62 protein-coding genes (1 of these 62 running past the window's edge) are annotated in these 57671 nt (G+C 29.4%); 7 read left to right on the top strand and 55 right to left on the bottom strand.

Annotation, left to right across the window (positions count from 1 at the left end):
- Positions 1-304, bottom strand: partial view of a manganese catalase family protein gene (locus HBE96_RS07120; RefSeq protein WP_169297067.1) — the 5' end (the start) only. Its footprint begins 392 nt before the window's first position; only the first 304 of its 696 coding nucleotides appear in the window; the start codon lies at positions 302-304; its stop codon lies off the left edge, out of view.
- Positions 305-484: 180 nt separating this feature from the next.
- Here HBE96_RS07120 and HBE96_RS07115 point away from each other — a divergent pair, with 180 nt between their 5' ends.
- Positions 485-1519, top strand: a complete 1035-nt coding sequence (locus HBE96_RS07115; RefSeq protein ID WP_169297066.1) for an alpha/beta hydrolase — start codon at positions 485-487, stop codon at positions 1517-1519.
- Positions 1520-1675: 156 nt separating this feature from the next.
- Here the strand turns inward: HBE96_RS07115 and HBE96_RS07110 are convergent, their stop codons facing one another.
- A complete protein-coding gene (locus HBE96_RS07110) occupies positions 1676-2179 on the bottom strand; it encodes a hypothetical protein (protein ID WP_169297065.1) in 504 nt (167 codons plus the stop codon).
- 435 nt (positions 2180-2614) lie between these two features.
- Between HBE96_RS07110 and HBE96_RS07105 the strand changes: the two genes are divergently transcribed.
- Together HBE96_RS07105 and HBE96_RS07100 are read left to right on the top strand one after the other, a co-directional pair.
- On the top strand, positions 2615-3055 hold the full coding sequence (locus HBE96_RS07105; RefSeq protein WP_169297064.1) for a MarR family winged helix-turn-helix transcriptional regulator: 441 nt from the start codon (positions 2615-2617) through the stop codon (positions 3053-3055).
- A 122-nt stretch (positions 3056-3177) separates the two neighbouring features.
- Positions 3178-4335, top strand: coding sequence for an MFS transporter (locus HBE96_RS07100; RefSeq protein WP_169297135.1), 1158 nt, complete (start codon positions 3178-3180; stop codon positions 4333-4335).
- A 276-nt stretch (positions 4336-4611) separates the two neighbouring features.
- Here the strand turns inward: HBE96_RS07100 and HBE96_RS07095 are convergent, their stop codons facing one another.
- From HBE96_RS07095 to HBE96_RS06880, 45 genes are all read right to left on the bottom strand, one after another.
- Entirely contained in the window at positions 4612-5160 is a 549-nt protein-coding gene (locus HBE96_RS07095) for a DUF6144 family protein (RefSeq protein ID WP_169297063.1), read from the bottom strand.
- 131 nt (positions 5161-5291) lie between these two features.
- Positions 5292-6140, bottom strand: a complete 849-nt coding sequence (locus HBE96_RS07090; protein ID WP_169297062.1) for an AraC family transcriptional regulator — start codon at positions 6138-6140, stop codon at positions 5292-5294.
- 68 nt (positions 6141-6208) lie between these two features.
- Positions 6209-6790 carry a hypothetical protein gene (locus HBE96_RS07085; RefSeq protein ID WP_169297061.1) on the bottom strand — a complete coding sequence of 194 codons (582 nt, stop codon included), beginning with the start codon at positions 6788-6790 and terminating at the stop codon, positions 6209-6211.
- A 15-nt stretch (positions 6791-6805) separates the two neighbouring features.
- Complete coding sequence (locus HBE96_RS07080) at positions 6806-7312, bottom strand: endonuclease V (RefSeq protein WP_169297060.1); 507 nt, start codon at positions 7310-7312, stop codon at positions 6806-6808.
- Between the two features lie 13 nt (positions 7313-7325).
- Entirely contained in the window at positions 7326-8051 is a 726-nt protein-coding gene (locus tag HBE96_RS07075; RefSeq protein WP_169297059.1) for a hypothetical protein, read from the bottom strand.
- A 26-nt stretch (positions 8052-8077) separates the two neighbouring features.
- Positions 8078-8881: a DUF2262 domain-containing protein gene (locus HBE96_RS07070; protein ID WP_169297058.1), complete on the bottom strand. Its 804-nt coding sequence runs from the start codon at positions 8879-8881 to the stop codon at positions 8078-8080.
- A 36-nt stretch (positions 8882-8917) separates the two neighbouring features.
- On the bottom strand, positions 8918-9361 hold the full coding sequence (locus tag HBE96_RS07065) for a hypothetical protein (RefSeq protein ID WP_169297057.1): 444 nt from the start codon (positions 9359-9361) through the stop codon (positions 8918-8920).
- A 9-nt stretch (positions 9362-9370) separates the two neighbouring features.
- Positions 9371-9994, bottom strand: coding sequence for a hypothetical protein (locus HBE96_RS07060; RefSeq protein ID WP_169297056.1), 624 nt, complete (start codon positions 9992-9994; stop codon positions 9371-9373).
- A 132-nt stretch (positions 9995-10126) separates the two neighbouring features.
- Positions 10127-11299, bottom strand: a complete 1173-nt coding sequence (locus tag HBE96_RS07055; RefSeq protein ID WP_169297055.1) for a hypothetical protein — start codon at positions 11297-11299, stop codon at positions 10127-10129.
- Positions 11300-11420: 121 nt separating this feature from the next.
- The gene (locus tag HBE96_RS07050) at positions 11421-11849 is read right to left on the bottom strand and encodes a hypothetical protein (RefSeq protein WP_169297054.1); all 429 of its coding nucleotides are present in this window, start codon (positions 11847-11849) and stop codon (positions 11421-11423) included.
- A 47-nt stretch (positions 11850-11896) separates the two neighbouring features.
- The gene (locus tag HBE96_RS07045) at positions 11897-12751 is read right to left on the bottom strand and encodes a WD40 repeat domain-containing protein (RefSeq protein WP_169297053.1); all 855 of its coding nucleotides are present in this window, start codon (positions 12749-12751) and stop codon (positions 11897-11899) included.
- 150 nt (positions 12752-12901) lie between these two features.
- Positions 12902-13672: an alpha/beta fold hydrolase gene (locus HBE96_RS07040; protein WP_169297052.1), complete on the bottom strand. Its 771-nt coding sequence runs from the start codon at positions 13670-13672 to the stop codon at positions 12902-12904.
- Positions 13673-13730: 58 nt separating this feature from the next.
- Complete coding sequence (locus HBE96_RS07035; protein ID WP_169297051.1) at positions 13731-14513, bottom strand: ankyrin repeat domain-containing protein; 783 nt, start codon at positions 14511-14513, stop codon at positions 13731-13733.
- A gap of 14 nt (positions 14514-14527) precedes the next feature.
- Positions 14528-14656, bottom strand: coding sequence for a hypothetical protein (locus HBE96_RS26625; protein ID WP_281064332.1), 129 nt, complete (start codon positions 14654-14656; stop codon positions 14528-14530).
- A gap of 134 nt (positions 14657-14790) precedes the next feature.
- Positions 14791-15213 (bottom strand): hypothetical protein, encoded by a 423-nt coding sequence (locus tag HBE96_RS07030; RefSeq protein ID WP_169297050.1) that lies wholly within the window; start codon positions 15211-15213, stop codon positions 14791-14793.
- Between the two features lie 94 nt (positions 15214-15307).
- A complete protein-coding gene (locus tag HBE96_RS07025) occupies positions 15308-15793 on the bottom strand; it encodes a hypothetical protein (RefSeq protein WP_169297049.1) in 486 nt (161 codons plus the stop codon).
- Between the two features lie 118 nt (positions 15794-15911).
- Positions 15912-16481 (bottom strand): hypothetical protein, encoded by a 570-nt coding sequence (locus HBE96_RS07020; RefSeq protein ID WP_169297048.1) that lies wholly within the window; start codon positions 16479-16481, stop codon positions 15912-15914.
- A 129-nt stretch (positions 16482-16610) separates the two neighbouring features.
- On the bottom strand, positions 16611-17057 hold the full coding sequence (locus HBE96_RS07015) for a hypothetical protein (protein ID WP_169297047.1): 447 nt from the start codon (positions 17055-17057) through the stop codon (positions 16611-16613).
- A gap of 32 nt (positions 17058-17089) precedes the next feature.
- Positions 17090-17872, bottom strand: a complete 783-nt coding sequence (locus HBE96_RS07010) for a YwqG family protein (protein ID WP_169297046.1) — start codon at positions 17870-17872, stop codon at positions 17090-17092.
- A 31-nt stretch (positions 17873-17903) separates the two neighbouring features.
- The gene (locus HBE96_RS07005; protein WP_169297045.1) at positions 17904-18557 is read right to left on the bottom strand and encodes a hypothetical protein; all 654 of its coding nucleotides are present in this window, start codon (positions 18555-18557) and stop codon (positions 17904-17906) included.
- 44 nt (positions 18558-18601) lie between these two features.
- A complete protein-coding gene (locus HBE96_RS07000) occupies positions 18602-19354 on the bottom strand; it encodes an AAA family ATPase (RefSeq protein WP_169297044.1) in 753 nt (250 codons plus the stop codon).
- A gap of 61 nt (positions 19355-19415) precedes the next feature.
- A complete protein-coding gene (locus HBE96_RS06995) occupies positions 19416-20063 on the bottom strand; it encodes a hypothetical protein (RefSeq protein ID WP_169297043.1) in 648 nt (215 codons plus the stop codon).
- A gap of 53 nt (positions 20064-20116) precedes the next feature.
- Entirely contained in the window at positions 20117-20686 is a 570-nt protein-coding gene (locus tag HBE96_RS06990) for a DUF4303 domain-containing protein (protein WP_169297042.1), read from the bottom strand.
- A 123-nt stretch (positions 20687-20809) separates the two neighbouring features.
- Positions 20810-21220 (bottom strand): hypothetical protein, encoded by a 411-nt coding sequence (locus HBE96_RS06985; RefSeq protein ID WP_169297041.1) that lies wholly within the window; start codon positions 21218-21220, stop codon positions 20810-20812.
- Positions 21221-21276: 56 nt separating this feature from the next.
- A complete protein-coding gene (locus HBE96_RS06980) occupies positions 21277-21768 on the bottom strand; it encodes an SMI1/KNR4 family protein (RefSeq protein ID WP_169297040.1) in 492 nt (163 codons plus the stop codon).
- 3 nt (positions 21769-21771) lie between these two features.
- Positions 21772-23202, bottom strand: a complete 1431-nt coding sequence (locus HBE96_RS06975; RefSeq protein ID WP_169297039.1) for an SMI1/KNR4 family protein — start codon at positions 23200-23202, stop codon at positions 21772-21774.
- Between the two features lie 76 nt (positions 23203-23278).
- Entirely contained in the window at positions 23279-23794 is a 516-nt protein-coding gene (locus tag HBE96_RS06970) for a hypothetical protein (RefSeq protein WP_169297038.1), read from the bottom strand.
- A gap of 192 nt (positions 23795-23986) precedes the next feature.
- Positions 23987-24610 (bottom strand): SMI1/KNR4 family protein, encoded by a 624-nt coding sequence (locus HBE96_RS06965; protein WP_169297037.1) that lies wholly within the window; start codon positions 24608-24610, stop codon positions 23987-23989.
- Between the two features lie 33 nt (positions 24611-24643).
- A complete protein-coding gene (locus tag HBE96_RS06960; RefSeq protein ID WP_169297036.1) occupies positions 24644-25483 on the bottom strand; it encodes a tetratricopeptide repeat protein in 840 nt (279 codons plus the stop codon).
- A gap of 18 nt (positions 25484-25501) precedes the next feature.
- Positions 25502-26080 carry an SUKH-4 family immunity protein gene (locus HBE96_RS06955; protein WP_243186853.1) on the bottom strand — a complete coding sequence of 193 codons (579 nt, stop codon included), beginning with the start codon at positions 26078-26080 and terminating at the stop codon, positions 25502-25504.
- A gap of 86 nt (positions 26081-26166) precedes the next feature.
- Complete coding sequence (locus HBE96_RS06950) at positions 26167-26829, bottom strand: DUF1963 domain-containing protein (RefSeq protein WP_169297034.1); 663 nt, start codon at positions 26827-26829, stop codon at positions 26167-26169.
- Positions 26830-26840: 11 nt separating this feature from the next.
- A complete protein-coding gene (locus tag HBE96_RS06945; RefSeq protein WP_169297033.1) occupies positions 26841-27365 on the bottom strand; it encodes a hypothetical protein in 525 nt (174 codons plus the stop codon).
- Positions 27366-27395: 30 nt separating this feature from the next.
- Complete coding sequence (locus tag HBE96_RS06940; RefSeq protein WP_169297032.1) at positions 27396-27854, bottom strand: hypothetical protein; 459 nt, start codon at positions 27852-27854, stop codon at positions 27396-27398.
- 295 nt (positions 27855-28149) lie between these two features.
- Positions 28150-28824 carry an HD domain-containing protein gene (locus HBE96_RS06935; RefSeq protein ID WP_169297031.1) on the bottom strand — a complete coding sequence of 225 codons (675 nt, stop codon included), beginning with the start codon at positions 28822-28824 and terminating at the stop codon, positions 28150-28152.
- An 81-nt stretch (positions 28825-28905) separates the two neighbouring features.
- Positions 28906-29025: a DUF2262 domain-containing protein gene (locus tag HBE96_RS06930; protein ID WP_169297030.1), complete on the bottom strand. Its 120-nt coding sequence runs from the start codon at positions 29023-29025 to the stop codon at positions 28906-28908.
- Between the two features lie 8 nt (positions 29026-29033).
- The gene (locus HBE96_RS06925; RefSeq protein ID WP_169297029.1) at positions 29034-29522 is read right to left on the bottom strand and encodes a GNAT family N-acetyltransferase; all 489 of its coding nucleotides are present in this window, start codon (positions 29520-29522) and stop codon (positions 29034-29036) included.
- 147 nt (positions 29523-29669) lie between these two features.
- Complete coding sequence (locus HBE96_RS06920; RefSeq protein ID WP_169297028.1) at positions 29670-33053, bottom strand: DUF4132 domain-containing protein; 3384 nt, start codon at positions 33051-33053, stop codon at positions 29670-29672.
- 209 nt (positions 33054-33262) lie between these two features.
- Positions 33263-34780, bottom strand: coding sequence for a GxxExxY protein (locus tag HBE96_RS06915; RefSeq protein ID WP_169297027.1), 1518 nt, complete (start codon positions 34778-34780; stop codon positions 33263-33265).
- Positions 34781-34932: 152 nt separating this feature from the next.
- Positions 34933-35073, bottom strand: coding sequence for a hypothetical protein (locus HBE96_RS26220; protein ID WP_243186852.1), 141 nt, complete (start codon positions 35071-35073; stop codon positions 34933-34935).
- A 124-nt stretch (positions 35074-35197) separates the two neighbouring features.
- The gene (locus HBE96_RS06905) at positions 35198-36064 is read right to left on the bottom strand and encodes a LysR family transcriptional regulator (RefSeq protein WP_169297026.1); all 867 of its coding nucleotides are present in this window, start codon (positions 36062-36064) and stop codon (positions 35198-35200) included.
- Between the two features lie 282 nt (positions 36065-36346).
- Positions 36347-37012, bottom strand: coding sequence for an RraA family protein (locus HBE96_RS06900; protein ID WP_169297025.1), 666 nt, complete (start codon positions 37010-37012; stop codon positions 36347-36349).
- A 46-nt stretch (positions 37013-37058) separates the two neighbouring features.
- Positions 37059-38960: a nitrilase-related carbon-nitrogen hydrolase gene (locus HBE96_RS06895; RefSeq protein ID WP_169297024.1), complete on the bottom strand. Its 1902-nt coding sequence runs from the start codon at positions 38958-38960 to the stop codon at positions 37059-37061.
- Between the two features lie 119 nt (positions 38961-39079).
- Entirely contained in the window at positions 39080-40246 is a 1167-nt protein-coding gene (locus tag HBE96_RS06890) for a pyridoxal phosphate-dependent aminotransferase (RefSeq protein ID WP_169297023.1), read from the bottom strand.
- 122 nt (positions 40247-40368) lie between these two features.
- Entirely contained in the window at positions 40369-40986 is a 618-nt protein-coding gene (locus HBE96_RS06885) for a 4-carboxy-4-hydroxy-2-oxoadipate aldolase/oxaloacetate decarboxylase (RefSeq protein WP_169297022.1), read from the bottom strand.
- A gap of 62 nt (positions 40987-41048) precedes the next feature.
- On the bottom strand, positions 41049-41384 hold the full coding sequence (locus HBE96_RS06880; RefSeq protein ID WP_169297021.1) for an amino acid permease: 336 nt from the start codon (positions 41382-41384) through the stop codon (positions 41049-41051).
- Positions 41385-41518: 134 nt separating this feature from the next.
- On the opposite strand from HBE96_RS06880, the gene HBE96_RS06875 reads away from it, so the two are divergent.
- Positions 41519-42415 carry a LysR family transcriptional regulator gene (locus HBE96_RS06875; protein WP_169297020.1) on the top strand — a complete coding sequence of 299 codons (897 nt, stop codon included), beginning with the start codon at positions 41519-41521 and terminating at the stop codon, positions 42413-42415.
- A gap of 165 nt (positions 42416-42580) precedes the next feature.
- Here the strand turns inward: HBE96_RS06875 and HBE96_RS06870 are convergent, their stop codons facing one another.
- The 5 genes from HBE96_RS06870 to HBE96_RS06850 form a co-directional block, all read right to left on the bottom strand.
- Positions 42581-43939, bottom strand: coding sequence for an APC family permease (locus HBE96_RS06870; RefSeq protein ID WP_169297019.1), 1359 nt, complete (start codon positions 43937-43939; stop codon positions 42581-42583).
- Positions 43940-44300: 361 nt separating this feature from the next.
- On the bottom strand, positions 44301-45461 hold the full coding sequence (locus tag HBE96_RS06865; protein WP_243186851.1) for a 2-methylaconitate cis-trans isomerase PrpF family protein: 1161 nt from the start codon (positions 45459-45461) through the stop codon (positions 44301-44303).
- A 264-nt stretch (positions 45462-45725) separates the two neighbouring features.
- Positions 45726-47039, bottom strand: a complete 1314-nt coding sequence (locus HBE96_RS06860) for a pyridoxal phosphate-dependent aminotransferase (protein ID WP_169297018.1) — start codon at positions 47037-47039, stop codon at positions 45726-45728.
- 83 nt (positions 47040-47122) lie between these two features.
- Positions 47123-47791 (bottom strand): RraA family protein, encoded by a 669-nt coding sequence (locus HBE96_RS06855; RefSeq protein WP_169297017.1) that lies wholly within the window; start codon positions 47789-47791, stop codon positions 47123-47125.
- Positions 47792-47872: 81 nt separating this feature from the next.
- Complete coding sequence (locus HBE96_RS06850) at positions 47873-48490, bottom strand: 4-carboxy-4-hydroxy-2-oxoadipate aldolase/oxaloacetate decarboxylase (RefSeq protein WP_169297016.1); 618 nt, start codon at positions 48488-48490, stop codon at positions 47873-47875.
- A 769-nt stretch (positions 48491-49259) separates the two neighbouring features.
- On the opposite strand from HBE96_RS06850, the gene HBE96_RS06845 reads away from it, so the two are divergent.
- Both HBE96_RS06845 and HBE96_RS06840 read left to right on the top strand, forming a co-directional pair.
- Entirely contained in the window at positions 49260-49682 is a 423-nt protein-coding gene (locus tag HBE96_RS06845; RefSeq protein WP_169297015.1) for a response regulator, read from the top strand.
- Between the two features lie 19 nt (positions 49683-49701).
- Positions 49702-51072, top strand: coding sequence for an MATE family efflux transporter (locus tag HBE96_RS06840; protein ID WP_169297014.1), 1371 nt, complete (start codon positions 49702-49704; stop codon positions 51070-51072).
- Between the two features lie 459 nt (positions 51073-51531).
- Here HBE96_RS06840 and HBE96_RS06835 read toward each other — a convergent pair whose 3' ends face one another.
- A complete protein-coding gene (locus HBE96_RS06835; RefSeq protein WP_206154851.1) occupies positions 51532-52263 on the bottom strand; it encodes a hypothetical protein in 732 nt (243 codons plus the stop codon).
- A 341-nt stretch (positions 52264-52604) separates the two neighbouring features.
- On the opposite strand from HBE96_RS06835, the gene HBE96_RS06830 reads away from it, so the two are divergent.
- Positions 52605-54413 (top strand): stage V sporulation protein D, encoded by a 1809-nt coding sequence (locus tag HBE96_RS06830; protein WP_281064331.1) that lies wholly within the window; start codon positions 52605-52607, stop codon positions 54411-54413.
- A 259-nt stretch (positions 54414-54672) separates the two neighbouring features.
- Here the strand turns inward: HBE96_RS06830 and HBE96_RS06825 are convergent, their stop codons facing one another.
- Both HBE96_RS06825 and HBE96_RS06820 read right to left on the bottom strand, forming a co-directional pair.
- On the bottom strand, positions 54673-55302 hold the full coding sequence (locus tag HBE96_RS06825) for a class I SAM-dependent methyltransferase (RefSeq protein ID WP_169297012.1): 630 nt from the start codon (positions 55300-55302) through the stop codon (positions 54673-54675).
- 157 nt (positions 55303-55459) lie between these two features.
- Positions 55460-57541, bottom strand: a complete 2082-nt coding sequence (locus HBE96_RS06820) for a heavy metal translocating P-type ATPase (RefSeq protein ID WP_169297011.1) — start codon at positions 57539-57541, stop codon at positions 55460-55462.
- Positions 57542-57671: the final 130 nt, after the last annotated feature.

Below are 57671 nucleotides of genomic sequence, written 5' to 3'. Positions count from 1 at the left end.
ATCCACCTAATACATGTGTTTCAATTTCTCCACTACTTACACTGTTAAAATCTAGTGCATGACCATTTAAGAGGTTAATGGTTTGAGCTACCATTTCCATATGGCTCAATTCTTCTGAACCTATATCTAAAAATAAATCCTTAATTGCAGCATCTTTTATTCTAAAACTCTGTGATATATATTGCATCGCAGCTTTAAGCTCTCCATTACCACCACCTAGTTGTTCCTGCATTAATACAGCATATTGTGGGTTTGGTCTTTCTACCTTAACATCTTTCAATAATTGCTTTTCGTGTTTAAACATTTAGATCACATCTCCTTTTTGTTTTTCTAAATATAATGTTTGATAAACCACTATGTTCAATACATTTTATAAGTAAAAATCTTTCGGTAATTTTAGGTATATTAAAATAGAATCAGTAAAAAATACACACATAAGTTAAGTTTTTATTATGTAGCTAACATAATATTCGGAGGTAATAAAATGAAAAAAAGCATTAAGATAATATCAATTATTTTAGTCATAATAGCAATCTTTTTTGGTATTAAAAGTTTAACTAAAACAGCTATTGGCAAACTTGATACATATCTTGCAATAAATTTACGCTTAAATAAAATTTTAAATCCAAAATCAATTGATAGTAAATCTATAAAAGAAATTAGAGAAGGTTTAAATTCTCAATCTACTATATGGTCAAAAAAAGCTATACCATTTTCCAATATTAGAAATATTACTATAACAGAAAATTCTCAAAAAATACCAGTACGTATATATACACCTAATACTAACAATAATCTTCCTATAATTATTTATTCACATGGCGGCTTTTGGATTGCAGGAAACCTTGATACTCATGATAATGTTTGTAGAAAGCTTTCAGAAAAAACTAAAGCAATAGTAATATCTGTTGACTATCGCCTTGCTCCAGAAAATCCTTTTCCTGTTGCTGTAAATGATGTATATAGTATACTTGAATGGACTTATAAAAATGCTGAAAGTATATATGGGGATAAAAAACATGTAGCTCTTGCAGGAGATAGTGCAGGTGGAAATCTTTCTGCTGCAGTTTCTTTAATGTCAAGAGATAAAAATGGTCCTCCTATAAGTTGTCAGGTATTAATATATCCTTCTACAAACATATTTGAATTAAATAGTAAATCTTGGTCTTATTTAGCCAATGATTTAAATGTTTCAATAAAAGATATGGAAAAATACATATCGCTATATGTTCCAAAAAAAGAAGATAGAAAAAGTCCTTATGCATCTCCCCTTTTAGCTAAAGACTTTAAAAAATTACCTGCTGCACTCATAATAACAGCAGAGATTGACCCTCTTCGGGATGAAGGTAAGTCCTACGCCAAAAAATTAAAAGATGCAGGAAATAATGTAGAGATTACTGAATATACAGGTGTTTGTCATGGATTTATTACAATGGATAAGGTTACAAAAAAAGCAGATAAATCTATAAATGAAATTTCTTTATACTTACAAAAACAATTTCAAATACCCAAACCATAGTTATATTAGTATACAAAAATACCGTATATAGATTTAATTTTTTATAAATCAATATACGGTATTACTCTTTACTAACGTTCTTAATCTAAATCATATAATTTAACATATTTAGTTTGTTATTTTCTTAGTAGAGGCCTAAGTTATAATTACAAATTTTTATTTCTTATTTTCTCTTGACTTTTTATTTAATTCTTTTGCTTCTTGTAAATCATCAGCATTAATTCCACCGTTCATCCCTGTATTTACTGAACTACTCATTGATCCACCAGATAAGTTTGCTCTTGATTGTGCATTTAATGCTCTTGTTTCCTGTAAATCATTATCACCCATTCCACTAGTCATTCCCATGTTTACTGAATTGCTCATTGTTCCACTAGTTGAATTTGTTCTTGACTGTTGATTTAATGCTCTTGCTTCCTGTAAATCAGCATCATTCATTCCATTAGTCATTCCGCTATTTACTGAACTGCTCATTGATCCACCAGATAAGTTTGCTCTTGATTGTGCATTTAATGCTCTTGTTTCCTGTAAATCATTATCACCCATTCCACTAGTCATTCCCATGTTTACTGAGTTATTCATTGCTCCACTAGTTGAATTTGCTCTTGATTTTTTATTTAATTCTCTTGCTTCTTGTAAATCACCCTGATCCTTATTCATAACAAATTTACTCCTTTCGTTAAATACCTATATTTTTTAATAATTTTTTCACCAAATTAAGGAAACCAATACCCTAATTCCAATATTATATTACCCATCTATTCTGCATATATTCATAAATTAGAGCAGGCATAAAATCTCAGTTATGAATTTCCCAAAAACTTAAAATTCACTTTTTATAAAGATAATAACACCTCTTCTCTATTTTAAAATAAATTTTCTATACATTTATCCGCAAACATTTACTTATACTTACATTATTTTCATATGAATATATTTACCTACGATTACATTTTTTACATATCAGCCCATTAAATGAATCGATTTCAATAAAAAAATTCAATTACAAGATATATTTTTTTATTAGAATACTTGCAATAAAACAAATTACTTGTTATACTAACATTTGTCTCAGCAAACATTAGGAGGTATATTATGCTTAAATCGTATGATGAAAACTTTGGTAACTTTACAACCTTAGTTAATAGAAAAATTATTCATTACTTAAATTCGCAACTAATAGAATTTGATATAACAGCTGATCAATGGCAAGTATTGCTTAAATTATCAAGACAGGATAAAATAAGCCAAAAAATTCTATCTAAAATGGTAAATAAAGATCAGCCTACTTTAACAAGAATGCTTGACATACTAGAAAGAAAAGCTTTAATTGAAAGACATACCAGCAAAGAAGATAGGCGTTCATTTTCCATTCATATAACTAAGAAAGGCTTAGATTTAACTCAAAAGCTTATACCATATATAGAGAACATATTTAAAAAAATTTTAAATGGTGTTTCTGAAAAAAACCTGAGCATTTATCTAGATGTTCTTGTTCAAATAGATGAAAATATTACTAATTTAAACACCTTATAAAAGCAATAGGCTGATAATACCTATTATTTTTATTTGATCATTTATACTAGGAGGACAAAATTTTGAATTTGCAATTAAAAAACACTAATCACAATAAGTTATGGACTAAGAGTTATATATTCATGTTACTTTCAAATTTATTTATTTACTTAGGCTTTTATATGCTAGTTCCAACATTACCAGCATATGCAAAACAAACTGGCGGAAGCAATTTTGAAGCAAGCCTGGTTGTAAGTTTATTTTCCATCACTTCCCTACTTTTTAGATTATTAATGGGAACACTTCTTGATAATATTGATATTAAGCCTTTACTAATAATTGGCTCCATAATACTAGGTGCTAGTACATTATCTTACATATGGTTACCATTAACTGCAATTATATTAGTTCGTATAGTCCAAGGAATAGGTTGGGGTATTGCGTCCACTGCCACTGCCGCAATTTTTACTAATATTGTACCTGAAAAAAGACGAGGAGAAGGAATGGGTTACTATTCCCTATCAATGATAATATCCATGTCTCTTGCTCCAATTGTTGCTATTACAATTATGAATTTATACAGCTTTAAGTACATTTCAATTATTTCATTAGCTTTAGTTATAATTGATACTTTATTAATTAAAACTGTAAGTATACATAAAAAGAGTTCTAATAACTATAAAATTAAAAAAAGCTTTTCCTTCTTAGATTTATTTGAAAAAAAGGCTTTATTACCTTCATTTCTTTGTTTTTTACTTACAATTACCTTATGTGGTATCATGAGTTATATAATGTTGTATGGTAAAGAAGTAAAAATATCAAATATATGGTTATATTTTATAGGACATGTTACAATGATATTAATAACTAGACCTTTTATTGGAAAAATATTTGATAAAAAAGGACATACTGTAATAGTGTTGCCTGGTGCTGTATCTATGATAGTAGGTTTAATTATATTATCATACACCCATGGCACTACAACTTTAATAATAGCTTCTCTTTTCTATGGTTTAGGATATGGAGCTGTTCAGCCTTCACTACAAGTTTGGGCAGTAAATCGTTCTCCAGAACATCGTAAAGGAGCTGCCAATGGTACTTTTCTATCTTCTATGGATCTAGCTTTTACACTTGGTTCCATACTACTCAGCTTTATAGCTGAAAGTAAAAATTATGCCTTTATGTATAGATTCTCCGCTATATTTGTTGTAATACTTTTGGCAGTATATGGAGTTTCATTATTTATAAATTTAAGACAGAATAAAAAATACGATTTATATGAAGAGGAAATTGCTTCTTAATTTCAAAATAAAATCTGTAATGAACTATTTTATTTATAACTTTTAGCTTTTCATATAATACAATGAAAATGTAATTAGAATTAATAAAAGTACCCTATAGAATATGTAGCTAGAAAAGTCTATTCTATAGAGTACTTTTGCATATAGTGAATAAATTATATTTGGTAATAAAAATACTAATCTCAAAACATTCTAAAATTCATTCTTCGTTCTAGTTAATATTATTTCGCTATATTGTTTCCTGACAGCAAATTTATTTTGCTCATTAAAATTATTTTATTTCCATATAGCTTCTTGTGGAATTATTTTCATAAGACACTTCTCATCACCCATTTTTATACTTTTTAAAAGCTCTACATCTACTTTACACCCAAAGGCCTTTTCAAAAAGTACTTTACTATACCCTGTGGTACATTGACACCAGGTATTTGTTTCTAATCTGTCCACCTCTGCAAGCATTGGGCATGGACAAAAAGAAAATTGAAGATATAATTCGCCATTTTCTGAGTACAGGCCTGCTGCTTTTGCTTTATCTGAATTTCCAAATTCCTCAATATTAGAAGATGATTCTAACAGCTCTTTCAAAAGATTTAATTTCTCATCCATCCCGTATCCACACTGGCAATGCATTCTTATTTGTTTAACAGTTGAGTTATCAAAATTATCTTCTAATCTCTTCATTGTGGACTTAACCCATATAGAATTATCCTCTGTTCTTGCAAGTTCATCCTTTCCATATACTATTTCTTTTGCTGTTTCATCATTACTGACGCTTTTAACAGCTACATAAATTAACTGTTCCTGAATTTTCCTTATATCAAACATTTTTAAACTCCTCCATTTTCTATATTACTTATAAAAACATAAAACAGACTTTCTACTATAATAAGAACTGTATCCCTGCTGCAGTTCTTATTATAGTAGAAAGTCTGTTTTTTAACTTCTGAATTCTTGCTCTATTTTCTTTCATGTGCCTTAATTGGTATACATAAATCCATTACAACTTGCATGCTTTTCCAGTTAATAGTTCTATAAATATCTAATCCATATCTTTTATCCATTTCATAACAACTATTTGCTAGCCAAACATTAAATAAGCCTTGAAAAGCAGGAAAGATATCCTGTACCTGTCCATCAAAGCGATAAACTGCAAATTTACCACCCTGAATAGTTGTAACATTATCAAAAGAACAATTTTTATCAACGGTGATGCATATATCATATAAACATTGATCTATACTTGCAACAGATGGATCAGCATATGATCTTTCAATTAAAAGAGTATCTTCCTTTAAATGTTCTTTATATTTTTCTATGAAGTCACGCCATTTTTTTTTAAGTTCAATATAATTTCCAATATGCCTTTCATAAATAACCACAAAATCATTCATTTGCTGTATGTGAATCTGCTTACCATATTCTTCAAAGGATTGAAATTTAACAAGCTTGTCCTGATAAAAAGGATTAGTTACACATTCTGCATACTTCCCATTTCGAAATTGAACTGGAGAAATATTATTATGCTTTTTAAATACTGAACTGTAATTTGACGGACTATATCCATAATCATAACCAATGCCAGTAATTGATTTGTCTTTTTCAACTTTAAGTCTAAAAGCACTTTGTTCCATTCTTAAGCGTTTAATAAAAGCATACATGCTTTCCCCTGTTTCTGCCTTAAAAACTCTACTAAAATAATATTTTGATAAATGACAGTAATCTGCAACATCCTCAATTGAAATCCCCTCATCTAAATGTTGCACTATATAATCAATACTTTGAGTTACCAATTCGTTTGTAATCATAATGCACACCCCCTTTGCTTTCTTTTAAAGTTCTATAAAATTTTATATACCCCTATAATTAGGAATATCTAAATACTCATAGAATCAATATAAAACATTTCAATACTACCACCACTAAAAATAACAAATCCTCCTAATGGACTAAACCAATCACATTTACATTCAATTTCAATTGAGTCCTTAAACACTCTCAATCTTTTTAACTCTAATGAAGCTAACTTTTCTTCCCTTGTTCTAGCTTGAAAAATCCTTTTTGCTTTTTCCTTTCCTACTATTTCAGAAAAAGTCTTTTCAGTTTCATCTTCCAGCATTTCTTCTCTTTTACGTAATGCTGCTTCTTCTATGTTATAAGAAGTTTTATCAATGTTTTCTATTAGATATTTTTTATACAATAATTTTTGCTCACTTTTTATTTTTTCCGCTTCATCAGCTCTAAGAAGCTCTGGATTTTCTTTATGGAACTTCATTAACCCTTCACTCATTAGTCCCATATTAAAATTTTCATAAATTGAATTATAAACATCTACCTCTGCATTAACAATGGTTTCTTTATTATTTATCTTAAATGTTACTCTATCCTTTAACAACCAATAGTCTTCTTTATATGTAATTTTTCCATATACTTCATCATTAAATGTTTTCTTTGCCATATGTCATTTCCACCTTTACGCTTCCCTAGATAATTGATCAACCCGTTTTAATACTTGCGGCATTCTATATTCACCATTTAGTTCTTTTATAAATTGTGCAGCATAATTTAAATCTAAGTTAGCAGCACTAACATACAAAGGTTTATTACTTTTTCCACGATATACTTCTAAATAATTTGTACTATCCTTAAAAAATGTTTTTGCTACTCCAATAACAGGTGTTTTACAATTTAGAGCTTCATATAGATATCCACCTAATCCTTTTTTACTATCATTAAGCCATACAAAACTATCAACAATAATAAAATCCAAATTTTCTTTTACCTTCTCCAAAAGTTTTAATATACATGGCAGTTCTCTTTTATAGAATTGTCCTGGAATATACTCACTTATCTCGTCAATTAGCACATTATACTCCGCTAGAATACGTTCCTCTTCATCTTTTTGAAAAACAACACAACTAGCTTTTGCATAATTTTCATAATAATAAACATCAAAACATGCTGCAATTACACTTTTCATTACTTTTAACCTCCTAAAATTTATATATTTCATATCTAGGATATCCAACTGCCACTTTCAATTTATCCCTAAATAACTTTTTAATCAATTCCACCACTGAAGATGCATAGATAATTTTATTTTCTGTTCCATCCTCATATCTTTGTACAGTTAAAAAAAATTCATCATTTTTATCCTTTAAATAAGTACTGCAGCTATCACAAGCCTCGTCTATCTTTATCAAAGAATATTCTTTGATAGCTTTCCATTCATTTAAATTACTGTTCTCAAAGCTTGCTCTAATCCACTCTGACTGCTTTTCTAAAAAGTAATTTTTTACTGCATCTTTCTCAATAAATTTTTCAATTGAATCTGCTAGTAAATATGGTTTATTATCATTATACTCTTTACCATAAATCCTTCCCTTTGAATCCATTACCATATATATTGATTCATTATAATGGTATGTTGCACAAACAAAATAATACTCCCCATCTATTTCTTCTGCATCTACATAATAATCATAATCCATTGTACGTGGATTAAACTGAGCACTTATCATTTCTAAAGAAAATCCTTCATTGGATTTTCCTAGCCTATATGATATTCCAGCATATAACTTTTGAAATTTTAAAACACTATCATATGCTGGGTATCCTACATCTTTTAGCACCTTAAATAAAACTTCATCATCTTTAGGTACCTTTTGTTTTTTTGATTTATTAAGCATATCAATTGCTCTAGTACTTAAATTACACATTTTATCCCTCGCTCCAATTTATCCTATTATCCCGCAATTTCTGCTGAATCTAAATTTCCATTTATATTTCCACTGACTATGATGCAGTGTCCTGCAAACAAGTCTCCATCAAAGAAGAAAATCTCAAACTCACCTTTAGGATAAACGCTTATAGTATCTAGCTCTATGGATTCAATAAACATTTCGTCTGTGACCTCATCAATATCATCTTCTTCGTCAATCCAATCGTTAGCAAGTTCTAAAAGCTCACTTGCAGCATATGATCTAATTTTATCACTCCAGTGCTTTTGATTTTTGAAAAGCTCATGTGCAGTTTTGAGAGAAGCTTTCATTGTTTCTTCCTCATCTAGATCAAAATATAATCGTCCCTTTTCTTCTGCCCAGGTGATATCAGTCTTAAAAAGCTTAATGCCCTTATCTAATTTAAATTTTCCAAGGAGCTCATCTTCATAAGATACTGGTTTTAGGTCTTCCAGCAATATGTTTTGAAGCTCTTCATCCTTATAATCTGCATCTATAAGCTCCACCAACATAAAGGATCTTTCTCCTTTTCTAAGTTTAATTTTAATTATGGAACTTTCTTTAATAGTCTTTTGCCATTCCTTTAAACCTTTATCATCAGTAATCCAGTCTAGGCTTACTTCCTCTTTTACTACTGGCTCACTGCTGTTTAAATCTTTCCAAGCAATAAGATCGATAGAAGCTCTCCATAACTCTTCTCCTCCTGCCTTGCCTGCACCAACTCCTAAAGAAGCTGTTACAGCAGCCACTTCAAATATTTCTTCTGAAAATCTATTTTCAAAGCTTTTTACTTCGCTATTTTTACTCATAACTTCCTCCTATTTTAGCTAACGCTACTTTTTCTATCAATCCCACCAAACATTAATAATTCTGTACTTCTCAGGAATATATGGCAAATTAACAAATTCATTTAAGCATGTCTCTTCCTTAACACTAGAAGGTTCTAATCCCTGAAACCAGCTTTTTACTTTCTGAACATCTGCAGAGGTTATAAGAAAAACCGTGTCTGAATTTATCCATGCATCCTCATAATCCATAGCATCTTCGTAATCATAAAAACGTATAAATACATCCATCACATTATCTTTTCTCTTTAAATTTCTTAAAAATTTTTCAAATTCTTTTGATGATAAATTTACAGAAGTATTAGCAAGAATGATACAATGGCTTTCATCATTTCCTTTAAAATAGTCATCTATGGATATTAGAATTTCTTTTTCATGTGTACAACACTGACTTTGAACTTCTTGTATTTTCCTAATTAAATTTAATTTTTCGAATTGATCCATATAAATCACCTAAAATTCATATCTAAGACTAATCTTATAAGTTTTTCCTATTGGAAATCCATTGTCCTCTTCAAAAGGATATATAATACTAAGCTTGTTCATAAAATCCACCACTTGCCATTCGTCTCCAAAAGCAAATTCATCTTCTTCATAAGCCTTCTCTGCTTGAACATTATCTCTTCTCCAAAACTTATAATAGTTTTTAATATCATCAGAAGAGATATCCTTAATAAACTTACATATAACCTCCGGATTCCCTTTCCACTTTTCTATTTCTTTTTCAGACAGCCTTTCCCAATAGTCTGGAATTGGGTTGAACTTATCTTCAACATTACCACAGTTATAAAAACTATACATCCAGAGATCACTATCGTGAATATGAAATGAACATACACTAGTATTCAATACCTTAGATAAATACTCAGATGCTTCTTCCCATCTAAAAAAATCATTTGGATAAACAATCGTAGTATTCTTTTCATTTTCACCAATAACGCACAAATCAAAAGCTTCATTTACTGGCTGAACCTCTTCTATATTACCTTTTTTAAAACTAATATACTCCTCTAGTGCTTTTGTTACTTCTTCTGCCTTCTTACCTATTACACCAGATATCGCCAAAAACAATCCCATTTACAACATTCCCTTCTAAATACATAGCAAAGATAATTATAGATAACCACATTAAGCTTAGGTAAATCCTTATTCATTGCTATTACTCCCTAGCTTTATTGACTATATGTAACTTATGCCTTCAATAACTACTTAATTAAATAATTTTTTTAAGAATCCTTTAAAGCCCCTTTCATTATCTTCAACCTTAGTTTTCATTTCCACTTTTTCATCTTTCTCTACTACTTTAGAACTTTCATTATTTGCACTAGCTTGTTCAATTTTTCTTTTTTCCAAAACTATCTTATCTAAATACTCTTCAACTTCAGCCTCATTTAACCTTGATATAATTGAAACTTGTGGTTTCAGTGCATCATGTAGGGGTGAAAACTGTGCTCTATCCCAAATACGTTCTTTTAATAAATTATCTCCAATTAAAATTACCCGTTCACCAAGAATAGTTGGTGTATGCTTTGGCATCAATTCTCCATACACCCACTGCTCAAACGGTATATTTTTGCTTAGTGTTTTATCTAAACTAAGGGCAGACCATATGTAATAGCCAAATATAGCCTTGTCCTCTGCTTTTTCAGAACTATCAGGAATTACTACAGTTCTTGCCACATCCACTGCAGTTTTATTTAATAAACCTTTATCTAATCCTAGTTCATCACTGACCTTTTCTATAAATTCTCCTTGAAGTAAAGTAAAAAAGTGAAAATAGTTTTGCACTCCGTCTACCTTAATCTTATATCCTTTCTTTTTATCTGGATGTATTACAGTCATTTCTAAGTTATCTGTAAGTTCCATTATTTTTTGAATGTAATATATGTTTTTTACCACATCAGTAGTGACAATACTTAATAAAATCGGCATATCTTTATCATTTTTTAGTTTTTCTCTTTCCAACGAATTTCTTGAAAGCATTGTCATGGCCGCCATTATTAAATAATCTATGATTTGATAGCTTACATAAACCTTAACTCTTTTATGTAAATCTTTCTCTTCTTCTTTTTTTGTTACACTTCCAGCTATCCATATTAAAGCTTCTTTCATTTTTTCAATTACATGAGAAATTATTATATCTTGATTACCTCCAAATTCAACTAATGCACCACACACATGACAAAGAAGGTTCGCCTTAAGTTCATTATAGGTATTAAATTCTTTTGATATTTGTGATAGTACATCATCTATTTCACCTTTATTTGTGTCACAATACTTAACTAATTCTAAAATCTCACTTTTATAAAAAAAGTTATTTTCGTCTTTTATATCTCCAATTTTTTTAAATTCTTCTTCCATAAATCTTGTAAAGTTATCCATTATTGCATTTAATTCACTGTTAATTTATTCTTCTCCATTCTTTAAAGCACTAATACTTCTTATTATCATCTTAAATTTTTCTTTTCAAAATTAATCATTAACTCTTATTTACAATACATTCTTAATAATCTTCAGCATCCCATTGATCTTTATTTTCTTCATATTCTGATCGCACAGCTTCTAAAAATTCTATAATATCCTTATATACTGCTCTGCCTATATCTTCTCCACCCTCATGATCCCAATATGTAAATGATAAACCATCATCCTCAGGTGTAAACAAACATAACCAATAGGAAAAGTATCCATCAAAACCAAAAGAAAAAAAGCCTTCACTTTTAAAAGGTTCAGCTTTTGAATCTTTTAATGAGTTTTCAATAGAATATATATATCCAAATGGTAAATCCACCTTTGAATATTCAGCATAAAACTCTCTTAAAGCTTTAGGTACCAACGATAAGGTCTTTTCATCATAGGTACTTTTAGTAAGTTCTACCTTATCTCCATATATCTCAAGCATTTCCTTCATATATTCACTAATTCTGCTCATTACAAATCTCTCCTTTGCATAATTATCTTTTGAAATCCTATAACAAATTAAAATTTAATTTGTTTGATGACATCAGCTCCAGCTTCATTCAACTGAAACACCCTTCCACTTCCAGAAATAATTTGTTCTGATTCTTTAATAAAAGCATATGAAAATCCCTCATCTAAATCATGTGCATACTTTAAATCCCCTGTTCCAGCATCATAACAATAAACTACATAATATGGTATTGTCCTTGGAGAATCATATTTATATACTATTCCACAAACATATTTATATTTCTTTAAATATGAAATACTGACAAAATGCTCATTCTTATTGTTATCTGCTTTCCACATAAGTAATCCTTCAGTATTATATACATATAATCCTTCACCAACAGTTGAACATGCAAAGCCATTTGGCAAACAGCAGACACCTAAAATTAATTTTTCTTTCTTTGGTTCTATCCTGCAGTTATTATATTTTATATAATAATCATTCATAATTAAATCACTATTGTATTTGTTATATATAATGTCCTTTGCTCCATTTATTTTAGATATTATTTTCCCATCTTTTAAATCTAGTATAAACGTCTGATCTTCATTATTACTTACAGATAAATTTTCATCATTTCTAGTAAACCTTATTCTCTGAATATGTTTAATCTCTTTAATATTCCAGATAACGTCTCCACTTTTTGCATCATATAATGCTACTCCAAACCTATTATAAGCTGCAGCTGCACAAAATTGACCATTATCAGATATAGCCAAACGTTTTCCACCTGATCGATACTTTGTTTTTAAATCTATAATTTTTGTATATGTTCGCATATTCCATACTTGAGTATCCTTCTCAAAGGCTCCTGCAATAACATAATTTCCATATGTTGAGGAATACAATTCATAAACTTTCATATATAATCTCCTCTTAAAAATTGTTTTATTCCTTTTTAAATAATTTACTCTTTATAATACTTAACTTGAAATTTATATTAATTACTCATTGTAACTTTTTTCTATATTATTAGGAATTAAACATGAATCTATTTTTAAAATCTATAATTGTCACGCATAAAGAATTCCCTTCTTAATTGCCTCTGCCAATCCCTTTGGATTTTCCCAAGCCATAGAATGTCCTGCTGATTTTACAATTTCAATATTTATCATCTGTTTCTTAAGTTCAGTTTGGTCATTATCTGGTAAAGATCTTTCACCAAAAATGAATGTCCTTTTACATTTCAATGAATATAGTATTTCACGCCATGATGGTTCTGCTCCCTCAACTGCTGACTTTGAAATTCTACTAGCTGCTGTAGAAGACCAAACTGACAATGTGGCTGCCCACATAGAATTTTCACTTGAATTCTCATTGACAATTTCATCAAATATTCCATTTACAAAATCTTCTTCCTGATAAGTTCCAAATTCATAAGTTGATGAACCTTTATTACTTTTATCTAAGTTAGCTTCACTAAGAATAATTGCCTCAATATTATCTTTACATTTATTAGCAAGTTCAAGTGCAATAGCACCACCTAAACTATGACCGAAAATAATAAACTTAGAAAGCTTTAAATCCTGCACAAAATTATACAAATAATTTGCATGTTCTTTTACAGTGTATAAATAATTGTCTGGTTTATCACTAAATCCACTGCCAATCAAATCTATTAATATTCGTCTGTGATTTATTAAATCAGTTTGTGCTGCTACTTCAGGATAATCAAATGATCCAGCACAGCCCAAGCCATGAATAAATAATATAGGTGTATCTTCACCAGGTAAGTCATGATATCTCATCTTGTTTTTCATATTATCTACTATGTATTCTTTCATAAAACGTTCACTCCTTTCAATGTACTCAAAACACAAAACATATTAAAATGATTACAAACTACTCTTCATCATCCAAGTCAAAAAATTCCCAGGATAAAGATCCATCAATAAACTTAGTAGGATTTTTCATAAATTCACTCCAGGTCATTTCTTTAATAAAACCAAACATTCCATGTTCCATGTCTAAACATGCAAAGCTTTTATGTTCTGGTATCCATGAAAGTACACCAATATTATCATAATCATCTACATCGTATACTAAATCAATAAAAGTCATGTCCTTCCACTTAAATGTTCTTACCTCATCAAGTGCATAAAATTCAACATAGTTTGTCCATTCAGATTCCTGCAAATCTATCTTTCTATTTTCAGAACCTAGAAATTCAATAGCATCATTTGGCAATCCTAATTTTTTTAATCTTTCAATACACCATTCACGCTGATGCCATTCTTTAGGTTCACAGCTTTTAATAAGCTTAAGTATTTCCTTATCATCTTTTCCTGCTGATTCATTATAAAGTCTATGACACCACCTATCATTACTTGCTTCTATCGCTTCATTAAAAGGTCTATATCCCCATTTGTCTGTTATTGATACATCTGCACCATTTTGCAGTAGAAGTTTAACAATATTTAAATTTCCTCCTATTACAGCACATTGAAGCGGAGTAGGTTTACATACAAATACTTTATCAGCACCATTATAATTTATATCTACCATGTCTTTACTTATAATTAACTTAACTAAATCTAGTTCTCCTTTTTCTGCTGACTCTCTAAGCATATCTCCAAGTTCACTAGGGTCATTGCATTTTTCTATTTTTTCCTTATTTAAATTCATTTTTTAACCCCTTCCTATTCAATACTAATTTCTTGTTTTTTCATTGGCTCTAAAACTTCTTCATCAACCATACTAATAAGTTCCGTATTATATATCCATAAGGTATTTCCTATTATATCGCACTTAATAAAATGCTTGTTCATTTCTTAAATTTTGCTTTGATATTTAAGATAAAATTTCTTCTCCAACAATGTGTATATAATACATATTATTTTGAAACACAACATCTTGAATAACGCTGCTTTTAATATGTGTCAACCCTTTCTAAAAGCTGAAATTATACAATAGTAATACAATCCCCAGTTTTTCTACCTCTCTCAACTGCCTCTATATAACCTTTAAAATAAAACATTATATTATCTTCTTCTCCATTTATTAATCTATCTTTTACTTTTTGAAAAGCATATATTGAGACATCAAAATCAGGTTTCCCAGTTACAAGAATTGGCTGTTCATTTTCTTGAATCCAATAATATTCTCCTCCATAGTTTCTCCTTGCTACCTCAAGAATGTAGCTTCCCACCATAGAAGATACAGAATACAAATTATTCTCACCAAGTTCAAATTTGCTCAATTCATCCAGCAAATCTTCTACTTTTATCAGGCTTTCTACACTGTAATCAAAATTTCCCTTATTAGAAAAATTTCTAGTAAAACTTTCTGCAGTATTAATTACATCACTTTTTAAATTCTCTCCCATTATCTCTCCCTTGTAACATTAATACTTTAAATTAATTTAAAATATTTTAAAGATATTTCAGGCATTTTCATCATCTTCTATTCGCAGTTAATCCTTATTTTTGCCTTTTGCCTTCAGCAATAAGATTGCTCTTTCTTTGGGCTTTGTAAAGACAATCTACTATTTCAGAAATATAATCATAAAATGTTTTTCCGGTTCTATATATACTCCCTAAATCATCATCCCAAATTTCTCCTACTTCCCAATTCTCATCAATTAGAAAAACTAAAGCTTTATCAGAAGGATCACACCCAAATTGTAATACCCTCTCTTCAAAATTCAAAAATTCTAAAAGACTCTCATCATAAAAATCCTCAATTTCACATAGATCTCCAAAAATAGTGCAAAACTCTTTTCCAAAACTTCCTGCTCCTATTTCTGAAAGATACTCAAGATACTCCTTAGGAACTTGAGAGTATTCTTTTTGCAGTTCCTCTATCTGCTTTTTAGAGTACAATTCTCTTTCTTCTTTATGTGAAATTAGTTGAGCATCTAATTGGTCTATATATTTTAATGCTTCAAGTTCTCTTTCATATCTCACAATATCACCATCTCTTTAAATCTTATTTCTTTAATTTATTAAGTTCTTTCCAAATGTAAAACTCCTAATAAGGTCCAAACTTATTAAATATTCCTTAAATTAATAACTTATTATAATTTTAATCCTTACAATTAAATATTTTAAATACAGGATTACTTGATATCATAAGCATTCTTTCAGCACTCTCTCTAACATTAGCTTCATCGAAATCCATACAAACCACTTTAAAGTCTCTAGCTTTTGGTATTAAATGATATTCTTCAGTATCTAAAAATTCAATAAGAGCTTGTGAAAATATATTAAGTAACTTGAAACTCCAATCCTCATCTTCCATCAATATCTCATATTTTCCTTCTCCAAAATAATCATTTTCTGCATAATTTTCAGAAGCAAAATCAGCATGAGACCATTCTACAGGAATATAAGCACTGTTTAATGCATTATCCTCTCTATTCATTAGCTTCTTAGCTAAGCTAGAAATATTATCATAGTTTTTAAATGCTTTTTCAAAGGCACTATCAAAATGTTCCTCTGTCTCTAAGCACAAATTAATAGTGCCGTAAAAACCACTTACATCAAAACCAAAAGCTTTATATGTATTTCCAGGATTCTGCTTCAAAAAATTAAGAACCTCAATCTTTGCAAATTCAACGATTTTTTTCTTTAATTCTGAGTAATTAACCTCCATTTTTCACTTCTCCAGTTCTAAATTATTATTTCCCTTAAAATTTCTATCTACAAAGCATAATTACAAAGTAAATTCCTCATCAAAATTGCTAGGATGAATTACTCTATATTCATCCTTGCAATCTCTTTCTTAAAATTTCTCTCTTGTATCCTCGCCATTCTCATCCATCAACATTTGTTCTCTTATATATTGTTGAAAGGTTTGTCCACAAACATGTAGTTCTTCACAATCATGCCAAAACTCAGCAACTTTCCACTCTTCTTCAATAAGAAATCCTGAAAAATCTCCACTATAGTTATCTCCAAAAACTAAAAATTTCTTATTCTCCAAATCATACAAGTCATACCCTGTAAGATCCTCTATAGTTTCTAAAGCTCCATGAACTACAAATTGACATTCCCTAAAAGATCCTGTTCCTATTTCTTTAAGGTAATCCAAATAATCCTGAGGTATGCCTAAGTGCTGGTCAACTAATTCCTTTATTTGTATATCTTTCCACTTTTCACGACTGTTCATTTCAAACTCTTTTTTATCTTCCACTCTTTCTAAAAAACTAATTTCTTCTTTATATCTCATAAAATCACCTTCACTTTAATAATACTATTTTATTAACAGCAATCCCAATTGTACAAAACTTTAGTAAAATCCAGCTTCTTTAAATCCTTCTCATTTATAAAAAAGTTTGCAATACCTGCATCTCCAAACATCAAATCACATTCTTTTTCATAATCAAGCTGAAGAAGTAAAGTATCAAAACTATTTAATTCTTCTTCATCTCTTGGGTCATCTTGAGTAAAAGTAGCATATCCTCCTATTTTACATCCATCAATATTTAACTTTTCCATATAATCATCATCTTCTTCATCTGTTAGGCTTATATCGTTGTACACATTGTTAAATCTATATTCTCCCCAAGGCATGGACATATATTCTAATGAAAAATTCATTTTACCTTCATTAGCAAAAGGCATATACCAATCTTCTTCTAGGTCGCCTAAAAATGAAAAATCTTTTATTAAGTTTTTCTCATTTTTTTCAACATCAGGCATGTATATTACCTTAAATGTATCCTGCATACATGGATCATCAAAATTGAGTCCATATACATCATCTGGCAATATAAAAAACTGTAATATACCTTTTTGTGGAAAAGATTTTATTTTAGGAACTTCTTCAAAATTAATTTGAGCTAATAATCTTAAGTATTCTCCATTAGATGCTTTAGGATATTCCATACCAATTTCTAAATAAGGATTTCCTCCTAATTTACTTTCCCAAGGTTTGGTTTCTTGTTCTTTTAATTTTATTTTTACATATGGCTTTATAGTTTTTTCTATTTTATCCCTATATTTTTCTAAGCTTTCTGGTAATTCTATAATTGAATTTTTCATTATTATTCACCTATCCTTAAATAAAATTTTATTAATCTTCTTCGCAAAAATCACAGCTGTCACTTAAAGCATATACTATACCACTACTATCTTTTATTGCTTCTTTAAAAAATTCTTTTAAAGAGTTTATAAATTCAATATCCCCTTCAGCAATTGCATCAAAAGAAATTCCCTGCAAATTAAGTTCTTTTTCTATACTTCTGCATATGCTTAATACATCTAAATGCTCTAAATCAGAAATTACTCTTTCTATGTTTTCTACCGACATATATCTTAAGCCAAGATTATCATGATTTGCAAAACTATTTGCTATCATTTCAATTTCTTCTTTATCTTCCGGCGCTATACCCCACATTTGAACTACTCTTTCTGCAATTTGTTCTTTTGTTGGATTTTCTATTCCAATCTCAGTCTCCCAGGCACTATATGTATAATTAAAATTACTTAATCCAAACAATAAAGCATGAACAGCTCTTTCTTTTTTATATTCCTTATCATCCTGGTAATTCTTAATATAATAATCCTCACGAAAAATTTCACTTATAGTGTAGTCACTAATTTGATATTCAATTAGTTCTTCACAACTAATATTACCATTTATAATATTAACTAATTTCTTTTGTCCTTCCATGGAATCCATGTATTCTTTTTTAACTTTAATAACTTTTACGCTTTCTATTTCCATTTTTATCTCCTCTGTTTAACAATTATGTGTTATCTCCTAATGAATTATGGGTTCATAATTATATCCAGAATTTTTTCAGTATTATTTACAAATTGCTTCATAACTTGAAAATGCTCAGTATCTTTATATCCTACTTTTCTAAATTTGCCTTTTAATTCATATATTAGTGAATCAGGATAAGACATTACTATAGGAGAATGAGTTGCAATTATAAATTGGGAACCCTGCTGAACTAATTCATGTATTCTTGCAAGCATAGTCATCTGCCTTGATGGTGATAAAGCAGCTTCAGGCTCGTCTAAAATATATAAGCTATTTCCTCTAAATTTATTTATCAGTAATGATAAAAAAGCTTCTCCATGAGATTGTTCATGAAGTGAAACTCCTCCATAGGAATCTATGATTTTAGGACCTCCACCTTCTCTATCCAATTCTTCTATATTAGTTGCAACATTATAAAAACTTTCTGCTCTAAGAAAAAATCCATCTTCTGGACGTTTAACCCCTTTCACCAGCTTTAAATATTTATATAATTCTGAATGAGTATTCATTGTGGAAAAGGTAAAGTTTTTTGTCCCTCCCTCAGGATTAAAGCCACAAACCGTCGCTATTGCTTCAAGTATAGTTGATTTACCAGTTCCATTTTCGCCTACAATAAATGTTACTTTTGGGTGAAAATCTAAAGTATTTAAATTTTTCACTGCCTCTAAAGAAAATGGGTATATATCAAATGAATCTATATCTTCCATACATAACCTAACTGTTCTTAAATATTGATTTAATTTAAACTTTTCCATACGCAAATCTTTCCTCCAATCTATTTAGAGAAATTGATATTAAGTTTAACATCCACTTTATTTAACAATTATGTGTAACTTCTAATTTGTTATTTTCATGTATAGTTCCATAAGTGGCACAAAGCAGCATACCACCACAGACTTCACTGCTAACTTGAAAATGTATTTTCTCTTCATAAGTATCAAGGCTGTCAGCTTCAATTGTAGCTATAAGCTTTTTAAAATCAAGTACTGGCAAATATTTTTCTACAATTTCATAACTTGTTAAATTGTCCTTATTGGTATACGCATTGTATTCCTGTATTTTTTTATAAACTGGACTTGGATTATTTAAGTCATGAATTACTTTTCCATTTTCATCTTCAAACTTTTTCATTTCCTCTTCAACTATATAATCTGGATATTTTTTATTGCTTTTATCTCTAAATCCAAACTCCCAAAAAGGATATTCTATATCACATAAATGAGTTATAATCCACATTAAGAATTGCTCATTTATATACTTAGCATCAGCTTCTAACTCTTTAAATCTCTCACCATAGTATTTTGAAATCCTTGATAATTTCTCTTCTTCAGCCATGTCTTCTGTTACCCCTGCTGTATCACAGCCATATAAATCTATAGAAATATCCTTAAATTTTCCCATAACACCTAAATCAACAATCTTATCCCAGAATACTTCTTGTTCGTCTTCACTGATTTTAAGCATAAAAATCATCTCCTAATTATTTCTTCTTCTTCCTATATGTATTTGATTATTTGCTAAATAAAATCCTCTACATGTTCTTTATATTCTTTCACTATTATTCCGCTATTAAGTTTGCTGAAGATTTTTATTGAATCTTCTTCATCTAAATACTCAGGCACCATAAAATTAATAAAGATATCTTTATTAAACTTATTTTGAAAAAATCCTTCATCCTTTATTTCTATTAATGCTTGTACACATGTATCGAAAATTTTTTCTCTGTATTCCTCAAAAAATTCTGTGTACATGCATGTTTTCGAATCACTTATTTCATCTTCATTATTTTCTTGAAATTCTACTAACATATTCCTAAGCTTCTGAAATTCATCATTTGCAGCATCCCATATTTCCCATTCTTGCTCACAAAATTTATAATAATACTTATCTTCTTCATCTTCTATTTGTTCCTCTAATGACTCCTTTGTATTTGCCACAACTCCTATAGATCTAGCAGCTGAATCACAAGTTAGTGAAAATGCATATACTGTAGAATCTTTATATTCTTCCATAATTTCTAAAAAAGCTTTCTTTACAGCAAGAATAACCTCTTCTTTAAATTTTTGAAAATTAAATTCTGATTGCATTAAATTTATCCTCCATCAACTTTATATTCTTTTATTTGCTTACATTAATAATAAAATTATTCATAGATTCTGATATTTTTATTGCATAATCTTTCTGATCTTTATCAATAATTTTTAATATGTTTATAATTTATAAAACCATTCTCTATTTGTAATTAATATTTCTTCAATATACTTATAGATTTTTGTTTCATTCTTAGTAATCCACTCGTCAATTTCAGCCATTACTTCTTCATTATTATAATTGTTTATACCTGCACTATATTTGCTTAGAATTTCACTTTCATTTTTGGCTTTTAAATTATTAATTAATATTTGTTTAGAATCAATATTCAATACCTCATAGTATGTCAAAACTCCTGATCTATCAGACATTGCTTGCCAATTCATAATTTCACTTAATTCAATAATCCACTGCAGCGAAGGATCTTTGCATTTCTCAAATTCTGCATAAGCAATGCGAAACAGTTCAACCTTTGAAGCATATTTATCTATTGAGTTAAAAAATTTATTTATATATGATTTTGCATACATCTCATTACCCTCCTTTGCCTACATACAATTAAAGCCGGATCTTTAAAATCACAATATCATAGCTGCCTTTCCTTGTTTACTATTATCTGCAAAAATTCCATAAAATTATCTGCAACTACATCTACCTCTTCAAATTCTGGTTCACATCCATAAACTATTGTTCCATTTTCACTTTCCATATCTATAGCATAAAAAGAATATTCATTATCTACCGATATCAGTATTGGAAAATATCTATTCCACCAATTTTCAATTTCGCTTTTCCATTCCCTATCATCTTCTGCAGCCTCTAAGCTTAAGATTTCAAACTCATTCCATTTAAGTGCAATATCTGATTTCCCATTATATTCTTCTTCACATAGAAACCAGCTTTTTTCACTAAATGATATACACTGTTTTACTTGCTTGAGAAATTCAAAATATTCATAAGGTATTGCCTTATATCTTTCTCTTACTTCATTAGATAGATTTACATCACATTTTTCATTTTCTTTTATGTTCCGGCAGCTTGCTTTAGCCCATTCTATAAATTCTTTAATACTAATCAATATCTACACCTCTATCATTTTATCATTCCAATCACCCCACGCTTCAGTGAAAGATAACACAACAGTGTATTTATCACTGTCCTCACCAGCATGTATCAACCAATTAATATCTCCAATTTTTTCCTCAAATTCATTTAATATTTTATCTTCAACTGCTCCAAAATATATGATGTTTTCATCAATAAAATGTAAAGCCAATATATGTCCATCATTGGATATGTAACTAATACGCTTAATATCTTTCTCTTCTCCATAATATAGTGGCGTAAAATATTCTTCTAACACTATCTCTGAATCCTCCAGTACCACACTTGCTTCAAGAACATTTATAGCTTGAAATACCACAGAATTGATAATATACTTAGTCAATTCTTCATAAATTGACCAATCGGATATATTATTACTTTCTTTAACTTTTACATTTATAACTTCATTGCTTAAGTCATTTACATAAATTCCATACTTTTCGGTCTGTTCATTTGAGTAGCCTATTTGCAAAATTCCATCTTCTATTGCAAGTTCATGGAAACTTTTAAATATGTAAAAGGCATTTAGCATGTACTTAGTTTTGTTATATCTAAGATAAAATTCTCTTAATGCTTCAGGTAACTTTATATTTAATTTACTTTCAATTAAACTTATTTCTGTGTTAACTTCATTCCTATCAGCCTTTTCGCTATTTGATATTACTTGGTCAATGCTATCTAAAGCTTTCTTTAACAATTTCATTCTATTTTTCACATTTGACTTAGTTTGATTAGAAATACTATCTTTTGCTAACTTGTTCTTAATGTCTCCAAGTCTTACCTTTATATTGCATTCTACTTCTTGCAATTTACTTTTGTCGTTAGCTCCTAAGATTAATATTTGTTCATAATGAAGATATGCAGCCATAACCTTTTCTTCTTTATCATAATAACTATACTTTGTTCCCCTTGAAAACTTTCGTTCGTCGCTTATTTTATATAAAATATCTTGAAGATTCCTCTCCAAGTTTTCTTCTTTAATTTTTATCTTGGCACTAAATTTCATTAAGTTAACTCCATGCCAAAATATATTGTTTAATATGTATTCAGATAAGTTTCTAGCTTCAAAATACCAAGAGGCATTATTTTCTTGCTGCAGCTTAACCTTTGGATCTTCTTTATTTGAATCCTCTATTAAAGCTCCATATTTTCTAGATTTATCTATCAATTCATTAAATACAATTAATCCATCTATTATTTGTAAATCTTTTAACGATAAAAACGAATTACAAGTATTTAAAATTTTCTTGTCTTTGCCAAAAACTTCATATAGTTCTTTTAACGGGATTGGTAGTGATAAACCTAACCTTTTCTCACATTGTTCTATTTCTTTAATTGAAGAACCATTACATATTAAATCTTGCTCATATACATTAGATTGAATTTTTTCCAGATAATTTTTAATCATCATTTATCTCCATTTTCCCATATTCTATGGCTATATTAATGAGAAAACTAAACAATATCATTAAGAAAATTTGGAACTATTCTTTAAAAAGTTGTGGAACTCCATCCCACATTAATTTAGGCATTTCATCTACTTTATTTAAATATACATATATTTCTTGATCATCACCATAAATTCCCGACTCTGGCAGCTTTGTATTTAAAGTAATATGATATATTCCATCTTCTAACTTGATTTGCTGATCCTCTGGACATTCTGAATCCCAGTCCGATAGCCAAAACAAGTCTATCATACACAGCCTCCCTCCATCTATTACAATAGCTAAACGAATACTAATTGGATACTGCTCATCAATTTCATCGCTAGGATAACCATCCCTAAATTTTAATATATAGTCTCCTCCGCTGCCTGTACAAAAACCAACAATATCACCTTTTTTTATGTGCCCAGCTACTTGATCTGGTTTTGCATATTCATTTTCAAAAAAATCTTCTCCTTCTTTAATATTTTTAACTGCTCCATCAGAATAAAAAACTATACCCATTCCATCTATTGAAAGGTTTATATCAAAATTAATTTTTTCCTTATTCATATAATTTGTCCTCCTATATCAAATCTTTTGGCTTATTACATTTCACATTTAGGCATATGAAAGAAAATAGCAAGTCAAAGATGTTAGTATATTTTGCGATTGACAAGGAAACAGGTTCCGCTGATAGTTATTATTCTATCAAAGGGTTCTGTTGACGCAGTATGACGCAAAATATACTAACATACTGACTTGTTATTTTTTTGAATATGCCTTATGTATAACTCCAGCAAAAAAACAATCCATAAATTCTTTAAAATCGCCAAAAATTGTTTCTCCTAATTCTTCTAACTCTTCTCTAGTTTCACAATTATAATATTCTTCATGATCAAGCCATACAAGATTATAGTTATTATGTACATCAAAACAAAGAGGACCCCATCCATTAAAATCTCCTATAGGTATATATCCAAATTCTATTATCTCTTCACATTCTTTATAAACATTTTCTATAACCTGTAGTGGTTTATTTGATGGTTGAGTCAGAATATCAACATAAACCTCCTTGCCATCCTCACAATGAAAATCATCTAGAACTCCATCTAGTTCTTCAAACATATGAAAATATGTAGAAATAAATGCTTTATATAGAGATGGTAATTTCACATTGAATTCTTTCTCTAATTTAAGAATATCTTCTTCTAACACATTTGATTCTAACAGCACCCATTTATTTGCATCATTACTATCCTTCATATTTTCTGGAACAATAGTTTCTTTATCATCATCAAACATTTCTTCTATTTCAAATTTTTCAGGATGATTTTCACTTAAGATTTCAAAGTATTTTTTTATAACCTTCTTCTCTTCTTTAATCATTTTCCACCTCGTAAAATTACTTTTTCTTATGTTTTACCCAGCTAGTCCATTGACTGATATTTTATAGTCATCTGTTATTGTAACTTCCATTGAATGACCTGCAAAATAATCTGGTTTTGTATCTATAAATGCTTCTATCATTATTCTAGAATCCATTATTTCCTTATCTTCATCTATTCTTATTGATATGCTATTAAAGTATAAGGATTGAAAAAACTCTTCTTTACTAATTGGCAATCTAAAAATGTCCTCACCATCTACATACACTTTTTCTCCATCAATTATCTCCTCATCTGAACTTTCAGCCCACTCTTCTGCAAGTCCAATCATATCATCCTCCACGAGAACATGAAAAACTGACTTTTTATTATTTTCAAGCCATATCAAATACTTTTTAAATTCATCAATGTAGTTTTTTATCTTATCATCATCAAAAGTATCCTCATCTTCAAGGCTTATTTTCAAGGATACTGACATGTAGTTATCCCAAATTACAGTATTAACATCGCATTCAGCTGAACCTATATTATTATTTATTTTAAAATCTTCCACTTTAATGTCTAGATTTTCAATACTTAAATTCTTGCTTAACTCGGATTTGCAACCATTGCCTTTAAACAAAGATATGTACTTATTTCTAAAAAAATAAGCTCTTGAGTCACTTGGATCTAACTTTATAGATTTATCTAAGTCTATTAAAGCTTTTTCATATTCCTTCATTTTTACATAACAGTAACCTCTGAAGTAATAGCCTTCAGCATAACTGTTATCTATATTTAAAACCTTATTAAAATATGGTTCTGCTTTTTCATAATCTCCATTATTTAAAAACTCTAATCCTTCTTCTACAATAGTTTCTAAACCTTTATCCATAATCTACCTCCATAAAATTTAATCTAAGCACCATTCCTCAAAATTATATAATACTCCATTCCAAAATTGCATATTGTCTTCCTCATCATCAATAACTACTTTACTATCTATCAAACTAAGTTCCTTTCTGGCCTTTTCAAATAATACTTCAATTTCCTCTACATCTTCTTCTTCTCTAAGTTTTAAAACTTTGTTTTTCATTTCCTTAAAATATTTCATGCTTTCATACATTTTATGAAAAGAGGAATTAACAAAACATGCTACAACTTCTTCTATAACTTCATGTTCAAGTTCATAAATTTCTCCTGTAACTTCCTGTATCGCTATCAAATTACCACTATCTAAGTTGTCTGCAACAACATAATATGATCTAAATTTTTCAAGATCTTTTAAAAATTCTGATACAAATTTGTCATCTAAATTCGTTACTGTACTATCATTTATCTTTGTCCACTCAACCACATCACATAAAAATCCATGTTCTTTATTAAAAAATTTAATATTTATATCTTCAAATTCATCCTTTTCAATTTTTGTTTTTAATAAAAAATCTTTTGTCTCTTGTGGAAGTTTTAAATCCATAATAATATCTCTCATAATTTTTTTCCTTTCTTCGCTTTCCATAATTTTTAGTTTATACCTTATTGCCAAAAGTTAAGTTATATAAATAGATAATATTTATACTAACAACTTTCTATAATAAACTTTAAACCACCATCTTTCATATTTATAAAGAAAAATCCCATCCCTGCATCCCCAAAATTAAGTTCAAAGGGAACCGTAGTAGCATCTAACTGCAACAATAACTTCCACGTGTCTTCTTCTGGAAGATCATCACAACTCATGAAAAGAGGTGTTCCTCCTATTTTATTTCCATTCAATACCTCACCATAATCTTCTGGACTATCTTCAAAAACGAGTTCATCACCTACAAAATGAGGTTCTTGATGTACAAAATTATAATCTTCTCCTAATGTCAAATTAACTGTAAACTCACACTTTACACTAGATAAAAATATATCACTTTCTCTTTTCTTTACCATTTTACAAATACTTGGGCCATCAGTTTTCTCTTTTGTAAGTACTTTTATTTCTGATGGCTGACATATTAAGACATAATTATTCCATCCCTTTGAAACAAATAGATAGGCCATTTTAAATTCACTATCACCAAAAATTTCAGGGTAAAGTTCTATTTGACATATGAACTTCATTGGTTTGCCGCTTTCTTCATCTATAGGCCACTGAGCCTTGTCTATCCAAACTGGTTGTCCACCAAATTTAGTTACTGCCTTTTCTACTTTTTTCTTTTCTTCAATAAATTCTATTGTATACTTTTTAATCATTTATTTTCCCCTTATAAATCTCTAATTTCTCTTGTGGCAAAAGCCTTTTCAGCAATTTCTCTTGCACTTGGCTCATGTCCATACTCCTCCACATCATACCAGTATATTAAATCTGAAATATTATTATGTGGCATACTTTTTTCTAATAACTCTATATAATACCATATATAGTCATCCACCTCTTCTACCTCTTCAATACCTTCTGGCGATTTAAGTTCAATAATCATTTCTATTATTTTAGATACTTCTTCAAGTGTTATATCATTGACTACTGGCGGATTAGGTAAAGATATCTCCTTAGCAAATTCCTCAAGAGACATGGCACCCATATAATTTTGAAAATCTATAGGCTCATATTTTTTATGAACCTTTGAATTAAGCATATCTATCTTATCATTCAAAATAGTCTTTTCATTTTTTTCATAATATTCTTCATAGTATTCTTCAGATAAATCAGAAATTTCTTTAATAAGCAGCATTAGTTGTTCTACTAGTTTTTCATCAATTTTAGGTGGTTGTAATTCTTTTCTTAACATATCTCTTTTCCCCTCCACTTGTTATAAAACTTAATGATTTTCCTGATAAACAGTAATTTTATATTCTTCATTAGCTTCAAATAACTCCACAATTACTTGTCTACCTGGAAACTGTTTATCAAGCTTAGTTTGCCACATATCCTTTAAATTCCTTCCCAGGTACTCCATCTGCTCTTTTGTACTTTCACCTCCAAACCAATCTTCTAAATGTCTGTGATTTACAGTGGCTTCTAAAGCCTTTAAATTTCCATTACAGTTTTTATGCCATCTTTCAAATATTTCATCATTCATATAATCAATAAATATACAATTTCTAAACAAAACAAATTTAGGCCAAAATGTTGAGGAATATGCTAAAGCATATTCAATTCTCCCCTCTATCTCTATCCAATCTTCATGATCAATTCCTCTGCCATCATTCCATTCCTTCAGTTCTGGAATTAAAGTAAACCATTCTTCAGTATCGTTGTATTTTTTCTTTTTACTCATTTTTTTCTACACCTTCTCATCCAACATCATACCCACCGTAATTTAGCTATTGCTATCTTTAAATTCTTCTGGCAGTTTTTCTCCAATTAATTCAACTAATCTTTTATAAGTATGACTATTTAAAACATCTAATTCCTCTAATCCAAATTCCATATTCCTCAATATTAACAGTTATAAAAATTCTAATACTTCAATTTTCTTATTTTATAATGACTCTTCTATAATAAGTGTGGTATAATCTCCAAATTTTTAATTTTGATAAGTGAGCTTAACACATTATAATAAAACAATAATTTTACTTCATACCATCTATTTCTAGTTTCAATCTATCAAAATATTCCTTCATAAAGTTAAGTCTTTCTTTTCCAATTTCTTTTGCTTTTTTAGTATACAATTTATCTGGAATTTTTTTAAACTTTACTTCGTATTCAATGAAAGGGGTATGTTTTGAAACATCTTTTAATCTTCCATTTTCAACAGTATTAGATTTGAGATAATCATTTAATGGATCATTTACTGTTAGTCTTTGTCCAAATTGTCCTGCTAACATAAAAGTACGAGCAATTCCGCTTGCTCCTATAACATCCAGTTTATCTGAATCAAAAAGTATTTTTGCTTCTATTGAATTAGGCTCATTACCAGTTCTAAATCTATGTGTTATAATACAGTGCTTTATCTTCTCAATTTTTTCTTCTTCATATTCTAAATTTCTTAATATATTCTCTGCAATCACACTACCTAAAATAGCATGATCAATCTTACCCGTTTTATCTTGGCTTTCCTCAACCCTTGCAATATCATGTAATAATGCTGATGGAATAAGGATTTCTAAATCAACATCTTCCTCATATTTTGCAAGTAATAAACAAAGCTTGTAAACTCTAAATACATGGTCTAAATTATGTGCTGAACAAGTTAATTTATCTTGAACAATTTTTAGGATCCTTTTATACTTGGCTTCTATATTCATATATTTTCCTCCCATTGATAAAATTTCCGCAAATATAGAATATCAAACATATGTTCGTTTGTCAAATTATTCAATTATTTGTTATCTGCAAATATCTACATCATTAGGACTATGTTTCAAATTACCTGAAGATAAAATAGAATGTTCCCAAAACAAATCACCGTCATCATACCAAAATTCAAACTCTATATTGGAATACATAGTTATACTTAAAATTCTAAAATCATATCATACCACTTAGCACCACCATGCACTGATGTGGATACACCTTTATTTTTGTAACCAAACTTCATATAGTAATGTATAAGTTTTTCTTTACAAGTTAAAATAACTCCTTTTCGATATGATGACCTTGCTGCCTGTATCATATGCTTCATTAACTTAGCTGCAATTCCTTGATTTCGATATTCTGGTATAACATCAAGCCCAAAAATAGTTTGATAGTATCCATTTGAAACATGAAGTGCAGAATCTTGAAAAAGTTCATCACATATAACAGTTTCATTTATAACACATCCATTAATAAATCCAATTATTTTACCATTTAATTCTGCTACAAAAAATCTTTCTGGAAATGTTTCTATACGCTGCTTAAAAGACTCCTTTGTAGCTGCTTCTGCTTTTGGAAAGCAAATGTTCTCCACTTCTGCTATTTCATTTAAATCATCTATAGATACCTGTCTAATTTTAATCTCCATATTAATCTTCCTTCCATTTATACATGATTAACCATATATTTTTTGCTATAGCTAAAAATCATCCTTCACTATTAACTCTTTACTATTAGTTCTTAACTTATAAAGCTTTGCTTCACAATATGCTTATATTATTATACCCCCAATGCTTTAACGATCTAATCTCCAGTTGGATTCAAAACCAGTTTTAGCCTCCAGAGCTCTATCTACATCATAAAGTATCTCACTAAAAAATCTTTCTGGTACCTTTGATGGTAAAATAGTATTTTCTTCTGTTACTTCGTCATAAACATAACTTCCTCTTTCTACTGTACTAGCTTTATAAAAAATTAATTCATAAATTGTAATTTCTTCATTTTCATAACCAACGCCAAGATAATCAAATTGAAGTTCTGCTCCAATACCTACTTTTTCATCTTCCTTATAAAATTGATAATAACACCCACCATCTTGTACAGAACCTCTGTACCAGCCCATTTTTGTAAGTTTGCCAACTAATGAAAGCCCATTAATTTTAGTACCTGCAAAACGCTCTATAACCTTCATTTTCTTTTCTTCTTCAGTTATTTTATAAATCTTTCTTTGAAGCTGTGGAAAAGGTTGTACTATTTCATAATCTTCAAATTGTTGTTTCCAATCATCTAAGCTTTCTTTATCCATCTCTAAAGGATGTACAAGACCTATATAATCTTTTTCTAAAAGTTCATATTCTTCTTCATCCTTTGTATTGAAACTACCATCTTCCATGTACCTAAAAGTATCTTTTAACTTTCCTTCCTCATAAACTCCCCACACTAATCCAAGAGAAAAATTATGCATAATAGGATTTTTAACAAATAACTTTTCCCAGGCTTTTTTACTCCACAACCTATTTGAAGAAAGAGCCATTTCTAATCTTAAAGTTTGAGTTGAAACTACAGTTTTAATTTGTTTTTTCATTGCTTTAAACTCTGATAAAGCCTCTTTAGATTTCAATTCATCATCAGCTTTACCCATCTTTGGAAGAGTCTTTATTGTCTTTCCATTGTTATCTTCAATTTTTAATGAAAAATCTACTCCTAATGTTACTGTAAAACTTCTACTTCCATAGTCAAATACTCTTTCTCCTCTTAAATTAAAATCTAAGTTAGGTACTATTCTATCTGCTAAATCTTCTGCTGTTAATTTAAGAATCTTTGCTGCAGAAATAAAAGCTTCTCCTGCTGCTTTTTTAATTTGCTTATGCTTAAACTTCCTTGATATAGTATCTAAAATCATTAAAGCTTCATCACTGCCATTTAATGCTAAAGCTTTTATAGCCTCACAAGCAATCGCACCTCTAGCATTTTTTGCCCATATGTCTATTTGATCTTTTAAAGCATTTACTACATTAAGTCCTCCTACTGATGTAACTAAGGCTAAAGTCCACTTCTTTTTTGTATCTGCTCCATCATTAATCCAGTTTTTTAAAATTTCCAATCCAACTACATCTAAATCCTGCTTATTACACTTTTCAATTACCTTTTCTGCAACAAAGTTTTTTTGTACAATATTTTCCAGGGAATATTTACTTATTAAATAGCTTATTACATCCTTTGATATTATTTTTTCATCTTTATACCTTACCTCTGGAAGTGCATTTACAGAAATCCATTCTGGAGTGCTATAAGCAGTTTTTTTCAATCTTTCACTACAGTAATTGCTTATACTTTCTGAGCTTTCAAGTATTTCATCATCTAAATAATCTCTATTTATAATGTTTAATATTAACACCTTAATTTTTTCATTTTTTTCTTTCTCTGCAAATTTCTCAAGTTCATCTGTAAAGTTTCTCATATCAAAGTTTATTAAAATCCTTGCAGCCGCTTCTCTTACTGCAGTTTTTCTACTTTTAAAATTCTCTAATACCATTTCTTTACAACCTTCATAAGTGCTAAGAAGTTTTACTGCTTTATCTCTAATAAGCTTTGAATCATCTAATAAACTTCTTACTAAAACTTCAGAATACTTTTCCTTGTCTGCATTAAATAAACCTTCAAGTACGAACTCTTTTGCAACACTTAAACTATCTATAGTATTTATAAGTTCTGTATTTCCTTCATTACATAGCTTTCTTAAATATTCCTTGGCTTTTGGATTTAGGGCGGTATCAGCAGCAAGAATTAAATGTCTTTCACTTATACCTGTGTCTAAAAGTTTTTCAGCAAAACTTATATAACTCATAGATTGACTTTCTAATACATTAGATATTACTGAAGAAGCTAAACCATATTTTTCAGTATTAAGTACCAAGTATAAAAATCTATAAATAATTTCTCTAGTTTCATCTATATAATAAATTAATTTAAAACAAACGCTATGGTAACGCCAAATTGAACCTTCAATTGACCTTTTGTCTACTATAGAAATGTAATTATCTATACACTCTTTATTTTTACCGTCCATTACATATTTTAAAATCTTAGCCCTCTCTTTACATAGTGCTACATCAAAACCCTTAAAGTTAGCTATATATCCATTTAAAATATTTTCTATGAATTTCTTAGCCTGATTTAAATCTTCATCTTCCTTTGAATTTTTATATATAACTAAAGCAAGGGTAAGAGCTTCAACATCTTGAAAATTAGTCTTACCCATTCTTCTTTTAGTAACAAATTCCAAACTTTCTCTAAAAATTAATGGCATTTCTTTTATTCTCTGTTCTATCTCTTTAAGTACTTTACTATTTTCTTCTTCAATATATAAATTTATTAACCTAAGTACATATAACTTCTTATCAATATCAAACTCTCTTAAAATGTCATAACTTTTAACCTTATTATCATAGGAACAGATAAAATCTACTAATTCATCAAAAAGCATTCTTCTGTTAATACTGTTATTAACTGCCTCCCTAACAATTTCTCGTAATATCTCACTCCTACTGCGTGCATAAGCTAAAATTTGAATTATAGCTGTTTGTTTGTCTCTTAAATACTTGTTTATATCATCTGCATTTTCTAAATGATGTTTTATAAATTTTTCTCCATCTTCAGGAAGCTTACAAGAATTTTTAATAGCAAAAGCAGCTAAAACTACCTTCACAAAGCCATCTTCTGTTTGTAAAAAAGCCTTTGAAAGTATTTCTCTATCTTCATTTATCATTTCTTCAACAATTGGGATTATTATGTCCACACTATTTGGACAAGTTCTTATAAGCCACACTAATATTCTTTCTTTGTTATCCATAGGTTTTAAATAATCAGCAAATTTAGGAATAGAAAAAAATCTACTATATACTATTTTAAAGAAGCTTTCCTGACCTATGGCCCAAAACACCTTTAAAATTCTCTTAAAGACTTCTTCATTATCCATAAATCCATCTACTAATTTCCAAAAATCTTGCCTTATATTATAATTTCCTCTTAATGTATTTTCCATGTTATACTTATGAATTTCATTTAAATCTAAAGTATCATCACCATTTTCAATATATTCCTTGAGTTTAATTATCTCTTCCTTTTCTAAAGTACAATTACAAAGTTTAACTCTTAATAAATTTAATAATTCTTCCATATGTATTCACCTTTCCTATTTGGGTTTATTCCCATATGTAAATATTTTAATTATATTTTACCAAAAATGCCACACTTTTTTTATATTATACTTGGATTTGGCAAATAATCTTCAAAAATTTTAGGATGCTTTTATTGCTCTTCCATCAACAAAGCAAAATTTCATTATACTTTTTTGTAAAAAAATAGATAGACTCAAAAGCCTATCCATTAAACAACAACCTCAAATATATTCTTATCTACCACACAATATTCATTATATACATATTGTTTATTTTCATTAAAATTAAATATCAATAAGTATCCTTTATCTAAACCTTCTATATCCAAATAACTCTTCAATTGATTCAACCCATTTCTATGAGCTTTTTCTCCATGCCAAATTTTAGTTTCTATAACATATTTACATTTGTTATATTGAATAACAATATCCATTCTTCTTTCTTCAGAAATTTGAACTTCCTTATAATCAAACCCAACACCATTAATTATTGGTTTTATAAAGGATAAAAATAAAAGAACTCCCTGTCTTTCTAAAAACTCTATATCCTTTGAACTGTAATTCTCTTTCATAAACTGCTGAAATCTTAATAATACCTTCTTCATATTTAGCGTATTATCTTCCTTTATGAAATTATCTTTAAAATTATACTTAGCCATTGTCATAGTATCTGTTTTAGATATCATATAACTATAAATAACTTCCTTAAGAATTTGATTGGATACAACAATATTGTTATTTTTATTTTTTACTAAATATCCAAACATATGTCCTAAATCTACAATAGGATTATTTATATTGTATGTTATTGGTAAACCGTTAACTAATATATTATACAAACATTCATATAGTTCAGAGCTATTTTCAAGATTCTTAATCAAATCATCAAATAAAGTGTTCTTGTCATCTAACAACAATTTTACAGCTTTTTGTATATCAAGCACTGTCCACTCTCTTTTATCTTCTGATAATAAATCCTCATCTACTATTTGACATATCCTTGATACTAAAAAAGGATATCCTGATGTAAATTTATATATTTCTTTACTAAGTACGTCAATATCTAATGATAAATTATTTTCATTAGCATATTGATTTAACATAGTGCTTATATCTACTTTACTAAAACTCATATCCACATTAAAATTTACTGCTATATTCCATGGTGAATTATACCTTGTATCACTATCATCTCTAACCTTTAGTTTCAAATTTTTTATGTCATAAACTCCAGCTAATATAACGGATTTAAAAGTAGTTGCAAGTTCTTGCTCTCTACTTAAATATAATGATCTTAGCATACCAAGAAAACTTAAAAATAATCTATTGTTAGAATTTCTATCAACCTCATCTATAAGAAGTACAACTTCATTATCTTTTGTTAAATTCATTATTATATATGAAAGTTCTGTTAAGGTATCTGCCTTCTTAATATCCTTATTTATGAATCTTGATATACTATTTATAAAGGTTCTACAAAATCTTTCTTCACTTGAAAAATCTTCCCCCATAAGTTCAAAATCCATTCTTATTACGCTATATTTGCTATTTAATCTTTTATATAACTCATTTAATGTTGTTGTTTTTCCAAATTGCCTTGGCCTATTTATGACAAAGTAAAATTCTTCATCTACAAGCTTCTCTATCTCATCTATCTTTCTTGATATATCTACCATATAATGTTTTTTAGGTATACATACCCCTGTTGTATTAAATCTTTTTGCCATAATTTCACTTCCTTCTTAGAGTTACTTCTCTATTAAATAATACCTATATTTTAAAATGATTATAACATAAACCAATGATACTTTTAATATCATTGGTTTATTTCTTAATCTTTAATTAGATTTTAATTCTTAATATATACGGTTCGCCCATTTTAATTCATAATCCACTGAATACGCTGACAATCAATAAACCTGGTGCTTTTACCTGTTTCCATATCCATAATATAAGTTTTACCAACATTCCCTTTAGTAACTCCCTCTATAAAGGTTCCAATAGGAGTTAGATGCTCCATAGAAAAATATACAAAATACTTTCCATTTGGAGAAAAACCAATGGGTGAATAACCTGTAAACTTTTCATCATATATGCCATTAAATTTAGGTATTTAACTAAACTTTTCCACTAAATAATTTTATTTATACTTCAAAAGTTTTTAAAAAGTGCTTAGCTGCAGAAGATAGATAATGATCTTTCATCCACACTATAGTTGTACTTGTATTTAGCGATGGTTCTTTAATTATTTTATAGCTTAAATTAATATTTGGAATAAGTTCTACCCAATCCTTTGGCACAATGGCAACACCCATTCCTGCATTTGCTAATAGCAATATAGATCTGGTATCCTCAATTTTACAAAGTATTCTTGGCTTAAATCCTTCATGTCTACATAATTCTGTTATCATTTTTTCATATCTGCGATGTACTAGTAGAGGTTTATCTACAAGTTCCCTTAAACATATATTCTTTTTTTTATTATTCCAATGGTAATTGTTATTAGTTGCAGCAACCATTGGTTCAATGGGTAAGCTTATGGACTCATAAATCTCTGAATTTAAAGGTGTTCGTATAATTCCAATTTCTATTACACCACTCTTTAACAATTCTAATATTTCATCTGTGCTGCATTCTCGTATTTCAAAATTTATATTTGGGTACTTTTTACTAAAGTTACATATTCTCTGTGGAAAAATTATGTTCCCTGAAGAAGATATAGTTCCAATTGATAAAGTTCCCTCTAATCCTTCGCTAAAATCTTTTAGTTCTTTAACTGTTGATTCCATTAATTCTATCATCTGCTTAGATCTATGCCATAATCTTCGTCCTGCATCAGTTATTTGGAACTTTCGAGTATTTCTTTCTACCAATTTAACGTTTAATTCATCTTCCATAAGTTTCAACTGTTGGCTGAGGTGTGGTTGTGCTATATGTACTCTTTCGGCTGCCTTGCTTATATTCCTTTCTTCAACAATTGCAATAAAATACATAAGTTGCTTAATGTCCATAAAATAATCACTCCACATATTAAATTTATGTATGCATCTGTATAAGTGTAATAGCATATATATGTTTCTTTGCTATAAAGATACATGAACTAAAAAATAAAATCAAGTAAAGCATAGAATATTTCTCTCTGAAGTTGTCTTACTTAGCGATACGTTTATAGTTTTTTATAAAACTATAAAATTTACATCTATACAATTATCTCAATTAGAAACGGTATGCTAATCCCAACAAAATGAGATCAACATACCGTCACTTTTTACAACAATACGAATTTATAAATCTTATGCTTTAGTTTGCAATGTGTGATATCCCGTTTCAGATCTAGCTTCTTTTAAAGTTTTTCCGCCTTTAACAGCACTCACTATACGTCCTTCCACTTCTTCAATTGATTTTGCAATTTCTAATGTTTTTTCTACAACTGAAACTGGTATACAAACAGCTCCATTTTCATCTGCAACAATTAAATCTCCTGAACATACCTTAACTCCAGAAATTCCAACAGGAATGTTTACTGCATCTACTTCAACTCTATCTTTTCCTGTCATCATATAAATTCCCTTTGTAAAAATAGGATACTCAACTTCTCTTATGGTTTTTACATCACGACAAACCCCATCCACAACTGTTCCGGCAATTCCTTTTTGTTTTGCCACTTGTGACATTATATCTCCCCAAACAGTACAATATTCTCTACCACTGTTATCTATTACTACAACATCTCCTGCTGCAACATCATCTAAAAAATCTCCAACAGTTCCTTTTACTGTTCCACATGGTACATAATGTACTGTAAATGCTTGTCCACATACCCTAGTACCATCTACTACTGCTTTTATTCCAAGTAGTCCTCCAGCAATACCCTGTTTATCAAGGGCATCAGTAATAGAAGACGTATCTAACTTTTTATATTCCTCAATTATTTCCACTGGTAATCTTTTAATTTCCATTTCTATTTTCTCCTCATTTCTTTATATACTTTTATTTATCAAAAATCTATTCAACTATCTCGGATAATTCTCTTAACCACACTTCTGCAGAAGCATCACTTGGCATACGCCAGTCGTTCTGTACTAGAGATGCTCCATATATTTTTATAGTATCAGGTACACTGGAACGTTTAAATTGTTGACCAAAGAAGTTTTTGTAGAAAAACTTCATATCCTTCAAAACTTTTTTCTTGTCAACAACATCTTCATTGATTCCATTATTTTTAGCATTCAGCATCCTAGAATTTACATATAAATCATAAATCTTTTTAGGACCAAATCCACATTTTAACATATTGTGTAGGATAAAATCATAAACAATATAAGAATCTACAAACTCTATATTATCAACTTTCTCATATGGGTTCTCTAACAATAATTCAAAGTTGAAATATTTATCACAAATATCAAGTAGAACTGTTCCAATTTCCACCTCTTGTTTTTTAGCATAATAATAAACTATGCTTCTAATTACTGTCTTAGGTACTGCAGCATTAACACCATACACACTTATTTGATCTACATGATATGAATTTTCACCAACAGCTATCTCAGTTAGGTCCGCAATTCCTATAACAACAGCTTTATACTTGTCTGCAACATCCATAAGAACTTGAGCTTTTTTTCTTTCTTCATCCAAATGTACACAATTAACATTTAATAATTCCATTAATTTTTTTGTTTCATCTACTATTTTATTTTCTGTATCTGAGCAAGGAATTATAACACCTGTAATTCCCTTAACATCATAATTATTTAGTTTAAATGCTTCTACAGCTGCAATTAATCCCAATATAGAGTTCAATCCACTACACATATCTATAACAATTTTGTCACATTGGTTTTTCTTTAATCTTTCAGCTAAACCTGAAACCTGTAAATTGAAAGTATCTTTTGCAGCATTTTCAATGTCCTGTGGCACGAAAGGTAACAGTGGTAACTCTCTATTTGATTTAAATTTCTTTGACTTTGGCTCAAATGTCTTAAAATATATATGCTTATATTCTTGTCTATCTGGAATTGTCATATATGAACCACGTAATGCCCTTTCATTCATAGATTTTTCAATATCTATTTCTCCATAAGTAATGTCCTTATTTTCCATAAATCTAGTTTCTGAAACAATATCACCATTTTCTACAATCATATTATGTCCTGCAAAAACACTATCTATTGTAGTTTCTGCAGCTGTTGCACATGTGTATATATATCCACATGAACATATTGAAGAATGTACTTTAAGTAAATCTTCACGATAAGCAGTTTTACCAAAAGTCTGATTACTTGATGAAAGATTTGCTACAATATTGGCACCATGCAAGCAGTGATATGCAGAAGGTGGCAGATTCATCCATAAATCCTCACAAAGTTCAGCACTAACAATTGCTCCTGTTTGTTCATCTTCAAAAAGTAAATTTGGTGTAAATGGAATTTTGTCGCCATACATTACAATTTCATCGTCTATTCTAGTAACAGAAGAACTAAAGTATCTTGCTTCATAAAGAACTGTATAGTTAGGAAGAAAAGTTTTTGGGATAACTCCTAATATCTTTCCTCTATGAATTACAACAGCACAATTAAATAATTGATTGTCTTTTCTAATTGGCATACCAACAATCATAATAGGATTAAATTCATCATTGGATTCATCAACAAATCTCTTTAACTCTTTATTAGCATTATCTAATAATGCAGATTGATTAAATAATTCTCCACAATTATAAGCTGTTACACTTAACTCTGGATACACAACTATTCTTGTTTGTCTCTCACCTATTCTATTTTTTTCATTAACCTCATGAATAAGTTCTAACATTCTATCAACATTATATTTTGGATCAGCTATTTGAATTGACATAGGTGTTAGTGTTGCTACTTCAATAATTCCATTATTTAATAAATTGCTCATTTAATTGTCTCCTCTTTACTATTAAAATTTTCAATATTTATTTATAATTTTAGTAATATTTATTCAAACTCTAAATCTTTTTATCTTCTATGTTTAAATTAATTTTCCTTATAACCTTTTTAAACAATTACTTTTTTAAGTCTTTTAACTACTTCTTCTAAGTTTTCCATAGAAGTAGCAAAAGGCATTCTAATACATTTTTCTCCGCCTCTACCAAATGCTTCTCCAGGTGCTGCTGCTACTTTTGCATTTTCTAAAATATAACTGCTTAATTTAAAAGAGTCCATGCCTTTATAGTCTATACGTACCATTACATAAAATGCTCCTTCTGGATATCTACATTCAACTCCTGGTATTTCGTTTAATGCTTTTACAAAATAATTTCTTCTTGTTTCATATTCACTTGCCATTTTTAATACTTCATCTTCACAATCAAATGCCACAACAGCTGCACTTTGTACAAAAGATGTTGCACAATTTATAAGATGCTGTTGAACCTTTGTCATTTCTTTTATTAATTCTGGTGCTGCTGCTACGTATCCTAGTCTCCATCCTGCCATTGCATAAGCTTTTGAAAAACCATTTAAAGTAATTACTCTGTCTTTTATTTCTTTATAACTTGCAGGGCTTATATGTTTATTGTTATCAAATATAATTCTTTCATATATTTCATCTGAAAAAATTAATATATCATGTTCTTTTGCAAACTTTACTAAGATTTCTAATTCTTCTTCTGTATTTACTCTTCCTGTTGGATTATTTGGTGAACATATTAACAATATCTTTGTCTTTGGTGTTACATATTTCAAAAGTTTTTCTTCAGTTATTTTATAATTATCACTATAATCTAAAGGTACTCCAACAGCCTTTGCACCTGTCATTTCAATCATTGGCCTATAGGATACATATGCAGGCTCTAAATATAATGCCTCATCACCTTCTTCTAGCAAAGTGAATAAACTTATATATAATGCTAGTTTAGCACTTGCTGTAACAATTATTCCTTTTTCTGCATCAACTTCTATATTATTTTCTCTTTTAAGCTTCTCTGCAATTTTTTTCCTTAAAGCTGGAATACCTGTACTTTGAACATAGGATGTAAAACCAGCCTTCATATCCTTGTATGCTTGTTCAATAATCCTATCAGGAGTATTAAAATTAGGTTCCCCACCTGCCAAATTAATAATGTCATGCCCTTCACTTTTTAATTTTTTTACAAGACTCATCAATCCTACTGTTGGTGATGGCTCTAAATTTCTAACTCTACTACTTATAAAATCTCTCATTATTTACACCTTCCTTATATAAAGTCTCTACATTTTTGCTTAAATAATTGAAATGTATCTCTGCATTAAACTTGCGCTATACAAAATTATACACATTAGCAGAGATAACATTTCAATATCAATTATTTATTCCATTTTTTCTCGAAGCCCATAAGCTCGGCTGTGGTTTTACCTTGAGCTAAAAGAACTTTTAGTTCATCCTCTTTTGATTTCTTTGCTTGAGATTTTTCTAAAATTTCTTGAGCTTTTTCCTGTGGTATAACAACTATTCCATCAGCATCACCTACAATAATATCGCCAGGTTTTACAATGCGTCCTCCACATTCAATTACTGTATTTATTTCTCCATAGGTTTCTTTTAGTGTTCCATTAGGATTTACACCTCTTGAAAAAACCGGAAAATTCATTTCTATTAAATCACCTTTATCTCTGCATGCTCCATCGATAACAACTCCTCTAATTCCATGAGATATACAAGAAGTTGCAAAGAGTTCACCAAATACCCCCGCTCCAGTATATCCTTTGCAATCAATAACCAAAACTGAACCTGGTTTAGCTTCTGCAATTGCTTTGTGTATAGTAAGGTTATCACCAGGTTCACAGGTTACTGTCATAGCATAACCTGTAACCTCAAATTTATAATGAAGAGGTTTAATTTCTTCATCCATACTGCCTTCTCTGTTGTTTGAATCACATATATTACCAGTTGGTATTCCTTTAAATAAATCAGCTATATCCATTATACGATCTCCTCCTTAATGTTATATCTTTTCATAACACTTTAAATTTTTTATTGTAATTTCTATTTGCCTATAGCCTCTTGCTTAACATTACTTCTTTTATTCATCCCTGTTATAAAATAAATTGCAGTTAGAACAACATATAATATACATGCAAATATAAATCCTAAACGAGTATTTGATCTACATGCCATTATCCCAAGGGATACTACTATGAAAACTCCTGAAAAAATTGAACTTAAAGGATAAAGGGGTAATTTAAAAGCTGCTTTTGCTAGTTCCTCTGCTGGTAATACTTGTCTGTATTTATGATGAGTAAATAGAATAATAGTATATGTGATTAAAACTGAAGTCGAACCTGAACCTACCATATCGTTTTCACTAATAAGAGTATTCAAAATTGTCTTGTCCTACTTTCTATTAAAATAATTTCTATGCTTTTATTATAATTTATAAAAATTATTTTGAAAAATACATATTTATGTTATATAATATCGATAAAATAGATATTATATAATACAGGAGGACAAATATGAATTTACATGCTATTCAAGCTTTTGTTGCAATTGTTGAAACAAGAAGCCTTTCTAAGGCTGCTGAAGCACTTTATTTATCTCAATCTACTGTAAGTCACCATTTAAAAATGCTTGAAGATGAACTTAATACTTCTTTAATTGTAAGAAAAAAAGGAAATAGAACTATTCATCTGACACCTAAAGGTGAAGAATTTGTTTCTATTGCTGAAAGATGGTTATCGTTACTTAAGGATACTCATGCTCTACAAAATTCTGATCCGCATACTTCATTATCAATTGGTTGTACAGACAGTATTAATACTTATATATTTCCACACTTATACAAGAACTTTTTGAATCAAGAACCACACATTGATATTCATGTTAGAACACATCATTCATTAGAAATATATAATTTATTATTAAATCATGAGATTGATGTAGGATTTGTTATAACCACCTTTGCATACAAAAATATCATTATTGAACCTATTTTTGATGAAAAAATGGTTTTGATATGTGAACCAAATGAAGATAATCCTCAAAAATCAGTTCATCCGAGTAAACTAGATGGCAAAAATGAAATTTTTGTTGATTGGAGCCCTGAATTTCACGCCTGGCATGATTTTTGGTTTAGTTCCAGCAAACGCCCTCGAGCTAACTTTAATAATCCATCATTGATACTGACCCTTATGGATAACTCAAATTATTGGTCAGTAGTTCCTATTTCAATGGCCAACAGCTTTAAGAAAATTAAAAACATACAAATTCTTGACCTTTTAGATCCACCACCTAATCGTATTAGCTATAAAATCACACATAAACATCCAATACCAAGTAGAGTTGAAAGTATGAATATTCTAGATAAGCATTTAAAAGTATTTAAAGATACTACTGATCTTTTTATTGACTAATTTTAGATACTACAATGGCAAATAAAATTACAGTCAAATGAAATATAAACAAAAAACTAGCAACAATATGCTGATCTCAACAAAAATATATGAGAAACATACTGTTGCTTTTTACATTAATATAAATTTAGAAAGTTTACACTTTACTTCACAAAAGAAAGATATTTAACCAATCTCTTTGTTTAATGAACCCTTATCTCCTTTTGATGAACTAACCTTAGATCTTCTATATATATATATTGGGAGGCCTATTAATGTAACTATTATTCCTAGACCAGCATTAAGTGGTTCAGCCATTAGATCACTTACTAGCATAAAGATTCCTCCAAATATAGCTACAAGAGGAGTAAAAGGATATAGATTTACCTTATATGGTCTGTGTAAATTTGGTTGTTTTTTTCTTAGAACATATACTCCTGCAAATGTCATTAAAAAGAAAAACCACATTGTGAACGTAACCATATTTGTTAACTGATCAAACTTTCCTGTAATTATATATAATATTGCAAGAACGGTTATAAATATATTAGAATTTACTGGTGTACCATTTTTATCTAGCTTAGCAAACCATTTACTTGCTGGTAATTTATTATCAGCAGCCAATGCATAAGGTACTCTAGGTCCTGTTAAGAAAAATGCATTTAAAGCTCCAAATATAGAAATCAATATACCTATAGTAATAATTTTTCCACCATTTGCTCCAAATATTATTCTTGCAACATCGGCTGCAGGAGTAGGTGTAGCTGCTAGTGTACTTGCTGGTAGTACAAATAAATATGCAATATTTATAGACGTATATACAAGCATTATTATTAGTATTCCACCTATAATTGATCTTGGTAAATCCTTTGCTGGATTTTTCATTTCGCCAGCTACAGCTCCAACATTTATCCACCCATCATAAGCAAATAAAACAGCTATAAGTGCAGCTCCAAGTCCGGCAGAAGCTGGATGACCTGGAACAGTCATTGGTGATAAATTAGCTATGCCACCATTACCTTTTACAAATCCCACAATTATTATCAACGCTAAAGGTATTAATTTACAAACTGTTGAAACATTTTGTAACTTTCCACTAGCTTTTGCTCCGCCTACGGCATTATAGACAGATAAAAACAAAACTATACCTATTGCAATATATATGCTTGATGTCTTACTTAATCCCATTAAAGATGCTGCTTGAGTTCCAAATATTATTGAAAGAGCTGCTATTAAACCTGGAAAGTAAATAACTGATTGAGCCCATCCAAAAAGAAACTCCCATATACTTCCGTAAATTTCTTTTAAATAGACAGTTACCCCTCCAGTTTTTGGTATTGCTGCACCAATTTCTGCTGCAGTAAGTCCACCAGCTATGGACATGCATCCACCTATTATCCATGCAGCTATTCCAAGTCCTGGAGCTCCTGTAGCAGTAAATATTGCTGTGGGCTTGAAAAAAACACCTGATCCTATAACCATACCTACAACTATAGCTAACCCTTCTATGAATCCAAAACTCTTTTTCATTTTATTATTTTCCATCAACTCTATTCTCCTTTACTTAAAGTTTGCAACTTATGTTTTTAATTTTATTTTCTTGATATTTTTCAAATATTGCTTTAATACTAATCATTTTAACCGTTTTCAATCCATGTAATCGTACACTCCCCTTTCTTGTTTTCTATTATAATTGATAAAAAATCATTTGAATAGTAGATAATTATGATATATAATATAGATATTTTCGATATTATATGATAAAAAGAGAACCCATTCCGGGTATTCATTATAAATACCCATGAACAAGTTCCAAAAAATATTTAAGTATTTTAAGCAATAAATATTTAAAGCAAAATTAAGACCAACACTTTAAAAAGTGCAGGTTTTATGAACAATCTGACAATTATTTATTATAATTGGATTTTCTTACGTATACATATCCATCCATTATAGGTCTAGCAGTTCTATACATAGCACCCTTTACTATTTTTATACTTCCACCTTCAACCTCTACTATTGATTCAGCTGGAATACAACCTGCTGGGTGGCCAATATTCATTCTTACTCTGGATTTTGCTTCTTCCTTTACAACTTCACTTACAACAGTACCTGGTATTTTCGCTGCTACTCCAGTAGAAACTGTTGATGTAACTGGATAGTTTTTATGCACCTTCTGCATAAATAACAATCTAGATACTAAGTCTATGTCTTCTGCCTTTACTTCTTTACCATCAAAGGTTGTATAATCTTTTGATGGACTTACAATTGCAAAAAATGGTGCATATGCTGATTCAGTAGCAGCTAACTTCCAATTTTCTACCATACCAATTTTTACTGCTGCCATACCTCTTATTTGTTCAATTAGATTCATTAACTCCATATTACCTTCAATTTGTTTAGGAGTTTCTCTGCCATCAATTCCTATATCCTCTGCTTTAATAAATACTAATGGATTTCCTATATCCAAAATTGATACAGCATATTCTTTTCCATCTACATTAATAATATCCTTAACATTTCCAGTTGGAAGCAATTTGCCTGTAAAGGCTCCCTGAGCATCTTTCCAATCTAATGTTATTTTTGCTCCAGTACCTGGAACTCCAGCTATACTAAAATCTCCCTCTACAGCTGCCTTACCATATTTTACAGGAACTTCAGCTACTAATAAATTTTTTGAGTTTGTCAAATGTATTCTTACAATAGTTACTGGTTCTTTAGCCTCTACTAATCCTGTATTAATAGCAAAAGGCCCTACTGCAGATGCTATATTTCCACAATTTCCTTTTATATCTACAGTTGGTTTATCAAGTCCTACCTGTGCAAAAGTATAATCTACATCTGCATCTTCTCTTGTTGAAGGTGATATTATTGCAAGCTTACTTGTTAACAAATCAGCTCCGCCTAATCCATCTATCTGTCTTATATCTGGACTTCCAAATATGGACAATATAACTCTCTCTCTCTCCATTTGATCTGTTGGCAAATCATTTTTCATTATAAATATACCCTTACTGGTTCCTCCACGCATAATTGAACATCTAATCATTTCCATTTCAGGATGCATGTTTTGTCCCTCCTTAGCAAATTAAATTTATTTTAGCTATTTCAAAATCGTTTTCAACAACAGTATTATCACATATTGTCATTTCACACTTTTTATTATAATTCATGGAAATCTGTTTGAATAATAGATAATTATGATATATAATATCGATAAACTCAATATTATATGATAAAGAGACAACTCATTCAGGGAATTTATTACAAATTGCCCTGAACAAGCTAAAAAGAAGTCTTGAAATATATTCAAATATTTTATAATGCTAGTCTAACGTTTCGCTTCATACTGCCTTAAAAGCTTAATGAATAATTCAGGAACCTTTTCCATATTTTCTGGAGATGCTACAAATGATATACGCATCTGAGTACTTCCTGGGTTAGCTTCTCCTGATTTAGGTTCATAGAAACCTTTTAATGGTGTTACTAGAAGAGTAGTCTCCACTCCGTTGTATTCTACTGAACCTTGTTGTGCACAATACATAACAAAGTCTACTGAATCAAATCCTGATTTTACAATATTTCTAACGTCAACTACTGAATATATAGATGCATCAGGACTTGAAACAATAAGATCAGGTTCTAGTTTTTTCATACCATTATATAACTTAAACATAATTTCTTTGTAATACTCACGAAGTCCTTTACACCATTTGGCAATACTTTCTTTGCTTTCATAAGCTAGTGCTCCGAATATATATTGACCAATTACGTTAGCACAAAGATTTGCAGTGTATTCGAATACTGACTTACTATGGAATTCTTTGTTATCAGTAATGACAGCCCCTATTCTTAACCCACAGGCATTCCATACCTTTGAGGCAGTTTCAATGCTTATTCTTCTTCCTTCTATACCAGATACATCTGCATCACTAAGTCCCCATATACTTACTAAATCAGCATTTTCATCATAATACAATTCACGATAAGCTTCATCACTCACCATCCACATATTATATTTTACGCATAGTTTAGCAAGCTCTTTAAGAGTTGCATAATCATAAAGCTGACCTGTAGGATTGTCGTAAGGTATTACAAGAAGTGCTCCAGGATTATTTTCTTTAATTGCTTCTTCAATCTTGTCTAGTTCTGGAAGACTGAATTTTCCATCCTCTCCTAAGCTGCGTCCTACTGTAACAGTTTTACGTCCAATTCTATCTGCAAAAGAAACATAATTTGTATAAGATGGATCAATCATCATAAGAGGTTTGTCCATAGTACCTGCATTTCCACAAACTCCAAGCAATAACAGTTCCATGGCACTAGATCCACCATCAGTTATCTGAACAAATAAATTACTAGTATCAAATCCTTGACATTTAAGAATATTTTTAAAGGCCTTCTGAGCCTCATCTAAACCAGCAGTACCTGAATATTGTACAACCCCTTTTGAAAATGGACTTTCAGGCGCATTTAATTCAAACATTCTTTTCTGCATAGCAGGATTTGTTGGAAGTGAAATATTTCCCATTGCTACATTAATTAATGCAGGTTTATTTTCACGTTCCAAAAACTTTATATGACCAAGTCTTACATTTGATGGCATCCTTTTTTTAAAATGATTTGATAATACTGGTTCATTCATTGACAATATCCCTCCAAAATTTAATTTATAATGTGTGTATAACATTTATTACTTAAATAAGCTTACTATTAGCTGTTAATGCTTTATTTTACTTTGGTTTGTAATTTGTGATATCCCATTTCAACTCTAGCTTCTTTTAAAGTTTTTCCGCCTTTAACAATACTTACTATACGTCCTTCTACTTCTTCAATTGATTTCGCAATTTCTAATGTTTTTTCTACAACTGAAACTGGTATACAAACAGCTCCATTTTCATCTGCAACAATTAAATCTCCTGGACATACCTTAACTCCAGAAACTCCAACAGGAATGTTTACTGCATCTACTTCAACTCTATCTTTTCCTGTCATCATATAAATTCCTTTTGTAAAAATAGGATACTCAACTTCTCTTATTGTTTTTACATCACGACAAACCCCATCCACAACTGTTCCGGCAATTCCTTTTTGTTTTGCCACTTGTGACATTATATCTCCCCAAACAGTACAATATTCTCTGCCACTGTTATCTATTACTACAACATCTCCTGCTGCAACATCATCTAAAAAATCTCCAACAGTGCCTTTTACTGTTCCACATGGTACATAATGTACTGTAAATGCTTGTCCGCATACCCTTGTACCATCTACTACTGCTTTTATTCCAAGTAATCCTCCATCAATACCCTGTTTATCAAGAGCATCAGTAATAGACGATGTATCTAATCTTTTATATTCCTCAATTAGTTCCACTGGTAATCTTTTAATTTCCACTTTTTATTCTCCTCACTTCTTTATATATTTTTTATTATATAAACAATCTTTATAGTCATTAACATGAACATATTGAATTAACTATTTATTCCACTTTTTATCAAATCCCATAAGCTCAGCTGTTGTTTTACCTTGAGCTAAAAGAACTTTCAATTCATCTTCTTTTTCTTTCTTTGCTTGAGATTTTTCTAAAACTTCTTGAGCTTTTTCCTGCGGTATAACAACTATTCCATCAGCATCACCCACAATAATATCTCCAGGCTTTACAATGCGTCCTCCACATTCAATTACTGTATTTATTTCTCCACAAGTCTCTTTCAATGTTCCATTGGGATTTACACTTCTTGAAAAAACAGGAAAATTCATTTCTATTAAATCACTCTTGTCCCTGCATGCTCCGTCTATAACAACTCCTTTAATTCCATGGGCCATACAAGAAGTAGCAAATAATTCGCCAAATACACCTGCTCCAGTATATCCTTTGCAGTCAATAACCAAAACTGAACCTGGTTTAGCTTCTGCAATTGCTTTGTGTATAGTAAGGTTATCACCAGGTACACAGCTTACTGTCATAGCATACCCTGTAACTTCAAACTTATAGTGAAGCGGCATAATTTCTGCATCCATACTACCTTCTCTATTATTTGAATCACATATGTTACCAGTTGGTATTCCTTTAAATAGACCAGCTATATCCATATTTTGTTTCTCCTTTTCATAATAATTTTTTTGTTAAAATAATTTCTATGTTTTTATTATAGTTCACAAATAAATATTTGTATAATGAATAATGTAAATGTATAATATCGATATAATCGATATTATGTAATATAGAAAAATAAATAGAAATTTTGTTAGCATTCAAGTTTTTATTACAATTTTTAAAACAAGAAGTCTTTTTAACACCGCTGAAGTGATTTATTTGCAATCTATTGTAACTGCCATTTGAAAATACTTGAAGATAAATTTAATAGTACTTCAATTGTAAAGAAAAACTATTCATTTAAACCCCGAAGTTGAAAAACATCCTTAGAATTAGCCTCTAATAATACTTGATTTATACATATATTTGTATAAGTTTTATACTATATACATATTTTTCGTATATAACATTATTTGCTATAATCACATATGAAATAAAAAATAAAATCAAGGCATGAAAATAATTATATTAGTAAATTGTACAAGGAGGAAGTATAATGACAAAATTAAAGTTCATAAAAAAACATAAAATATCTGCTAGACGGAAAATTTTAGTGTAACGGATGCAATAGATATAGTTGTGCTTACAAATAATATGACTAACACTTAATTAATTGCATTTTTCTACAAAGCAAAGACAATATAGATGATGACAAAAATATTATAATTAATAACTTCAAAAACTAATAATGGTTTAAATTACATTATGTGGTGAAAACATGTACTAACACAGTTTTATAAAATACTACGTTAAGAGGCGATGGTAATGAAATTTCTTATTGTTAATAATATTCAATCTACCAGTTTAATTTTATCTAAAATTATTCATGACTATAATTGGGGTGAGATAACTAACTGTAGTTATACTAAGTTTTTTTCAAACAACAACTCATTAAATTTAAAAGATATTGATATTCTTATTATCAGCTTACCAATACCCATTTATAATAAATTAATTCTTGAATTTAATGGTATAATTATTGGAGTTTGTGATATAAATGATCAAGATTCTATTACTCAAGGTTATTTATCTGGAGTTGAAAATTTTATTACTAAACCAATTAATCAATTTCAAGTTAGAGGAACTATTAAAAATTTAGTTGAACTAATAAACCTAAAAAAATGCATTTACAATATTGAAAAAATAGTGAATCCAACAAAAATTAAGACTCATATAAATATCATATAGTATCTTGGAGGGATAATCTATGAAAGGAGATATGACTCAAGGAAGTTCATCAAAAATATTAATAACTTTTACTATTCCTATGATTTTTGCAAATATATTTCAACAACTTTATAATACAACAGATGCTATAATTGTGGGAAGATTTATCGGAAAAAATGCATTAGCAGCAGTAGGTGTTGCAAATCCAATTATGTCAATTGCAATTTTCTTTATACTTGGCATTTGTATCGGAACTTCATTACTTATGTCTGAACTTTTTGGATCAGGAGATTATAAAATTTTAAAAAAAGAAGTTTCTACTGCTTTAATTGTAGGAATAATTTTTACTGTAATAATGTCTGTCATTTGTATGTTTCTATCAAGATGGATACTTATAATAACTGGTACCCCAAAAGAGATTTTAAACGATGCTGATATATTCTTAAAGATAATATTTGGAGGTTTGATTTTTTCATTTCTATATAATTTTTACTCATCTGCACTTAGATCTATAGGAAATTCAAAAATTCCTCTGATTTTCTTACTCGTTTCCTGTGTTCTTAATGGAATCTTATGTATTATCTTTGTTGTAGTTTTGAAACTTGGTGTAGTCGGTTCTGCAATTGCAACAGTGGTTGCACAAGGAATATCTTCTATATTATGCATAATATATGTTTATCTGAAAATTCCACTTATAAGTCTTAATGTAAGTGAATTAGTTGTAGATAAGTTACTAGTAAGCAAAACTATACAATATAGCTGGGTAACCGCACTACAACAAACTTGTCTATATATTGGAAAATTACTAGTTCAAGGTGCTGTTAACCCTTTTGGAATAAATGCTATAGCTGCATATAACTCTGTTACAAGAGTTGATTCACTTGTGTTAGCACCTGCTGATAGTTTTTCTTCATCTATCGGTACTTATTGTGCTCAAAATAAGGGAGGTAAAAAATTTGATAGAATAATTACTGGTTATAAAGAAAGTAATATTATAGTTACTGCATATTGTGTTACTGCTGCTCTGTTTGTATTTCTAGGAGCAGGGAGAATTATGAATTTGTTTGTTCCAAATTCTGAAAAAGAGGTCATATTACTAGGTATAAAATACTTAATGCCAATGTCTATTTTCTATATACTTTCAGGTTTTTGCAATATTTATCAGGGATTATTTAGAGGTATTGGTAATTTACGAATAACCTTTATTGCAACAGTTATACAAATTTTTGTAAGAGTTGCAGCATCATATATTCTTTCACCTTACTTAGGAATTTCAGGTGTATGTTATGCTATGGCCTTAGGCTGGATTTTCATGATAATTTATGAAGGTTTAGCTTGTAAAAAATACTTTAAGAAAATCAGACAATTGAATTTATCACATTGCCAACTAGAATATGAAAAATGCAGCTAAATATAAAAAGACTGCTGTACACAAAAATTAATATATCAATTTTTTTACTGCTTAATGGAGTATGAAAAAATCTCTGAATAGATACATTTAGGTCTGTCGTACTAAGAATAACCATTACAACATATTGAGTTTATCATTAATTTACAAAACGATATATTGTATATAATTTTCTTAATGCAACAGGCCATTTATTTTTATTACTCTTCCATCAAGAAATCGAGGTTCCATCATACTTTTTTATAAAAAAATAGATAGACTCAAAAGCCTATCCATTAAACAACAACCTCAAATATATTCTTATCTGCAACGCAATATTCATTATATACATACTATTTATTTTAATTAAAATTAAATATCCTTTATCTAAACCTTCTATTTCCAAATAACTCTTTAATTGATTCAAGCAATTTATATGATTTTTTTCTCAATGCTAAATTTTAAATTGCTCTGAGAAGTTTTTTAATTCATAACCCACTGAATACGCTGACAATCAATAAACCTAGCACTTTTTCCTGTTTCCATATCCATAATATAAGTTTTACCAACATTTCCTTTAATAATTCCTTCTATGAAGGTTCCAATAGGAGTTAGATGTCCCATAGACAAATATACAAAATACTTTCCATTTGAAGAAAAACCAATAGGTGAATAACCTGTAAACTTTTCATCATATAGGCCATTAAATTTTATTAAACATTTTTCTTGTCCATCTTTTTCTATATAAATAGAACCCTTCTTTTTAATAACCTTTACATTAGCAACTTCATTTTTTATATAGTCAGTATCAATCATTGTTAACTGATTAGAACTTTCCAAACCTAATTTGCTTACATACTTAGCATCCTTATCACCCTTTTTAATAGAAAATAGGCTCCAGTCTCCATTATTCATAGCTGCAAACTTTATATCCCCACTTTTTATGTCATAGCAAAAATCATTGATATTATCATTATAGTCTCCATCTTTAAGCTTACCTCTACCTTTATGGCTATATACAAGTTGCTCCTTTTGTGAATTAGTATCAAATTTATACAAGTTTAATATTCCATCTACTCTTTTTGTATAATAAATTTGGCCTGTCAATTTTGTAATCATATTTGAATTAACTTTGTCTTTTAAACTTATGTAGATTTTATTTACTAAAAAAATAGCTATTATTATGGTTGTGAAAATCAATAATTTCTTTTTCAATTTTAAATTCACTTCCTTTCCATTAAGTAATTCTTAGTCAGATCATCGTCTACACATAAACATTACCAAAAAAATTATTGTATTGTCAATTTTAGAACCTTGTTTTTAGAAATAACTTTAATACTAAGTTATAACTACTCATAAAACTCAATATCATAAGCTACTAACAACCATTTAGAATTTATACCATTATGTTAAGCAGTTTATTTTTACAAAAACATCATGTAAACATTTAACATTTTTGATTATTATTGTATGTTTTTCGTAAATTATATTTTATAATAGTCTTATAGAATTATACTTATTGCTTTAAGACAGCATTTAAAAAGGAGGTAACCATTTTGGTACAAAAGGGAAAAAATAATTCACCCCAAAAATTATTTTTTATATTAGTTATGATAATTTTTATATTTTCAATCTTTATAGGAAGGTTTTTTTATATCATGAAGATTAAGTCTCCAGTTTATAAGTCCCTAGCTTTAGATCAATGGACAAAAGATTTTGAGATTCCATCTAAGAGAGGAAAAATATTAGATCGTAATGGCATAGAAATAGCTGTAAGTATGAATGCTTATAGAGTGGATCTTGATATGTCTACATTAAGAGAAACTTTAGTAAATAAAAAAATGACCATGGAACAATTTGCTGCTAAATTATCCCCTATACTAAATATAACAACTGATAAAATATCCAACCTTTTAAACAGTATTTCACCTAATGGAATTCCAATAAAATTTGCTATTCTAGCAAGAGGTATTGATAAAACACAGGTAGATAAGATCAAAGAATTAAAAATCAACGGTCTTATTATATCCTCTGATGCCAAAAGGTATTATCCAAATAATAATTTTTTAGCTTCAGTACTTGGGTATGTAAATTTAGAAGGCAAAGGTGTTTCTGGTGTAGAGTTAAGTTACAATAAAGAACTATCTGGAACTCCTGGACGTACTACCTATGAAACAGATAATAAAAACAGTTCTCAATTACCTTATGGTGATTCAGATTATAAAGATCCTGTTAATGGTAAAGATATTGTTTTAACTATTGATGCAAACATTCAATCTATTGCTGAAAAAGCTGCTCAAAAGGCTTTAACTGATAGTAAGGCTAAATCAGTTACTATAACTGTAATGAATCCTAAAACTGGTGAAATATTAGCCATGGTAAGTAAGCCAGATTTTGATCCAAACAATCCAACTAAAAACTTAAAAGAAAAAGCTCCCAAATCCATTGATGATATTGTAAAAAATAATGCTGTACAAAATGCTTTTGAACCTGGTTCTATATTTAAAGTAATTACTTCCTATGCAGCAATAAAAGAAATTGTAGCAACCGAGAAAAGTACTTTTTATTGTAATGGAAGTTTAAATGTAGATGGAAGTCCTATTCATTGCTGGAATTTAGATGGTCACGGCACAGAAAGCTTTGGAGATATAATTAAAAATTCCTGTAATGTAGGATTTGCAAAATTAGGACAACAATTAGGTAAAAAACGCTTAGGCTACTATGTATCCTTATTGGGATTTGGTAAAAGAACTGGTATTGATTTACCCGGAGAATCTGCTGGAATAGTTAAAAATCCTGATACATTAAATAATTTTGATTTATCCAGCCTGGCTTTTGGACAAGGTCTTTCTGCAACTTCAGTCCAATATTTAGCGGCCCTTAACTCTATAGCAAATGGTGGTACATGGATACGACCTCACATTATGAAGCAAATATCTCATGTAAATGAAAATAATCGTACAATAGTTGATAAGACTTTTAATGACTTTGGTAAAAAAACAATTTTAGACCCTATTGCTATTGCTACTTTAAAACCTTACTTAGAAAAAGTAGTAAGTGATCCTAGTGGGGTTGGACATAATGCTTTTATTGAAGGATATCATATTGCTGGTAAAACCGGAACTGCTCAAAAGGCAAACCCCAAGGGTGGTGGTTATGAAAATAATAAGTACTTTTCTTCCTTTGCCGGTATGGCCCCTGTAGATAATCCTAAAATTACTTTACTTGTTTCAGTAGATGAACCTGATCCATCAAGATATTATGCTTCTGAAGTATCAGCACCAGTAGCTAAAGATCTTTTTAGTCAGATCTTTAATTATATGATAATGAAAGGTCAACTATCATTAGTTAAATCTACCAAATAATATATATTAAATGAACTGCTTAATTTTCAAGATCCATAACAGGCTGAATGTATTTAATTTTACTCAGGGAAGAGGTGCTTATCACAAGCAACCTCCCCCTAAATGTAAGAAGCACTTAATAACTATACTTTTCTTATTCACAATTCACTTAAAGATAAATTAATTGTATTATAACATTTATAATATAAATAAGAATATTAAATCAGATTACTTCTAAATGAATGTATATATTATCTTTCAATAATCTCTTGAAATTGTTTTATTTTTCACCTATACAGCAAAGCCAATTTTTTTCTTCTATCAAATCTATTTTTATATTGTTGTAACCAGCCCTTTCTACTATATCTTTAAGTTCTTCAGGCGTATATATTTTCATATTCGATGCAGAAACACATTCATCGTTTCTCTCTTTAAATTTTTCACTGGAATACATTTCGCATATTATAATAAGCTTTCCTGACGGCTTTAAAACTCTTTTTACTTCTTTAAGATTTTGAACCAGGTCAGGCCAAAAATAAATAGTTTCTACTGCAGATATAACATCAAATTTATTATCTTTAAAAGGAATTTTTTCTACACTAGCATGAATAATCTCTACTCTGGCATCCTTTATCAATTCTTCATTATAATCTTTTGACCATTTTACACAATCCATTGAATAATCTATACCAAAAATTTTACCTTCCTTTGCTATGCCAGCTAATCTATTTACTGTTCTTCCACCGCCACAGCCAATATCCAAGATAGTATCTTGAGTATTTATATTTATCTTTTCAAGACCCCATCCAGTTAATTCAAAATGTGATTTATTCATACCATCTGCTATAATCTTTCCTAATTCACCATTAGGTTTCATGCATTGATTTAATCTTTTTGCAATTTCACTCATAATATTCCGCCTTTCCGTTTTAAACATATACTTATTATATACTTTTCTTAATACTACAACAATCCTGTATTGATAATAACACTCATTATCAATACAGGATTGTAATTTAACCTTCTCACCCAATGTTATATCAATTCTTAAATAACATTTTGCATATTCAACTTTTTAAACAAGGTCTCATACTAGCAGCACTTATTCCCATAGTTGAAATATTGTGTAGCAATGCTGAAGTAGTTGGTTTAATATACTCACCCAATCCAAGCAAAAGCAGAGATGTATTAAATAGCATTATAAAGCTATAATTATTGTTTATCTTTTTCAATAATTTTTTGCTTAAAATACGCATGGTTACAATTTTTTCTAAATCTGATGATATCAATGTTACATCTGCAACTTCCTTAGCCACATCTGAGGCATCCTTCATTGCTATTGAAACATCAGCTGCTGCAAGAGCTGGAGAATCATTTACACCATCACCAACCATAATAACCTTATGTCCTTCTTCCCTTAATTCTTCTATTATCTTTGCTTTATCCTCTGGAAGCACCTGCGAATAATAATTATCTATTTCTAAACTTTCTGCTACTATTTTTGCAGTCTTTTCTCCATCACCAGTTATCATTATTACTTGCTCAATACCTAAATTCTTTAGTTCTTTTATAACTCTCTTTGCATCTTCTCTTACAGGATCATTTATACAAATAAAGCCAATTGCTTGCCCTCCTACTGCTAAATATATAATAGAATATCCATTACCTTCACTATCTATAATAGTTTTCTGTTCCTCTCTCAAAGCTACTCCTTCATCTTCAAATACAAAATGATAACTCCCAACCAAAGCTTTTTCATCATTTATACATGAAGCAATTCCATGAGCTACAACATATTGTACTTCGGCATGTTCTTCTTTATGATTTAAATTTTCTTCTGCTGCCTTTTTTACAACTGCTTTTGCAACACTATGAGGAAAATGCTCTTCCAAGCATGCTGCTGTTTTCAAAACATAATCTCTTTCAAAACCTTCAAAAGGAATTACCTTTGCTACAGTAGGACTTGCAACTGTTAAAGTTCCTGTTTTATCAAATATAATTGTATCTGCTTCTCCTATAATTTCTAGATATTTTCCGCCTTTTACAATTACTTTATGAGTTGATGCTTCTCTCATAGCTGAAATTACAGATATCGGCGTAGATAATTTTATCGCACAAGAATAATCAACCAATAATATAGCTAATGCCTTTGTTATATTTCTTGTAATTGCATACGTAGTTAATGCTCCAAGAAAAGTAAACGGCACTATGTTGTCAGCTAACTTTTCTGCTTCACTTTGAATATTGGCTTTAAGATTTTCAGATTTGTCAACCATTTCAATAATCTTGCTTATTCTGCTCTCAGAACTCAATTTTTTAACTTCAATTATTATTGAGCCTTCTTCCACAACAGTTCCTGCATAAACTGTATCCTCTGTCTTTTTTTCAATTGCCAAAGGTTCTCCTGTCATTGATGCTTCGTTAACCATAGCAAGACCACTATAAACTAATCCATCTACTGGAATCATGTGTCCAGTATTAATTCTTATTTTATCTCCTATCTGAATATGAGAAATAGGAACTAATACTTCTTCTTGCTCCTTAGCCAACCATACACTATCAACATTTATAGCCAAACTTTTTGTAAGCACATTTTTGGTTTTCTTTCTTGTGTATTCTTCAAGCAAGTCAGATACACTAAGTAAAAACATTATAGACCCAGCTGTTGAGTATTCTTTTTGTATCATTGCAGCTCCAATGGATGCAGCATCTAAAACATCAACATTTATTTTCATATTAAACAAACTTTTAAACCCTTTTTTTGCAAATCTAATTGATCTGTAAAATAATAAAAATTTACCTATACTCATTGGCATAAAGAGCTTTATAAAAAGCCTTTTACTTATCATATTTAATAATTTGCTTCTAAAAGTAATATCAATTTCCTTTGAATTATCCCTGTTTTTATCACTAATTGATGGCAAATCATTTAAATTTAACTTAGAAATTAATTTTAAAATTTCTGTTCTAAAGTTTTCTTTGTAATAAATTAAAATACTTCCTGTTATATGACAAGAATTGACTTCTTCAACATATCCACTTCTACTTAATGCATAATCAATTTTATAGCCTTCTTCCAAAGAAAATGCAAATTGACCGCATCTTATCCTTATTCTTCCTGGCATATCATGAGTTATCTTATACTTCATATATTATCTTTAGTGAGAGAGTGTATAACAAGTACTAAACTCTCACTAAAACTCACCTCTTTTCTTTTTATACTATTTCACGTGTATAACATGTTAATAACTTTGTTGATAACTATTTTTTGTTATCGTT

Origin of the sequence: Clostridium muellerianum, from assembly GCF_012926525.1 — a bacterium.
Taxonomy (GTDB): Bacteria; Bacillota; Clostridia; order Clostridiales; family Clostridiaceae; genus Clostridium_AM; species Clostridium_AM muellerianum.
The sequence above is the reverse complement of the archived record's forward strand: the minus strand, read 5'-3'. Positions and strand labels throughout refer to the sequence as shown.

Coding starts and splice junctions, on each gene's coding strand:
- HBE96_RS07115 (WP_169297066.1), top strand. CDS start 485: ATGAAAAAAAGCATTAAGATAATATCAATTATTTTAGTCATAATAGCA.
- HBE96_RS07110 (WP_169297065.1), bottom strand. CDS start 2,179: ATGAATAAGGATCAGGGTGATTTACAAGAAGCAAGAGAATTAAATAAA.
- HBE96_RS07105 (WP_169297064.1), top strand. CDS start 2,615: ATGCTTAAATCGTATGATGAAAACTTTGGTAACTTTACAACCTTAGTT.
- HBE96_RS07100 (WP_169297135.1), top strand. CDS start 3,178: ATGTTACTTTCAAATTTATTTATTTACTTAGGCTTTTATATGCTAGTT.
- HBE96_RS07095 (WP_169297063.1), bottom strand. CDS start 5,160: ATGTTTGATATAAGGAAAATTCAGGAACAGTTAATTTATGTAGCTGTT.
- HBE96_RS07090 (WP_169297062.1), bottom strand. CDS start 6,140: ATGATTACAAACGAATTGGTAACTCAAAGTATTGATTATATAGTGCAA.
- HBE96_RS07085 (WP_169297061.1), bottom strand. CDS start 6,790: ATGGCAAAGAAAACATTTAATGATGAAGTATATGGAAAAATTACATAT.
- HBE96_RS07080 (WP_169297060.1), bottom strand. CDS start 7,312: ATGAAAAGTGTAATTGCAGCATGTTTTGATGTTTATTATTATGAAAAT.
- HBE96_RS07075 (WP_169297059.1), bottom strand. CDS start 8,051: ATGTGTAATTTAAGTACTAGAGCAATTGATATGCTTAATAAATCAAAA.
- HBE96_RS07070 (WP_169297058.1), bottom strand. CDS start 8,881: ATGAGTAAAAATAGCGAAGTAAAAAGCTTTGAAAATAGATTTTCAGAA.
- HBE96_RS07065 (WP_169297057.1), bottom strand. CDS start 9,361: ATGGATCAATTCGAAAAATTAAATTTAATTAGGAAAATACAAGAAGTT.
- HBE96_RS07060 (WP_169297056.1), bottom strand. CDS start 9,994: ATGGGATTGTTTTTGGCGATATCTGGTGTAATAGGTAAGAAGGCAGAA.
- HBE96_RS07055 (WP_169297055.1), bottom strand. CDS start 11,299: ATGGATAACTTTACAAGATTTATGGAAGAAGAATTTAAAAAAATTGGA.
- HBE96_RS07050 (WP_169297054.1), bottom strand. CDS start 11,849: ATGAGCAGAATTAGTGAATATATGAAGGAAATGCTTGAGATATATGGA.
- HBE96_RS07045 (WP_169297053.1), bottom strand. CDS start 12,751: ATGAAAGTTTATGAATTGTATTCCTCAACATATGGAAATTATGTTATT.
- HBE96_RS07040 (WP_169297052.1), bottom strand. CDS start 13,672: ATGAAAGAATACATAGTAGATAATATGAAAAACAAGATGAGATATCAT.
- HBE96_RS07035 (WP_169297051.1), bottom strand. CDS start 14,513: ATGAATTTAAATAAGGAAAAAATAGAAAAATGCAATGACCCTAGTGAA.
- HBE96_RS26625 (WP_281064332.1), bottom strand. CDS start 14,656: ATGAACAAGCATTTTATTAAGTGCGATATAATAGGAAATACCTTATGG.
- HBE96_RS07030 (WP_169297050.1), bottom strand. CDS start 15,213: ATGGGAGAGAATTTAAAAAGTGATGTAATTAATACTGCAGAAAGTTTT.
- HBE96_RS07020 (WP_169297048.1), bottom strand. CDS start 16,481: ATGGAGGTTAATTACTCAGAATTAAAGAAAAAAATCGTTGAATTTGCA.
- HBE96_RS07015 (WP_169297047.1), bottom strand. CDS start 17,057: ATGAGATATAAAGAAGAAATTAGTTTTTTAGAAAGAGTGGAAGATAAA.
- HBE96_RS07010 (WP_169297046.1), bottom strand. CDS start 17,872: ATGAAAAATTCAATTATAGAATTACCAGAAAGCTTAGAAAAATATAGG.
- HBE96_RS07005 (WP_169297045.1), bottom strand. CDS start 18,557: ATGGAAATAGAAAGCGTAAAAGTTATTAAAGTTAAAAAAGAATACATG.
- HBE96_RS07000 (WP_169297044.1), bottom strand. CDS start 19,354: ATGGAAAAGTTTAAATTAAATCAATATTTAAGAACAGTTAGGTTATGT.
- HBE96_RS06995 (WP_169297043.1), bottom strand. CDS start 20,063: ATGCTTAAAATCAGTGAAGACGAACAAGAAGTATTCTGGGATAAGATT.
- HBE96_RS06990 (WP_169297042.1), bottom strand. CDS start 20,686: ATGCAATCAGAATTTAATTTTCAAAAATTTAAAGAAGAGGTTATTCTT.
- HBE96_RS06985 (WP_169297041.1), bottom strand. CDS start 21,220: ATGTATGCAAAATCATATATAAATAAATTTTTTAACTCAATAGATAAA.
- HBE96_RS06975 (WP_169297039.1), bottom strand. CDS start 23,202: ATGATTAAAAATTATCTGGAAAAAATTCAATCTAATGTATATGAGCAA.
- HBE96_RS06970 (WP_169297038.1), bottom strand. CDS start 23,794: ATGAATAAGGAAAAAATTAATTTTGATATAAACCTTTCAATAGATGGA.
- HBE96_RS06965 (WP_169297037.1), bottom strand. CDS start 24,610: ATGATTAAAGAAGAGAAGAAGGTTATAAAAAAATACTTTGAAATCTTA.
- HBE96_RS06960 (WP_169297036.1), bottom strand. CDS start 25,483: ATGGATAAAGGTTTAGAAACTATTGTAGAAGAAGGATTAGAGTTTTTA.
- HBE96_RS06955 (WP_243186853.1), bottom strand. CDS start 26,080: ATGAGAGATATTATTATGGATTTAAAACTTCCACAAGAGACAAAAGAT.
- HBE96_RS06950 (WP_169297034.1), bottom strand. CDS start 26,829: ATGATTAAAAAGTATACAATAGAATTTATTGAAGAAAAGAAAAAAGTA.
- HBE96_RS06945 (WP_169297033.1), bottom strand. CDS start 27,365: ATGTTAAGAAAAGAATTACAACCACCTAAAATTGATGAAAAACTAGTA.
- HBE96_RS06940 (WP_169297032.1), bottom strand. CDS start 27,854: ATGAGTAAAAAGAAAAAATACAACGATACTGAAGAATGGTTTACTTTA.
- HBE96_RS06935 (WP_169297031.1), bottom strand. CDS start 28,824: ATGAATATAGAAGCCAAGTATAAAAGGATCCTAAAAATTGTTCAAGAT.
- HBE96_RS06930 (WP_169297030.1), bottom strand. CDS start 29,025: ATGTATTCCAATATAGAGTTTGAATTTTGGTATGATGACGGTGATTTG.
- HBE96_RS06925 (WP_169297029.1), bottom strand. CDS start 29,522: ATGGAGATTAAAATTAGACAGGTATCTATAGATGATTTAAATGAAATA.
- HBE96_RS06920 (WP_169297028.1), bottom strand. CDS start 33,053: ATGGAAGAATTATTAAATTTATTAAGAGTTAAACTTTGTAATTGTACT.
- HBE96_RS06915 (WP_169297027.1), bottom strand. CDS start 34,780: ATGGCAAAAAGATTTAATACAACAGGGGTATGTATACCTAAAAAACAT.
- HBE96_RS26220 (WP_243186852.1), bottom strand. CDS start 35,073: ATGGAGCATCTAACTCCTATTGGAACCTTTATAGAGGGAGTTACTAAA.
- HBE96_RS06905 (WP_169297026.1), bottom strand. CDS start 36,064: ATGGACATTAAGCAACTTATGTATTTTATTGCAATTGTTGAAGAAAGG.
- HBE96_RS06900 (WP_169297025.1), bottom strand. CDS start 37,012: ATGGAAATTAAAAGATTACCAGTGGAAATAATTGAGGAATATAAAAAG.
- HBE96_RS06895 (WP_169297024.1), bottom strand. CDS start 38,960: ATGAGCAATTTATTAAATAATGGAATTATTGAAGTAGCAACACTAACA.
- HBE96_RS06890 (WP_169297023.1), bottom strand. CDS start 40,246: ATGAGAGATTTTATAAGTAGTAGAGTTAGAAATTTAGAGCCATCACCA.
- HBE96_RS06885 (WP_169297022.1), bottom strand. CDS start 40,986: ATGGATATAGCTGATTTATTTAAAGGAATACCAACTGGTAATATATGT.
- HBE96_RS06875 (WP_169297020.1), top strand. CDS start 41,519: ATGAATTTACATGCTATTCAAGCTTTTGTTGCAATTGTTGAAACAAGA.
- HBE96_RS06870 (WP_169297019.1), bottom strand. CDS start 43,939: ATGGAAAATAATAAAATGAAAAAGAGTTTTGGATTCATAGAAGGGTTA.
- HBE96_RS06865 (WP_243186851.1), bottom strand. CDS start 45,461: ATGCATCCTGAAATGGAAATGATTAGATGTTCAATTATGCGTGGAGGA.
- HBE96_RS06860 (WP_169297018.1), bottom strand. CDS start 47,039: ATGAATGAACCAGTATTATCAAATCATTTTAAAAAAAGGATGCCATCA.
- HBE96_RS06850 (WP_169297016.1), bottom strand. CDS start 48,490: ATGGATATAGCTGGTCTATTTAAAGGAATACCAACTGGTAACATATGT.
- HBE96_RS06845 (WP_169297015.1), top strand. CDS start 49,260: ATGAAATTTCTTATTGTTAATAATATTCAATCTACCAGTTTAATTTTA.
- HBE96_RS06840 (WP_169297014.1), top strand. CDS start 49,702: ATGAAAGGAGATATGACTCAAGGAAGTTCATCAAAAATATTAATAACT.
- HBE96_RS06825 (WP_169297012.1), bottom strand. CDS start 55,302: ATGAGTGAAATTGCAAAAAGATTAAATCAATGCATGAAACCTAATGGT.
- HBE96_RS06820 (WP_169297011.1), bottom strand. CDS start 57,541: ATGAAGTATAAGATAACTCATGATATGCCAGGAAGAATAAGGATAAGA.